Origin of the sequence: Paenibacillus sp. Aloe-11, assembly GCF_000245715.1 — a bacterium.
GTDB lineage: Bacteria > Bacillota > Bacilli > Paenibacillales > Paenibacillaceae > Paenibacillus > Paenibacillus kribbensis.
Genome location: NZ_JH601050.1, coordinates 216,393 through 274,063, shown reverse-complemented (window position 1 = coordinate 274,063; position 57,671 = coordinate 216,393). Strand labels below are relative to the sequence as shown.

46 protein-coding genes and 1 pseudogene (2 of these 47 cut by a window edge) are annotated in these 57,671 nt (G+C 46.5%); 8 read left to right on the top strand and 39 right to left on the bottom strand.

Going from position 1 to position 57,671, the window contains the following annotated elements:
- The 6 genes from WG8_RS07290 to WG8_RS25925 form a co-directional block, all read right to left on the bottom strand.
- A protein-coding gene (locus tag WG8_RS07290) for a barstar family protein (RefSeq protein ID WP_007429496.1) crosses the window boundary here: on the bottom strand, window positions 1-696 show its 5' portion. 102 nt of this gene lie to the left of the window's left edge; only the first 696 of its 798 coding nucleotides appear in the window; the start codon lies at window positions 694-696; its stop codon lies off the left edge, out of view.
- Between the two features lie 323 nt (window positions 697-1,019).
- Window positions 1,020-1,319 (bottom strand): hypothetical protein, encoded by a 300-nt coding sequence (locus tag WG8_RS07285; RefSeq protein WP_232289066.1) that lies wholly within the window; start codon window positions 1,317-1,319, stop codon window positions 1,020-1,022.
- Window positions 1,320-1,602: 283 nt separating this feature from the next.
- Window positions 1,603-2,223 carry a helix-turn-helix domain-containing protein gene (locus WG8_RS07280; RefSeq protein ID WP_007429495.1) on the bottom strand — a complete coding sequence of 207 codons (621 nt, stop codon included), beginning with the start codon at window positions 2,221-2,223 and terminating at the stop codon, window positions 1,603-1,605.
- 564 nt (window positions 2,224-2,787) lie between these two features.
- Complete coding sequence (locus WG8_RS07275) at window positions 2,788-3,384, bottom strand: hypothetical protein (protein ID WP_007429494.1); 597 nt, start codon at window positions 3,382-3,384, stop codon at window positions 2,788-2,790.
- Window positions 3,381-9,632, bottom strand: coding sequence for a polymorphic toxin-type HINT domain-containing protein (locus WG8_RS07270; RefSeq protein ID WP_007429493.1), 6,252 nt, complete (start codon window positions 9,630-9,632; stop codon window positions 3,381-3,383). Before WG8_RS07270 ends, WG8_RS07275 begins: the two co-directional genes overlap by 4 nt.
- Window positions 9,633-9,675: 43 nt before the next feature.
- Entirely contained in the window at window positions 9,676-11,184 is a 1,509-nt protein-coding gene (locus WG8_RS25925; protein ID WP_232289065.1) for a fibronectin type III domain-containing protein, read from the bottom strand.
- Window positions 11,185-11,475: 291 nt separating this feature from the next.
- On the opposite strand from WG8_RS25925, the gene WG8_RS07255 reads away from it, so the two are divergent.
- Both WG8_RS07255 and WG8_RS07250 read left to right on the top strand, forming a co-directional pair.
- On the top strand, window positions 11,476-12,234 hold the full coding sequence (locus tag WG8_RS07255) for a DUF2087 domain-containing protein (protein WP_007429491.1): 759 nt from the start codon (window positions 11,476-11,478) through the stop codon (window positions 12,232-12,234).
- Window positions 12,235-12,267: 33 nt separating this feature from the next.
- A complete protein-coding gene (locus WG8_RS07250) occupies window positions 12,268-12,609 on the top strand; it encodes a GIY-YIG nuclease family protein (protein ID WP_007429490.1) in 342 nt (113 codons plus the stop codon).
- A gap of 70 nt (window positions 12,610-12,679) precedes the next feature.
- Here the strand turns inward: WG8_RS07250 and WG8_RS07245 are convergent, their stop codons facing one another.
- The 7 genes and pseudogenes from WG8_RS07245 to WG8_RS07215 all read right to left on the bottom strand — a co-directional run bounded on the left by WG8_RS07245 (window position 12,680) and on the right by WG8_RS07215 (window position 18,582).
- Window positions 12,680-13,237, bottom strand: a complete 558-nt coding sequence (locus tag WG8_RS07245) for a hypothetical protein (RefSeq protein WP_007429489.1) — start codon at window positions 13,235-13,237, stop codon at window positions 12,680-12,682.
- Between the two features lie 344 nt (window positions 13,238-13,581).
- Window positions 13,582-14,793, bottom strand: a complete 1,212-nt coding sequence (locus WG8_RS07240) for a rhamnogalacturonan acetylesterase (RefSeq protein WP_007429488.1) — start codon at window positions 14,791-14,793, stop codon at window positions 13,582-13,584.
- Window positions 14,794-14,853: 60 nt separating this feature from the next.
- Window positions 14,854-15,362 (bottom strand): annotated as a pseudogene (locus WG8_RS07235) (DUF2809 domain-containing protein).
- Between the two features lie 248 nt (window positions 15,363-15,610).
- Window positions 15,611-16,324 (bottom strand): HAD family hydrolase, encoded by a 714-nt coding sequence (locus WG8_RS07230; RefSeq protein ID WP_007429485.1) that lies wholly within the window; start codon window positions 16,322-16,324, stop codon window positions 15,611-15,613.
- A gap of 24 nt (window positions 16,325-16,348) precedes the next feature.
- Window positions 16,349-16,528, bottom strand: coding sequence for a hypothetical protein (locus WG8_RS07225; RefSeq protein WP_007429484.1), 180 nt, complete (start codon window positions 16,526-16,528; stop codon window positions 16,349-16,351).
- 166 nt (window positions 16,529-16,694) lie between these two features.
- On the bottom strand, window positions 16,695-17,780 hold the full coding sequence (locus WG8_RS07220) for a saccharopine dehydrogenase family protein (RefSeq protein ID WP_007429483.1): 1,086 nt from the start codon (window positions 17,778-17,780) through the stop codon (window positions 16,695-16,697).
- Window positions 17,767-18,582, bottom strand: a complete 816-nt coding sequence (locus WG8_RS07215; protein WP_007429482.1) for a class I SAM-dependent methyltransferase — start codon at window positions 18,580-18,582, stop codon at window positions 17,767-17,769. Before WG8_RS07215 ends, WG8_RS07220 begins: the two co-directional genes overlap by 14 nt.
- Window positions 18,583-18,756: 174 nt before the next feature.
- Between WG8_RS07215 and WG8_RS07210 the strand changes: the two genes are divergently transcribed.
- Window positions 18,757-19,845: a LuxR C-terminal-related transcriptional regulator gene (locus WG8_RS07210; RefSeq protein ID WP_007429481.1), complete on the top strand. Its 1,089-nt coding sequence runs from the start codon at window positions 18,757-18,759 to the stop codon at window positions 19,843-19,845.
- A gap of 69 nt (window positions 19,846-19,914) precedes the next feature.
- On the opposite strand, the gene WG8_RS07205 is transcribed toward WG8_RS07210, so the two are convergent.
- From WG8_RS07205 to WG8_RS07095, 23 genes are all read right to left on the bottom strand, one after another.
- On the bottom strand, window positions 19,915-20,094 hold the full coding sequence (locus WG8_RS07205; RefSeq protein WP_007429480.1) for a hypothetical protein: 180 nt from the start codon (window positions 20,092-20,094) through the stop codon (window positions 19,915-19,917).
- Between the two features lie 75 nt (window positions 20,095-20,169).
- Window positions 20,170-21,171, bottom strand: a complete 1,002-nt coding sequence (locus tag WG8_RS07200) for a hypothetical protein (protein ID WP_007429479.1) — start codon at window positions 21,169-21,171, stop codon at window positions 20,170-20,172.
- Window positions 21,168-22,229, bottom strand: a complete 1,062-nt coding sequence (locus tag WG8_RS07195; RefSeq protein ID WP_007429478.1) for an SPFH domain-containing protein — start codon at window positions 22,227-22,229, stop codon at window positions 21,168-21,170. The genes WG8_RS07200 and WG8_RS07195 overlap by 4 nt, the downstream gene beginning before the upstream one ends.
- Before the next feature lie 296 nt (window positions 22,230-22,525).
- The gene (locus WG8_RS07190) at window positions 22,526-22,744 is read right to left on the bottom strand and encodes an MbtH family protein (RefSeq protein ID WP_007429477.1); all 219 of its coding nucleotides are present in this window, start codon (window positions 22,742-22,744) and stop codon (window positions 22,526-22,528) included.
- A 38-nt stretch (window positions 22,745-22,782) separates the two neighbouring features.
- Complete coding sequence (locus WG8_RS07185) at window positions 22,783-30,237, bottom strand: amino acid adenylation domain-containing protein (protein ID WP_007429476.1); 7,455 nt, start codon at window positions 30,235-30,237, stop codon at window positions 22,783-22,785.
- A 14-nt stretch (window positions 30,238-30,251) separates the two neighbouring features.
- Entirely contained in the window at window positions 30,252-31,301 is a 1,050-nt protein-coding gene (locus WG8_RS07180; RefSeq protein ID WP_007429475.1) for an isochorismatase family protein, read from the bottom strand.
- 76 nt (window positions 31,302-31,377) lie between these two features.
- A complete protein-coding gene (locus tag WG8_RS07175) occupies window positions 31,378-33,003 on the bottom strand; it encodes a (2,3-dihydroxybenzoyl)adenylate synthase (RefSeq protein WP_007429474.1) in 1,626 nt (541 codons plus the stop codon).
- A gap of 33 nt (window positions 33,004-33,036) precedes the next feature.
- Window positions 33,037-34,323, bottom strand: a complete 1,287-nt coding sequence (gene dhbC / locus WG8_RS07170; RefSeq protein WP_007429473.1) for an isochorismate synthase DhbC — start codon at window positions 34,321-34,323, stop codon at window positions 33,037-33,039.
- A gap of 80 nt (window positions 34,324-34,403) precedes the next feature.
- Complete coding sequence (locus WG8_RS07165) at window positions 34,404-35,189, bottom strand: 2,3-dihydro-2,3-dihydroxybenzoate dehydrogenase (protein WP_007429472.1); 786 nt, start codon at window positions 35,187-35,189, stop codon at window positions 34,404-34,406.
- A gap of 319 nt (window positions 35,190-35,508) precedes the next feature.
- Window positions 35,509-36,279, bottom strand: a complete 771-nt coding sequence (locus tag WG8_RS07160) for an alpha/beta hydrolase (protein WP_043890855.1) — start codon at window positions 36,277-36,279, stop codon at window positions 35,509-35,511.
- Between the two features lie 119 nt (window positions 36,280-36,398).
- A complete protein-coding gene (locus tag WG8_RS07155) occupies window positions 36,399-37,421 on the bottom strand; it encodes a FecCD family ABC transporter permease (protein WP_007429470.1) in 1,023 nt (340 codons plus the stop codon).
- Window positions 37,414-38,421, bottom strand: a complete 1,008-nt coding sequence (locus WG8_RS07150) for a FecCD family ABC transporter permease (protein ID WP_007429469.1) — start codon at window positions 38,419-38,421, stop codon at window positions 37,414-37,416. Before WG8_RS07150 ends, WG8_RS07155 begins: the two co-directional genes overlap by 8 nt.
- 10 nt (window positions 38,422-38,431) lie before the next feature.
- The gene (locus WG8_RS07145; RefSeq protein ID WP_007429468.1) at window positions 38,432-39,412 is read right to left on the bottom strand and encodes an ABC transporter substrate-binding protein; all 981 of its coding nucleotides are present in this window, start codon (window positions 39,410-39,412) and stop codon (window positions 38,432-38,434) included.
- A 120-nt stretch (window positions 39,413-39,532) separates the two neighbouring features.
- The gene (locus WG8_RS07140; protein WP_007429467.1) at window positions 39,533-40,222 is read right to left on the bottom strand and encodes an HD domain-containing protein; all 690 of its coding nucleotides are present in this window, start codon (window positions 40,220-40,222) and stop codon (window positions 39,533-39,535) included.
- A gap of 204 nt (window positions 40,223-40,426) precedes the next feature.
- The gene (locus WG8_RS07135; protein ID WP_007429466.1) at window positions 40,427-41,461 is read right to left on the bottom strand and encodes an NAD(P)/FAD-dependent oxidoreductase; all 1,035 of its coding nucleotides are present in this window, start codon (window positions 41,459-41,461) and stop codon (window positions 40,427-40,429) included.
- A gap of 423 nt (window positions 41,462-41,884) precedes the next feature.
- The gene (locus WG8_RS07130) at window positions 41,885-43,387 is read right to left on the bottom strand and encodes a thiol-activated cytolysin family protein (RefSeq protein ID WP_007429465.1); all 1,503 of its coding nucleotides are present in this window, start codon (window positions 43,385-43,387) and stop codon (window positions 41,885-41,887) included.
- A gap of 177 nt (window positions 43,388-43,564) precedes the next feature.
- Window positions 43,565-43,771, bottom strand: a complete 207-nt coding sequence (locus WG8_RS07125) for a hypothetical protein (protein WP_007429464.1) — start codon at window positions 43,769-43,771, stop codon at window positions 43,565-43,567.
- A 40-nt stretch (window positions 43,772-43,811) separates the two neighbouring features.
- Window positions 43,812-44,819: a phosphotransferase family protein gene (locus WG8_RS07120; protein ID WP_007429463.1), complete on the bottom strand. Its 1,008-nt coding sequence runs from the start codon at window positions 44,817-44,819 to the stop codon at window positions 43,812-43,814.
- A gap of 2 nt (window positions 44,820-44,821) precedes the next feature.
- Window positions 44,822-45,313 (bottom strand): 8-oxo-dGTP diphosphatase, encoded by a 492-nt coding sequence (locus tag WG8_RS07115; protein WP_043890854.1) that lies wholly within the window; start codon window positions 45,311-45,313, stop codon window positions 44,822-44,824.
- Between the two features lie 101 nt (window positions 45,314-45,414).
- Complete coding sequence (locus tag WG8_RS07110; protein WP_007429461.1) at window positions 45,415-45,843, bottom strand: GNAT family N-acetyltransferase; 429 nt, start codon at window positions 45,841-45,843, stop codon at window positions 45,415-45,417.
- A gap of 241 nt (window positions 45,844-46,084) precedes the next feature.
- Entirely contained in the window at window positions 46,085-47,563 is a 1,479-nt protein-coding gene (locus WG8_RS07105) for a hypothetical protein (RefSeq protein WP_007429460.1), read from the bottom strand.
- Between the two features lie 266 nt (window positions 47,564-47,829).
- Window positions 47,830-48,183 carry a FlxA-like family protein gene (locus WG8_RS07100; RefSeq protein WP_007429459.1) on the bottom strand — a complete coding sequence of 118 codons (354 nt, stop codon included), beginning with the start codon at window positions 48,181-48,183 and terminating at the stop codon, window positions 47,830-47,832.
- Between the two features lie 51 nt (window positions 48,184-48,234).
- Complete coding sequence (locus tag WG8_RS07095; protein ID WP_043890853.1) at window positions 48,235-49,068, bottom strand: hypothetical protein; 834 nt, start codon at window positions 49,066-49,068, stop codon at window positions 48,235-48,237.
- Between the two features lie 266 nt (window positions 49,069-49,334).
- Here WG8_RS07095 and WG8_RS07090 point away from each other — a divergent pair, with 266 nt between their 5' ends.
- The 4 genes from WG8_RS07090 to WG8_RS29490 all read left to right on the top strand — a co-directional run bounded on the left by WG8_RS07090 (window position 49,335) and on the right by WG8_RS29490 (window position 51,793).
- A complete protein-coding gene (locus WG8_RS07090; protein WP_007429457.1) occupies window positions 49,335-49,910 on the top strand; it encodes a class I SAM-dependent methyltransferase in 576 nt (191 codons plus the stop codon).
- A gap of 18 nt (window positions 49,911-49,928) precedes the next feature.
- Window positions 49,929-50,534, top strand: coding sequence for a DedA family protein (locus WG8_RS07085; protein WP_007429456.1), 606 nt, complete (start codon window positions 49,929-49,931; stop codon window positions 50,532-50,534).
- Between the two features lie 704 nt (window positions 50,535-51,238).
- A complete protein-coding gene (locus WG8_RS07080) occupies window positions 51,239-51,529 on the top strand; it encodes a hypothetical protein (RefSeq protein ID WP_043890852.1) in 291 nt (96 codons plus the stop codon).
- Between the two features lie 174 nt (window positions 51,530-51,703).
- On the top strand, window positions 51,704-51,793 hold the full coding sequence (locus WG8_RS29490) for a putative holin-like toxin (RefSeq protein WP_007429455.1): 90 nt from the start codon (window positions 51,704-51,706) through the stop codon (window positions 51,791-51,793).
- Window positions 51,794-52,004: 211 nt separating this feature from the next.
- Here the strand turns inward: WG8_RS29490 and WG8_RS07075 are convergent, their stop codons facing one another.
- The 3 genes from WG8_RS07075 to recQ form a co-directional block, all read right to left on the bottom strand.
- Window positions 52,005-53,318, bottom strand: a complete 1,314-nt coding sequence (locus WG8_RS07075; RefSeq protein WP_007429454.1) for an alkaline phosphatase — start codon at window positions 53,316-53,318, stop codon at window positions 52,005-52,007.
- Window positions 53,319-53,499: 181 nt separating this feature from the next.
- Window positions 53,500-55,410, bottom strand: a complete 1,911-nt coding sequence (locus WG8_RS07070) for a B12-binding domain-containing radical SAM protein (RefSeq protein WP_007429453.1) — start codon at window positions 55,408-55,410, stop codon at window positions 53,500-53,502.
- A 13-nt stretch (window positions 55,411-55,423) separates the two neighbouring features.
- Window positions 55,424-57,322 (bottom strand): DNA helicase RecQ, encoded by a 1,899-nt coding sequence (recQ, locus tag WG8_RS07065; RefSeq protein ID WP_007429452.1) that lies wholly within the window; start codon window positions 57,320-57,322, stop codon window positions 55,424-55,426.
- Window positions 57,323-57,540: 218 nt separating this feature from the next.
- Between recQ and WG8_RS07060 the strand changes: the two genes are divergently transcribed.
- Window positions 57,541-57,671, top strand: partial view of an RluA family pseudouridine synthase gene (locus WG8_RS07060; protein ID WP_007429451.1) — the beginning only. 883 nt of this gene lie beyond the right edge of the window; 131 of the gene's 1,014 nt are visible here — the first part of the coding sequence; the start codon lies at window positions 57,541-57,543; the stop codon falls past the right edge of the window.

Sequence of the window (57,671 nt, the reverse complement as noted above, 5' to 3'; positions counted from 1 at the left end):
ATTCCACTCATCCTCATATCTTTTCAAAAAGTAATGCACATTTTGCCAATGAATCGTGAACGGTCCTATAGCTCCAAAACCTCCACAGAGACAGTCCGCCAGGCTGTCCAAACTAAATCCATAATACCCTCCAGGTCCATTAATCGCTTCACCCAGTGCTATAAAAAATGTAGTAAAATCGGATATGTACTTTCCGTCTAAAGTATAGACTTCTCCTTGCTTGTCTCTGAGAGAATAATCAGGTACAGAATACATTCTAATCACGTTTAGCCACCCGCTCCGTTCTTCTTTGGAGAAAGCTTGCCATATATTATGTTCAAGGGACCGTGTTCCCTTTAGAAGTTTCCATAATCTTAATTCGATAGAAGTTGGTTTAGTCTCGAGCGTACCCTTTAACTCCAGATTGAATATTCCTTTATTATAATTAATCTTGTGGATTACATACGATTCCGACAGATGATAATAATAGCTTCCAATCACCTTTTCTTCATTATTTAAAATAGCAATGTACAAGTTGTATACCGATTGTTTGGTCTTTGTTATGTTTTCTATGAAGTCCGCATTAAAGATAAATTGTTCAAAAATCACCTTTTCGTACTCTTCAACAATGAGTTCACCCGTTAAGCCAACCACATCTCCACAATAGCCAACCGTAAGTTCACTTTCGCCGTCAATAACAGCAAATTTATATTTCATATTCATATTCTCTCCCGTTTTATTACATGGATGTCGTAAGCTATTTCTCCAAATGCAATCCACATAGTATGTTCATCGTCTGTATGCACAATCTTACCAAAAAATCTCCTTGCGCTTCTTTGTCATTAATGTACAGTTCAAGCTCCATAGCAGTTTGGGTATAAAAGTAAATTTGGTTACCTTGCTCAATTCGTTGACCAATAAAACAACCAAAAAGGCCAACCAGAAATCTCCGGTTAGCCTAATGATGAAGAGAAACTATAAGGCTTAACTCCAAAAAAATCAAAATATAGTAAACTAATCACATATTTCTTATTTGCGAATTAACATCTGCTGAAATATTCGTCAGAAAATTCGCCATCAATATTATAATCAACGTCATAGTAATATATTCCAATTCCCGTTTTCGGATGAACTAGTCGAAGGGATATTCTGAAATAAGGAAATTCTCTGTCGATATTATTTACAAAAATATTAGTATATTTATACTCGATCTTTAAGTCAGAATATTGTAGACCCTTTGGCAATCTGTCCACCTCTTCTTTAAGGAAATTGTTTTGGCTATCACTAATTAATTTTTCAAGAAGATCTATTGCCGTCTTTACCACCCATCCAAGAATCAAGAATCTCCCCCGAAATCGCAGACCGCCAACGGCGTGTCTGCTGTTTCTTTTTCAAGTGATTCTTAGCTTGATTCTTCTTTAATTATTTATGATTATTATTAGTGAGACTCTCTGACGGTTGACAACAGACTTTATGTCTATCTTACAGACTCTCAGTCTTGCATAACCGACTCTGATTCAAAACCGTGGACACATTGTCTACAGCCCCTGTTTTTCAGCCGTCAACAGACTGTATGACGGTTGTCAGGACAGAGAGTCTGAAGAGATAACAGACTCATCATTTTTATCCGTTCACATCGGGTGGAAATCGCTTGTCTAACTCCGTTCTCAGGAACTGAGCATAGCTATCCAGTATTTCCTTTTCGGCAAACTTTTCAAATGGCAGTCGCCGTTCATTGAGTTTTTGAAGTTTAACGGCAAACGCCTTGTACTCCTCATTCTTGATGACTTCCTGAACCCACATCGTTAGTTCCCTTTCATTGAACTGCTTCCACACACTGCCAATAAACTCATGCGTTTTCTCGCTTATCAGCAATAACGGATGGCAATGAAGATAATTCGGCAAGTAATAGGTGTTGTTCTTCCCTTGACTGACGAGAATCAGCTTTTTATCAGCCAATTCCTTAATGTGGCGTTCTATCGTCTTGGAACTACTCCCGACATTTCGAGCAATCATCTCATGGGTCGGGTAACACTGAGTCTTGTCGCTCATATAAGCGATAAGGTCAACCAGTATCAGCTTCTCATACTGGCTCAAACCGTAACAACGATGGATTTTATGCGGTACTTTGGTAAACCCCTTGTGAAGTGACGTGAACTCACTCTCTTGACTTACCTTGTCCATGTACTCGTTAGCGGCTTGGCGGTTTTGAATCAAAAAGAAATCATTCGCCCTTGTTGTCATTTCAATCCCTGCCTTCTGCGTTTTAATTACACCGCCGCACGGCGGCTATGAAGTCAGGAAGGCGGCTAGCCTAAAACGTATCCTTACCTGTTCTATGTCAACTGCTCGTCAGCAGAGCACTTTCTTCGCTGTAACAATCGTTGAAATGTTCCGATAAGTTGCGGACGATATGAAAAATATCTTTCGTTTTAGCCGCTCCTACTCTTAATAGTGGCAGTATCTATCCGAAAAAATGCGACTCATTGCCTTCTCATCCTCTCTATCGGGGCGATGTATTCTACAGTTGCAATAAAATTAGAAAAAAACGTGAGAAAGCGAAGACAACAAAAAAACAGGTCAATCATGGCGGCAACTGGCCATAATCAACCTGTTTCATGTAATGGCTTAACGTAATTTAGGTTATACTTTTCAAGCTATTGTGTGCGTACAAAAGAATTAAAGAATTTCTTGTACTGGTATTATGAGGATTATGCTTCATTGGATTCAGCCGCCCGATTTATTCGGCACTGGGTGGGGGTAAAGGAAAGACCTTGAGGATTGTTGCCCCCAAGGTCTAATAAATTCTTACTTAATGCTGCTGTAGTACTTCATTAACTTTGAGATAATCTCATCGGGAACGGTATAATTTCTAAAGTTAAGTGACACTAGATCGGTGATAGCTTTATCCATAGTAAACCATGATTCACTTTTGTAGTCACCAATGTCGTCACTGAAACCAAGAACACAAATACCGTAACTCCTTTCTCCCCACAACGCCCATTTCATCGAAGATGGTAGCCATACGATTACTTCAGAATTAGATAAAATGGAATCTGCAGGACTTTCTATAGGGCTTTGCTGAAGAGTATTCCAATATTCATCCGATGTTGTTCCTTTATTTAGCATGCACCAATTATACTGAGAAAATTCGGTATAATAATAGTTTACTGGGTGTGGGTCTAACACAGCCATAATGACGAAAGAATCATCAAAAATGCCTGTAAGTTGCTCCACTTCATTCCAAAAACCATAACTCATTGCATGATCGAAATCAAGTACAACTTTATTTTGAAATGGAACTTTAAATACTTGGTTTGGCAGTCGCTCTTCAACATAAACTACGTTTGAAACCAAGTGCTGCGCCTCTTCAAAATCTTTTGTGTCTTTAATAATTTCACTCAATCGTTAGCCCCCAATCTAATTTTAGTTGTTACCTTTGTCGCGCCCTTAGCCCAATAATCAGCAGTTTGTAATCCCTGATCTGATTTATCTCGAATCCGGTATGATGCTCCATCTTTAGAATACATAGTACTCTTTCCATCTTTACTTACAGATTTGGTCCAACCATCTTCCACAAGACTCTTTTCAAAATTTGCTCTCGTAACATTAGTTTCAATATTCCTTACACTTTTCCCTACCGTTATGTCTTTATAACCACAATTCGTATTATGCACCCAAATCCCAAGATCACTGACGAAGTATGTGTGGAACTCATCAACCGTCATGTTGTAAACCGTGATGTGCTTCTGTTCCAGTTCAATGTTGTCTATCTTGAGTGTATTCCCATCGCTCTGAACAAGCAAGTCCCCAACTTTGAGGTCTTTAACGAATGTCCATCCTTTATCTTTCACATAGAACGGATGGTTGAAGGTCGATTCAATCGTCTGACCGCCCACATGGATGTTGTAAATCTCATCCGTTTTGTGGTTGAAAGTAGCTGTAACCTCTTTGTACGCTACCTCGCCAGTCGCTTCATCCTTCGAGAGAACCTTATCCCCTACTTCTATTTCCTCGATAGGTTTCTCCCCTTCGTCTGTTAGAACTTTCGTACCTGCGGCAAAACAGTTACATCCTCTTGATGATTTTCCTTTGCTCCCTTTTCCACCAAAATTCACATCGCTAATCAGTCCCATCGCAGCTATGCCAAGGACTTCGGCATCTGTCCACTTTTGGTATGCACTTAACAGCTGTTCTTGGGCCCATTCAGACTTGCCAGTACTATTTTTATAGACACTGGTTCCCGTCACCAAGTCATATAAGTAATTGTACTGGTTTGAGCCTCCAAAAACGGACACAAAATCGTATCGTTGCCGTATGAAGTCCTTGTATACTTGATAATCCCTATTTTTTGTAGAATTCGATCTAACTCTTGCATCATTTAATAGTATCCGAAGTTCTTGATAATCAAGAGTTTCAAAATAATGCCCGCTCGGATCCACATACTTCAGCGGATTGTTCGTCACATACGTATAAAGATTCAAACTCAGTGAATCCGTTAGTTCTCCCTCATACGTATCCTCATTAATAAACCTTCCACTATCAGGATCATACCATCTGGCTCGCAGGTATTGTAATTCCGTTGTATCATCCCATAATTCGCCTGAATATCGGAATGGGTTGTGGACTTTTTCTTCCTTGACCTCTTCATTGCCCCAAATATCATATTGATATTGATTCAGCAAGGCTCCAGATGAATCTCTGATTTCAATAATATCTCCGTGACCATTATAGACTGGATAGGCTTCCGATTGATCCGCATAGGCTATAGCCTCTAATTTCAGACCTCGAATATAATTAGCTTTTAAAATAGGCTTTCCATTTTCAATCCTAGCTTCTGCTATGATTTGGGCACTGTTCCCATCATAGTAGTAACGGGTATGAACGCCGTCCTGTATACGGTCTGTCAGAAGACCATCCCCGTTGTATCGGTACTCTACGAGCTTTCCGTCGACCTTGACTTGCGTCAATCGGTTCTGATCGTCAAAGCTGTTCTCCCTCGGCTTCGTATGCGGAGCTCTCTCCGTTTCCATTGTAAGACGATTCCCTCTGGCATCATACGAATAAGTATCCTGATTTTCGGTAGAGGTAGCAATCCGATTCAGCTTATCATACGTAAAGGCATCCTCTACACCATTTTGAATACGCTTCGTGATATTTTTACCAGGATCATAGCTATACTGGAAGCTGTTCGTTTCCGCATCGGATCGTGTGTGCTTTAATTCAACTAATTCAATCCCGTTATATTGGTTTTGCTGGCGATAACCATTTGCAGATACTGTTGAATCCAGCAATCCATTTTTGGTATAGGTATATTCCGAAACGGGCTTATCTTTTGTGTTGCCTACGGTCTTCAATCTGTTCAAAAGATCATACGTATAGTTTACTTGTTCGCCAAATGGTCCTGTCATTTCGGTTCGATTGCCATTCGAATCATACTGATTAGAAAGCTTTAACCCATCCGGGTAAGACAAGGTGTTCAGTTGCTCCGTATACGGATCATACGCATAGGATGTTGTACCCGTTTGATCTGTCATGCTTAGGCGTTTGCCTGCCGCATCGTATACATAGCTGACAGTCTCATCTTTACCTACACGCGACTTCAACCGATTACGGCTATCGTATTCAAAAGAAGTGACATTCCCGTTGCGATCTATTTTTTTGGATAAGTTGCCATTGGTATCAAAATAGCGCTTTTCGATCTGGTCCTTCGCGTCTTTGGTTTGAATGACTCTACCCAGTTCATCATACGACTTCACCTTGGCCTGACCATCCGGATATGTGATCCGAGTGAGATTACCCAGCATATCGTAAGTGTACTTCGTCGTTTCGCCATTAGGCTCCGTCACCGCTGTTTGGTCACCCAAGGCATTATACGAAAACTGAGTCTCATTTCCATTCGCATCGGTCTGTTTCAAAATCTGATCGCTTACAGCATCATACTCTATCTTGGAAGTTACTTTCTCATTACCGTCCATTGCTGATTTTTCTTTATTTTGTACCAAACGGTTCCATTTATCGTAGATTTGAATTTGTTCATTAAGCTCACCGTCTCGTTGAATTACTTGACGAAGAGCATCATCATACTTAACTCCTGCTTCTGAACCGTCCGCATAGGCTGTCGAGGTTGTACGGCTCCAAGCGTCATAACCATAGCGTGTCAGATGCCCAAGTGCATCTTCACTGGACACTAATCTGCCGTTAGCGTCATAAGCTGACTTGGACTTGATCACGTAATCGTTACCTTCGAACAAACCTGACTCGATATTCCAGCCCAAAGCATTGTAACGTGTTTTGGTTCTGATCCCCAGCTCATTCGTAACCGTTACGGTGTTCTCAAGATCATCATAGGCTACACGAATACTTTTACCGTCCGGATAGGTTACGGCTTTTACGCGATCAAGAGCGTCATATTGATACGCGGTTTTCTGACCTTTCCCATCCAGTGAGGAAGTGATTAGACCAGTTGACTTATCATAATCTGACTGAATCGAAACTGTAGATTTTTCTCCATCAATACTCGTAACCTCTACACTTTGTTTCGTTGGAAAAGCATGATCGTAGTCACTGCTGTATTCCGTTGTTGTAGTCACGGACTTGTTACCATTCGCAATCGTCTGAACCGTTGTATTTCCGTAAGCATCGATACCCGAATAATTTACTTTTTGAAGTAATTCTCCCCCGGAATGATCTTTGGAGACGATGACCTGCGTTACTTTCCCTTGTGGGTTACGCGTGTACTCTGTAACTCCAGTGCTTTGGGAATCAATCGGTTCCGTAACGGTTTTAATCCTGTGCTTGTCGTCATACGTATACGCAGTTTGTGAACCTTTTTCATCCACTGAGCTTGTAATATTACCGTAATCATCATATTCAGCAGTCGTTGTCAAAACGTCTCCATTTTGATTATTGCTGGACGAAGTACGGGTTGGTACAGGTACGGTATAGGCTTTGCCTGTCACCTGCTTGCCGTATTGATAAGCTGTGCTCTTTTCAGAATCTCCTGCTTTAACCACAGATTGATCCAGATAATACTGTGGTGGCGTGTCTGCACTAATAAACTTTTTATTATAATTGAATGTTGAACGAACCAATCCATTGTCTGTTACGGTAGAGAACGAAGTATCTTTCACATAGCTCTCACCCATATCGGAATTATAATGAATCGTTTCCCGATTATAGTTTTCGGTTTGATTGTTTTCATATGTGATTTGATCTACACGTGAGACCGTTCTATATGCCTCGTTTACCGAATTGGAGCCAATATAGCGTTTTACTGGCTGATCTTCGTAAGTATACAAAGTAGAGGCTCCCGTAGGATGAAATACTTTGGTTAACAAAGCGTACGGATTAGAGATTTGTCTTTCTGGATGTGACGCACTCAAATTAAACTTGGCAGGTGCCAATGTATAGGAATATGTGGTTTTTCTGCCTTCGGCATCTGTCACGGAATCCAGTAATTCAACACCTTGCTCTGTATGTTTATGATAAACAACAGTCCGGTTTCCTTTAGACAAAGTAACATCTGTAGCCGTATATTGAATATCAATCGAGTTGCCGATTGCATCTTCTACCTTACTAAGCAATTTACGTTTATAAGTAGCATTGAGTTCATAATTGAACTTTATCGTGTTATGATATGCATCTTCAATTTGCAGCAACTGACCGTCTTTGGAAAAATATTGTTTTTTCGTCCCATCAACAGAAGTTAATACATAGGCTGAATTTTCTCCATTAACTGTTACTGAAGTATCCGGAGTAAAACTCAGTCCCTTCCAGTCGTAACCTTTGAGCTGGTCGCCCTCAATTTCATAGCTGCCACCATCCCCCAAGTGCATATACTGCTTGCCCTCTTTGGTTTCTACATAAGGTAAATTCCAGGACCACCCCTTACCCAGAGGGTTCAATTGATCTTCTAGCGCAGGATAGGTACGGTTTTGAAAGATAAATGAAGGTTGATAGGCTACAATCTCAGCAAAAACGGTAGCATCTGCATCTGCTGCAATATAGTATTTATTCCCATCGTCACCCGGAATTTCAGCCTGAGGACTGCTGTTAATTACATCCCTATAGTACTCAGCCTCAGCAATGGTTGTGAACAGCGCTGTCTGTCGGCGAACAGCCGTTTCCAGCCCCTCAGAAACAATCGTTTCAATTTGTGGTGAGCCTTCCATGGTAAAGGCTGTTCTTGTCCTTCCGCCTTTTCCATTACTAGTCCACTCGCTATAACCAATATCGCTAGTATAACCGGGCTTTGTGACGGTTCCGCTATAATCTTGTCTCCATTCCCGGGTATCGGCAGTTCCCTTATTGTACACTGTTCCTGAATAATACGCTGTTCCTGATTCTGTACACATTGCTCTACCAGGAGAGTACATGGGGCATCTTGGATAAACAAGTAAAGACGATAAAGTTAAATCCCCTACATATGAATCCCTGTCGTAATGCATTTTAGAGTCTCCACATACCGGACTACGTGGAAAAGTTCGCGAAGCGTTGCCCGTACTATCATAATAGAACAAATTCATAACACTGCATTGTTCCATGTATATATTTTTTGAACTAGGAGCCGTATATGATCCCTTGATGACTCTGGCTTGCCCATCTTTGCTTAAAGTTCCGGTAAAACCATCTTTACTATACTTAATAGAGTCCGGAAAAGCCTTCTCCCATTTTCCAGTCCTGGAGTCTTTCTCTATTCTGGACTCCGAGGGTGTAGTATAGGTTATTTTTTGTCCCGCCGCTTGACTGGCAGCTTCATAAGTCGTGTAAGTGCCTATAACTTTTGTTTCTGGCTGAAGATTATAGGTGTTAACATCAACATTCCCATCACCATTTGTGTCCTCTTGCACCCATCTTTTTTGCTGATAGGACACCTTGTACGACTTGGTAACAGGTTTCATCATCGCCTTAAAGTAGACATAATAGTTTTGCACAGCAGCACTGTTGTCAACAATTTCAGCGCCTTTGTCAAAAAATTGAGCCCGATTCGTATCATATTGACGCGTCAAGGAAAAACCAAGTCCATTTCGTCCAGGCAGTGTTAAATCTGTATTTTGCAGCGATAAGCTGCCTGATAAAGTGGATATGGATTCTTTATCATCGCCAACAGAATAAGGAGCTTCATTAAAAGAAGACTTATTGTATACTGGCGCTTCTTCTCTAATGGGTGGAAGCTGTGGCACATTTGCCATGAAACTTTGTTTCAGAAAGTCCATTTTATATACATCTTCGGTGACTGTATTCGCAGGATCAAGGTCATCCGTTTGATAAACATCATCTGCAACATTATGAGAAATCAGGTTACCTAATGGAGCATCCGATAGCTTATTGTATACATCGCTTGTTACGGTTTGCGATTGGTTCTCTTCTGAAGGGAATAACGAAGCTACAGCCTGCTCGTAGCTTATATGATCTTGTTCAGCCATATATAACGCTGTATAAATTTGATTTAATGAATAACCTTTTCTTAATTGTTCCGAAAGAAAAGATGATGTGACTCCAAATCGGGCAGCCATTTGATCCACCGAGTATTGCGAATTGTCATTCCCCGCACCGAACACATTTGGAGGAACAAAGCCGCTAATTGTACCGAAAATAAATGTGATAATCATGATTATCGCTATATGACGTTTTGTTGTTCTAAATCGCAAGTTCTTCTCTCCATTCCCGACTTTAAATTAAGCTACTTATCATTTATTTGGTGTTGCTCATTTTTATAATCTGTATCAGGTTACCATTAGCATCGTAATGATATTGGAAAACAACCTGACCATCCTGTTCAGTATGCTCAAGCCTTCCATTAGCGTCATATATATATTTATACTTTCTGGATAGGCCACTTTTAATGCTATTGCTAAACTCCGAATAGTTACCAGCCGCATCCTTGGCTTTTACTGCGAACTTATATATTTTCTGAGGTTCTAATTGGTCTACTTGAAAGGTTAATTCCTTGGTATTACCTATCATTTGACCATCACGATAAACATCGTAGCCAACAACTCCAACATCATCGGTAGATGCTTCCCAGGTTAGAATAACACTGTTAGGCGAAGGTCTGGAGCCTACTAATTTCTTAGGTTTGGAAGGACTTGTTATATCCTTGGGCAAATCATCAATAACCGGTATACGATCCAAACGATCATTAAGCTGCTGTTTGTCTGTATCATTGAGATGCACTAGTAAAGTACGGGCCATATTAATCTCAGTTTGTAATTTTGAAGCTTCTGCTTTTTCAACTGCCTGCGTAGCTGTCTTTAATTGCTCATCATAGGCAGCTTTTGCATCAATAATTTTCTGTATAGCTACTATCCTTTCAACAAGCTTGCCCTTGTCTGGATCCCGCAACTTGTTTATTAGCTCTACAGCTGCATTTACATCATTTTGTAATTGGGTTGTCTCTGCTTGCGCCACCGCTGCTTCAGCTTTGTCCAGTTGCTCTACATAATGGGGATCATCCGAATCCGACCATTTAAAAACATAATAATACCCCTTTGAAATCCCATTTTGCGGATAAGCTGTAGGATCTGCGCTTGTTACCTGACCTACAAGCTCCCGGTTGGTAAACGTATGAGCCCCTTCCTTTGTTAACGCTTCAGCAGTCATATAGCTGGAGGAAAATCTAACAAAATATATATCGGTAGCTTTAAAATGAAGTCGTTCTTCACTTGGTACCCCCTTATAAAACAGCTCAAACAAAGAAGTTGCATCTGACCCTTTCATAAAAATTCGAAGAGCATTACCTGATTGCCAAGTAAAATAATCTTTTCTAGTTACATCTGGATTTACGTATTTTACAATTTGTGGCTCCTGCTTATAAAGCCAATCAATAACTGTAAATTTGCTAACCCCATCCGTTATACTTTCGGTGACAACTCCAGTTGTTTTCACTGTTTTATAGCCGGTGAAGTCTCCATACACATTTGGGGTTTGGCTTAAAGCCTGAAAGAACCTTCGCTCTTCCATTTCTCCTTCTTTTGAATGTTTATCAATATCAAAACCCAGTTCTATTTGTCTTCCAGGTACTTCAGTCAGTTTATATGTCTTCACCTCAGTACCCTTGTACTTGTACCAAGTATAATAAAATCTACCCTTGTCCTTGTCCCAAGTACGATAATCTGCATAAGATACTCCACCGTTCCAGCCCAATGATGCTACTACCAGCACGGCTAGCATCAATATTAATGGCCATTTTTTCAACATCATCTCTTAACCTCTTTTCTCCAAGTACACTCAGATAATCATTAGCATTATAACTTTTCAATAATTCTACTAACAGTTAAATATTAGAAGAAAGTAAATTTCAAGCATCTGTAAAATAAGTATTGTTTCATGAATGAATTCATCTGTATTCAGGTGGATTGGCTCTCCTGTGTATAAATTGGCGACAGAGTCACTGGAAATCTCCCTTACATTCATCCCACTCATTGATTTAAAACAAACAAAATGTTATATTGTCTATAAAATAATCATCATTTAATCGAGGTGTTTGCTAAAATGGACCATTCCGAGCTATTTTGGAATGCTGGAATTGAGGAACTGAAGCGCGGATATATCCGTCAGGGAGAGCAGGTGGTCTGCCTGCTGGACGGACAGCGATACGAGCAAGGTATCATCTATCAGGATCAAGGGGTATTTTATGATGCGGAGCGGTACATGCGTCTTCATATTGAGCGGACGTACGGCTCGGTATTTGAATATTTGATCAGCCTGGACAAAAAGCTGACCGGGCTGACGGATCATCAGAACCGACTGCTTCAGCTATTTTATCAAGGCATGGGCGATGCGGATATTCAAAAGGAAACCGGAATCGGCAGTGCATCAACCATCCGCAATCACCGCTTTGGACTCAAGGAAAAAGAAAGGCAGGCCAAGGTATTTCTCACATTAATGGAGCTGCTAAGGGAGAAGGACCACCACGCTCCCTCCATCGTCGAAGTGCCGGTACGGGCACGGATGGTGGACGAACGCTACAACATTACAGAAGACGAAAAGCAAAAGATACTCAAGAAGTATTTTCCGAATGGTACAGACGGGCATTTGAAAACCTTCAAAATGCAAGAAAAGCACAAGCTGGTTGTGCTGCGTGAAATTGCGGGACGTTTCGTAAAAGGACAAACGTATCATGAGAAGGATATCAATGCGATTTTACAGGAAGTGTATGACGATTATGTAACGGTGCGCAGATATATGATTGAATATGGTCTATTGGATCGCAAGCCGGATGGCAGTGAATATTGGTTGAAAGATTATTAATGGACAACGTTTATAAATGAGGAGGATTCGACAATGAACCGAAGAAAAGAACTGGTACAGCAGTACATGGAGATAAAAACCGAGGCTGGAATCTATTGCATTCGCAATACACACAATGGAAAAATGCTTGTCGCTTCTACGCCGAATTTAAAATCGCTGAACGGGCGTCGTTTTGAATTGCAGATGGGCGTATCTAAAAATAAACAACTGCAACAGGAATGGAATGAGTATGGCGAGGATGCGTTTGAATTTGGAGTACTGGACATTTTGAAGAAAAAGGATTCAGAGTTCTTCGATGTCAAAGATGCACTGGCAAAGCTGGAGCAGACTTGGCTTGACCGACTCCAGCCTTATGGGGATAAAGGATATTTGTAAAACCACTTTTAAGGAGCAGCCATCTGGAGCCTTCGTTATCTGGATCAATGAAGGCTTCTATACGGTGAGCCTAATTTAATAATCCCCAGCCAATTCCAACCAACACTCCATTAATTAGTAATAATGCAATACATGCTCTCCACTTGTTGACTTCATCTGTTTGAAAAAATCCGGGCACTTTTCCCTGGCACATGAACAAAGTAAAAGCCAGATTCCAAATAATGCGCATACCATACTTTACGTAATATAGAGCAGGACTCAGCTGTACACCGCCCAATATGGGCGAGACATCCGGAATGAACAGAATGGCACACGCATAATACATAGTCTCATATGTAAAATAAAATACAGCCAGCCACCAGGCCCACTTCTTGCCAAACAACATACCAACACCGGCAGTCGTTCCGGCCAAACCAAGCAAAGCAATGAATCCTTGAAACATCCCCCTGCAAATCCCTATCAACGTAGAAGCCTCATTCAACTCATTGAGTATCAATAGCTGTGTCACCATCAGAAGAGCCCCATTAAAAATCAGTAAAATGGCTGCAATGCTTACACCTAAAGGTCGTTCAAGAGCTGTGTTCGTTACATATTCCTCTACTTCTTTTTTGGTATATAAATCCGACACTTCTTCTACTCTCCTAACCCAATGATATACATCCATTTTCGGGCGGCTATAATAACAGTATGTTCTCGCCTCATTCCCATATATCGGCATTCAAAGAAATATGATTTAGATTAATAGAATCCCAAATAGAGTAATATCTACCCTTATACTACCATTCCAAGATTGAATCTGACAAATAAAAGCACTAAAGTATTAATAAATCCCCGCCAAGCCTCCAGTAACTGCACCTGTTGCGTCCGTATTCTTACTCTAAAAACGTTAAAGCCCTACCCAAGCCGTAAACAATGCTATCCTTGGGTAGGGCCAGTTTATTTTCTAAGTATATCATGGATGGAAACAGCGTTTTATTGCGAATCCCCCGTCCGCACATAAGAGGCTAAAGGAATATTCAGCCCGCGAATGCCCTGAGCTACCAGTCGGGCTATTTGCTCCGCGCCATACTCCTGAAAATGCGTATCATCCTTCACCCCATCAGGAAATGCAGGATACACCCCTGGCTCCACATGTAAAAATAGCGGGAGTGTTCCTTCCAGGCCAAGTGTATTGTAATATTCTACACTCAAGCGGCTAAGATCAACCAGTGCAACACCTGTCTCGGCTGCCGTTTCCTTCATGGCCTTCACATATTCCGGGAAGCTAATCCGAAAGGAAGCACTTGCCGCATCATAATCCCGACGACCCACAGGAGTAATTAACACTGGTATCGCCCCACGTTGTGTGGCTCCTTGAATGTAGGTTTTCAAGTAAACCTTGTAATCTGCGGGTGAAACATAGCGCTCTTGATTGTTGATCGCCGCATCATTATGACCAAACTGTATGAGCAGATAATCCCCGGGCCGGATATTCCTCAATATATCATCCAGCCGTCCCTGCACCAGGAAGGTCCTCGTGCTTCGTCCACCTATAGAACGGTTCACAAATGTAGTCTCATCCGTAAAAAATGGCGCAATCATTTGACCCCAGCCCGCCTGGGGCTTCATGGAGGGCTTATAGGTTTGAACCGTAGAATCTCCGGCAAGGTATACCGAAGGATGCTCTCCAGCCGTTCGAGCTTCCTTGGGCGTAATAACCAAAGCGTTAACCTTCGGTTCATTTCCCGAGAAGTACAATTCCAGCTGACCGTCAATAAGGGCGAGCTCAAATCCTGCCTCGACAAATTGGCCGGCTGCTTTGGTGGTTGGCTCCACCTTAACGATGGACTCGGCTTTTACAGTGATATCTGTGTTTCCGGCTGCATCTCCGGCAATCAGGGAAAGCGTGTAATCCGCAGGTGGTAAATTGACGACAAAGGATGAGCCGTGAACACGAACAAAATCCGAGCGAATAGCATCACTTCCACCACGATCCTCTTCGCTTACCTTGGACAGATCCATAAATCCGTAGCCTCGCTCAGGCGTGTAAGCATCCTTGGCGGTGACCTGGGTATATCCGTCAGCTACGTTCCCCGGACCAAAGTCAAAACGAAGAGGCGCCGTAAGCTGTTTTTCAGCCAGTGCCTGCCCTGGAACAAGTATGGTCGCAAACAATAAGCTAAACCCTGCGCATAATCCAATCATCTTGCCGAACAACCTGTGACGTTTTCCCTTTTGTTTCAAGCGCAACCCTCGCTTTTCAAGTTATTTGAATAATTTGGGTGGTTTAAGTGATTTGGGTGATTTGTCGTCGTCTATTCGTGATTGTTCCCCGCCAGCCTTTGGCAGATTTGATCCAGCGCCCAGGATACCGCAATACCAACCGTATACCTGATCAGATCAGCGGTCAGGAACCCTCTGCCGAGTACCAATCCGCCCAGCGTTGTCGCCCGAATGTGGTTGATCCAGGGAGCCTGGTACATCTGACTGAACTCAATGGCGAAGCAAAACAGCAAGCTGCCCCACAGGGCTACAGACAATTGACGATCTACCCACAGCATTCTCAGCCCAAAGTAAATCATGCACGCCCACAAGGCATCTCCAAAGTGACTGGCAACGAATTCAGGCAACCGAGAGGAGAATGCCCGGCTTCCCAAGCCCAATAAGATAGCGACCAGTACGACAACCAGATACACAGCGCGTTTCTTCCAGCGAGATTTCATCTGTATTGCCCGATTTGCGTTCCTGCTGACGCTTTTACGAACGCTGTTCATGCTAAATCACCTGTCCTAACACTGGAAAATCTCCGTTAGGCTGCTGGAAATTCATTAAGCTTCCTCTTAGGATAGCGCTTGCAAGAATGCTGAACCTTATGCTGATGTCATATTGTATGCACACCAGCTTGTCTATATTTTTCATCTTATGATCAATCATAATGAGCCTCCGCAATAGATGCTAAAATTCAATACCGCGCACCTTGGAAAAATCTGATCGTCTGCTTCATGCTCATGATGCTGTATGCTCATGATGCACCCTCCTCCGTATTCGTCAAATAGTTTTGACGATCCAGCCAAGTGATGATTTCGCGCAGACTCCCAATCTGATCGTCTGGTACGATGCCCTTTTCCGCCCACGGCATAAAACCTTCCAGCCAGATGGTATGCAGGCCTGCACTTTGCGCACCACGAATATCATTTGTCGGATGATCCCCAACATACCACGCATGACCAGGGTCGGCAATTTCCAGCTCCTGTAGAGCCAGCTCGAATATTCGGGGATTAGGCTTCTCGATGTGCACGCCGCCTGATACGATAATGGAATCCACATAATCCCTCAGCATCACCCGGTCGATTTTCGCTTGCTGTGAGCGGAGTGAGCCGTTGGTGATAATCCCCAGCTTCAACCCGCGTGATCGCAGTTCGGACAGCACTTCCTTGGCCCCGTCCATCAGTACCGTAAACTTATGAAATTCACCATACCAAAAGCCCAGCATTTCTTGTACTGTCGTATCGGGATTTTCCAATTCCAAGTCTGCATGCAGCTCGGTATACAGCTTCCTCTTGTCCCGATATCCGTCCTGATCCGCCAGACGTATCTGTTCGATTACAGCTTCCCGCTTTTCCGGGCCTTCTGCCACAATAAATCGTTCTACAAAGCGCTCCGCATATGCCGCAAACGCCTGTTTGCGATGAATTAGCGTATTATCCAAATCAAAAATAATCGCTTCTATAGACATAAGCCGCCTCCTTCTTCCATCCTCTTACACCGATGAGCCGGCAACAAATTGAACAACTCCGAGCGCAAAAAACAAGAAAAAAATAGACAAGAAGATGATAATCATATACTTAATGATTCTCCCGGAGGTCGATCTGCGCTCCAGCTTCGCCTCGATTTGAGCCAATCTCTGTTTGATTTCTTCCAAGTCCTGTTCTACCTTCACGTCCTATTCCCTCTCTTTCGCTTGAGCTTATCCATTCTCCTAACCGTTAACTGATACTTCTTTCAAGTGTAATCCAATAGGAAAAGAAATCCAAGACCTATCCGCAATGCATTGCTGAATAAGGCTTGGATGACATGAAGAATCTTTTTATTAGAATATATAACTTCTAAACATTTTGTCCATTCACCTGAATCTCTACAGCTACCAGCTGTCCCAGCCAATCCCGCATACGACTCCACGCAAAACACTGCTCCATGTGAAATACACCATAGGGTAGCTCTGAACGGTACAAAGCCAGCGCTGCAAACACAGCTGCCTTGGCGGTTAAATTGGACTGCTGGTGTCCCCTTAGTTGGCACTCGACCTCCGTCTGCTTGCCTTTGAGGGTTCCTCGTGCATCTACCTTGACCGCTACACCATTCCCTCCAAGATGCAGTTTGCTGAAGCTGCGAACCACTACATCCCGCACGGATTGCTGTCGAAGCAAACCCGATAACCCTGTGGTCCGCAGTCCTGCCAGCAGCCGGGTAGTCAACCGCGAATCAAAGCAAAGGCGTGTGCTAACCGTGGGAATACCGAGTGTATGAGGAAGTGTCTGCTGGTCCGAGAATGGAAAACGATACGCCCGATGGCAGCCCACTCCTGCACCGAAATCAGCCACTTTGCCGTCGGTAAAGCTTTTTCGCATCACCGGACGTCCCGCTTCCATAACCTCCAGGTCCGTATGAATCTGATCCACTGTCCATTCAATAGCAGCCTGACCGTGCTCATCCCCCAAGCCCAGCATCAGAGATATGTTCAGCTCTTCCGTCTGATCCATAAGCTGTGTCGCTTGCAGCGCCAGCAGATTGGTCAGTCCAGGAGCTAATCCCACGCTTAACAGGGCTGTGGTCTGATAAGCTCGTGCCTCCTGATGACACTGCTCCACCTGATGCAAAAAAGCTCCATTGGCGGTAATATCCATGTAATGCGCTCCATGCTGCAGGCAGGCACGTACCAGGGCTGTATTTTCCTGATCCAGACACATGATAACGACTTTAACCTGTTCTAGTATTGACGGAGCAATTGGCTCATGAATATTTAGCTGCATAGGCTGTACTTTACCAGCTGTTTGCTGGCTAAATTCAGTGGCGCGCTCCAGACTGCGGCCTGCGGCAAACACCTTGCCGGGGAACCATTCACTTAACTCGGTGCATATTATTTTTCCGACATGACCATATCCGCCAATGATGATGATATTATCCTTTGCCATGAGCTGCCTCTCCCCCCTTAACCGCAAACCACGCATTCACTAAAAAAGCGCCATAATACCGGGTAATGTGGGAAAAGCCTGCATCCGCCAGCATTTCCTGTATTACCGTATTGGACACCGGGTCTGACCCACTGCCGATGGATGCGGCGAATCGCTCCCAGTCCTCCAGAGGAATGCCCTGATTCAGCATATGGCCTTTCCACGCCTGCATTTGAATGGAAAATGCAGGCTCCTGCGGATTCCCATTGATAGAAGCTAGACAAAAAGGCGCACCCGGCTTGAGACGAGCGGATATCTGGTGTAGCAATGCCTGTTTGCTCTCCAAGCCCTGAAGAAAATGAAGCACCAGCAGGCAGGTAGCAGCGTCATATAACGGATTTTCGTAGGGCTGTTTGGACTGTTTTTCAGACTGCTCATTGCGCTGTATACACAGCAAATCTCCCAACGTACCTGTAACAAACGATATTTTTGAACCGATACCCGCTTGCGTCACACGCCTGCGTGCCAAATCCAGCATGTACTCAGAGGGATCAACTGCCGTAAAGGACCACGTTTCATGCCGTCCTCCAAGCGTAATTAGCTCCTGCCCTCCTCCCGCTCCGACAATCAGGACCTTCGGTTCTGTGGTCTGCGCATAGACTTGTGTCTCCAGCTGTGCGGATATCAAACGATCTGTCATTTCATATAAATGGGCGTATCCCGGTATTTTTAAAGCAATCGTATCGGCGTACTTATGCACACTTGGATGATTCCAGCTCATGGGTTGGGATGAATCTGTATTTGCAGTATGGATATGCTTCATTGATGGCTCCCTCCAAACATTTGGCCTTGATCTTCCCCGACCATTCGTATAATGTAGATTTAATTAAGAATCATTCTCAATTATAAAGGCCATACGTATATCCACCATCCCATAAATGTGGGATTTTAATAGACAGACTTTAGAAATCTCCAGCCTTTACGATGGGAGCAGCTTATGAACGTACACTTTACACAACTCGCACAGCTTAAGGACGCTCGACAGCAAACGTACAAGCATACGCTAATCGACCGCTTGCGTACTCAGGTTTCTTTCGATGCTGCGTGCTGCACCTCGGTAGATCCGAATACACTGCTTTCTACGGGGGCATTTACGGAATCGGGTGTGGGACACATCCATAACAAGCTGTTGGAATACGAATATTTGCACGACGATATGATGAAATACGATCAGTTAGTGCGAGAAGGACGATCCATAGCGACACTACACGGGGCTACACAAGGGCAGCCGGATCGGAGCAGACGGTTTAGAGAGGTTTTACACCCCGCCGGATTCGTGGATGAGCTGCGTGTTCCGTTTATGTACAAGGGAAGCTGTTGGGGATTCCTTACGCTGTTCCGCCACCATACACAGCCTGCGTTCAGTACCGAGGAGCAACAGCTGCTTGAAGCACTGGCGCCGTCCATAGCCTATCATCTACGTCAAGCCAGTGTCGGCTTGTGCCCAGTTCCCAGCACGACTACGGAAAATGAAATGGAGCCAGGGGTTCTGGTGCTTTCCGACAAACTGAGTCCGATTTCGTCCAATATAACAGCAGAGCAGTGGCTAAAGCTGCTTCGTCAGCAGGAGGGAATCGATGGAAGCAGCCTTCCTGCTCCGGTCCGGGCGGTCTGCTTGCGAGCGCTATCCACAGCCCTCCCGCCGATCGGGCAAGCTTCCGTCACATCCACTCCACCGGCCAGATTATGTATTCCCTCCGCAGACGCTGGAATCCCATGGGTAACACTCAGGGCCACCCTCCTTCAAGGGGGAGAGGGACATATGAACGAGAACCAGCTAGCTGTCTGGTTTGAACCTGCTAAAGCAGCCGATATGCTGCCGCTTATGGCTGAGGTATATGCATGGTCGGAACGTGAGCGGCAGATTGTTCAGCTCATTGTTCAAGGCTTTTCGACCAAAGAGCTGGCAAGCAAACTTCATATTTCAACCTACACGGTGCAGGATCATCTGAAAGCCATATTCCTGAAAACAGATGTAAGCAGCCGTCGCGAGCTGGTATGGAAGGTATATTCCAGATTCAATTAAATGCCAAAAAGACAGATGACCATCAAGGATCATCTGTCTTTGCATATTTGCTCTATCGAGATGCAGGGCCTATTGCTTCGAAGAGGATTTCGTATCATCGTATGACACTGGGGAAGGCTTCGCAATCCATTCGTCAGCCTCTGGCTCGATATCCACGCCGTTATCCAGCTTCGTTTTTTCCATCAAGGAATCTCCGTCCTCGTTTTTCTGGTTGCGGATTTTCGCTTCGTCTTGCGTGTGGTCGCTCATGTTGATTCCTCCTTTTTGTTTCATCGGATTGTTGTACCTTACTCATAATTACCCATTGCCGTCCTGTACAAACCTCTACACAACCAGATGCCCTTTTTTCTCCGCCGGACCAATGGTCGCCTCAATGCCCGCATTAAACTCCAGAAAGTCGCTTTCCACTCCATCACTGAAAATAACCCCATTTTCCGGTATCTGCGAAGCAATTCGAAGCGGTCTTTGGGCTGCTATCTGACCAAACACCAGCTCCGCAGCGGTCGTCCGACTGGGAAACGGTTCTCTCACCGTAAAATAAAGCGATGGCGAGCTCCAGACTGCGCGATGATCATGGTTCATTCGTTCTATCGCTGCTTCTTGACCTGACGCTGCACCCGGCACCAGATGGTCTGGAGTCAGCGAAATCGGATGCCGCGTAGCGCTGCCGACAATTCCGGCCGCTCCGGCCAGCACACTGGTCAGCCAGCCCGTCGTCCCCAGCCCCGTAGAAACGATAATGCCGCTGGACGATTGCTGCTCTACCTGATCCTCAAGTCTTAGCTCGTATCGCGCGGAGACATGGGTTTTGCGCCCAATGAACAAATCGTTCACGGCATACAGTGACTGGCCATCATTCAGTTGTGCCTTAGCCAGCGTGACTTCCTTAATCGGCCGCTTGTGCACGAACACATCCGACACCACCCAGTGCAGGTCAGATACGGTAAAAGGCAGCAATACCCCGTCCCAGCGCAATGGGTCTGGATTCACGCCAATAAGCGGCTGCTCGGTCAAATATTTTAACGTGTTGGCTACCAGCCCATCCTGACCCAGCACCACTATCGTATCCTGCTCACCAAAAATAAAATTCGGCACATGCTCCCGCTCCACAATCTGAACACGGCCCAAGGCCGTTAATTCCGACGTTGCCGTCGTCACCGCCCTGCGGTAATTCTCATCCTCCAGCACATAATCGCTGAAATCCGCACCCAGCCGTTCCATAAAGAAACGAGCCTGCTGGATCGTATTATATCGGACAATCAGCTCCTCCAGCCGCGTTTTACGCTTCACCAGAATAATTTTGCGCTCTGTCATCTGACTGCTCATCGTGTTCTTCCTCCAGTTCCTCTCGATCCTGCTGATCTGCTTGTTCCGCCATCTGACATCAGACCCTGCAATAGATCCGGCGTAATGTTCAACTGACCGATTTTGCCTGCATTTTCTGCAAGCTCCTGGAATGCAATCGCAATCAGCTTATCCGGACTCATGTCCATATTGGCCATAGCCTGAAGCACATTCGGCTCCACATCCTGCAATGATTTCATCACTGCCGTCAGCTCGTAGGCCTTGGCATCGGCTTCCGCCTTTTTATTCGTCACCGTCAGCTCAATCAGCTCGCGTTTTTTCTCCTCCAAGGCCGTGTCAAAGCGTAGCTGCTCCTCCTTCATCTCGCTTTGCTTTTGCTTCACGGAACGTTCGGCATCAAGCTGGGTTTCACGGATTTGCCTCTTTTTCGTCTCCACCGCAATTTCCGTGTTTAGCTCGTTCTCCTTCACACGCCGCTCCTGCTCAATGGAGGCATTACGACGCTCATACAGCGCATGATCCGCATTGCGAAGAATTTCCTCCCTCGCCTGCGCCTCCAGCGCTCTCATCGTCTCCTTATTCGGTAAAATCGCCAGGATCGACAGCCCCATGACCTCAATCCCCAGCTTTTCCATTTCTGTATGCTGAGCCATATCCTTCGTCATATTTTGCGCCAAACGCTCACTAGACTGAACAGCCTCCTTGAGCGGGACACGCTCCAAATACTTTTTGGTAAGCACCTTCGCAATGTTAATCACACGTTGTGCCAGCTTAGCTGGATCATCCGAAATATAGCGTTTTTCCTTCAAGTCATACGCATAGTTCAAGATCTGCGTCGTTCTCCGATAATCCACAATTCGATAAGTCAGCTGTCCCTGCACCGTTACCGCCTGAAAATCGTTTGTCATGTCCTCAAACATGAACGGCACATCAATGGAAGAGACAGGCACGACGACGACCGATGTTGTCGGAGCGTAATAATAAAAGGATAACCCGATACCCTCACGGACCACCTTACCGTTCTTCACCTTCATCACATATTCGCTGGGCTGAAATTTAACAAAATTAAATCCAAACATAGTCGCTTCCTCGCCTTCCTTACAGTTTATAATATTTTGTTATTATCATTTTGTTATTAACAATAAAATAGCACACTTCTTCAATAATTTCAATATGACATTTATATAAAAATAAAGGCTGCTTCCTCTCCGATATGCTCGGTTAGAGGAAACAGCCTGATTCGTCTCACTGCCTGTTCTATAAATTTTTCGAAAATTTAGATAAGATTATCAAAAGGTTCTATATTTAGCATCATTTCACGGATCATATAATGCACAACAGCTGTGTAGTTGTATAAAGATATGATGTCCCCGGATTAGCGACGAACTGCATCAGCCTTGGGACGCAAGGAATCCGGTCTCATATCTGTCCAATGTGTGCTGATATAATCCATACAAGCCTCACGGCTGTCTGTCTGGTGAACGACCTCCCATCCGGCCGGCACATGCTGGAAATCAGGCCAGAGTGAATATTGTCCTTCTCCATTCATAAGCACCAAATAACCACCTTCATTCTGCTCAAAAGGGTTAACCATGATTTATTTTCCTCCTTTCGATTGTGGCGTCATTTGACTTAGAAAGCCTGTAGTTTGGCTGCAAGCAGTTTTCCAATATGCGCCAAAGGTCCCGGCTGGCACAGATCCTTATGGCGGCAATCCAGTTCATGCTGCTCTAGCTGTCCATCAATATAGGGAAGCCAGGTTTCCGGAGCAATTGGCTCAAACCAATCTGGAATAATTGTAGATCTGATAAATAAAATATCGCCTTTATACCGTCTCGGAACATACTCCCCCAAGATACGCACAGAATTTACATAAGTATCCTTGAGGTTTAAAATCGTCTCCTCGCTGAGGCTGGCCAAGGCGCTCCCATCGCTTTGCAAGATATGCAGGGCGGTGGAAAGCCGCAAAGGCTCATCATTCAGACTATCCGGGTCATAACCACCCAGAGCCAGCAGAGCGATTAGCGCTTCCTCCTCATCCGGTCCTCCCCGCAGCGGCAAATGATTGCTTGGATAGGAATCCAGCATAGTCAGAATCGCAATCGTCTCTCCTTCGTATTGAAGCTGTGTCGCTATTGCATGCGCTACATTCCCTCCCAAAGACCATCCCAACAGATGATACGGTCCTTTGGGCTGAACAGTGCGAATATGACGAATATAATCGGCTGCCATATCATCCAGTGTCTGCGGCAATTCCTCCTGTCGGGCGATCCCACGAGCCTGTAAGCCATAAATAGGAAAATCCTTGCCCATGGATTGGATCAAGCCCGCATAACACCAGCTTAATCCGCCTGCCGGGTGTACACAGAACAACGGAGCTTGCACGCCGCTTGCACGCAAAGGAAGCAACACGTCCAAAGCCCCTTGACTGGCACCTACGTTCAACTGCTCGGCTAGGCCAGCCACTGTTGGCGTTCCAAAAAGGTTGCCAATGCCCAACTCGATACCCAAGGCCTCGCGGATTCTACTAATCAGCTTCACAGCCAGCAATGAATGACCGCCCAGATCAAAAAAGCCATCATCTATACTGATTCGCTCCATGCCAAGCGTCTCGGCAAACAAATCACACAGGATTTCCTCCTGCGGCGTTCGCGGTCCTCTTCCTCCACCTGCAGCCATCTGCACGGGAGCGGGTAGTGCTTTACGATCCAGCTTGCCATTAGGTGTAAGCGGGAGATTGGATACCGTGACAAAAGCTGACGGTATCATATAATCAGGCAAGCTGGCTCCTGCATGCAGTCGGAGTCTGGATGCTTCCGGTTCGCCACCGGGTACAGGGACAATATAGGCGACAAGTCGTTTGTCCCCCGGCTGATCTTCGCGGACAATGACCGCTGCCTGAGCCACATCCTCCTGCCGAACCAGCGCCGCTTCAATTTCCCCCGGCTCAATGCGAAAGCCACGTATTTTGACCTGCTGGTCAGCACGTCCGGCATACTCCAGCGAGCCGTCAGACCGCCAGCGTACCAAGTCACCTGTCCGATACATCCGGCTCCCCGGTATACCGTACGGATCGGCTACAAAACGCTCTGCCGTCAAAGCGGGTCTTCCCAAATAGCCTTGTGCCAATCCAGCACCGGCGACATATAAATCACCCGTTACACCCGGCGGGACAGGCTGGAATCGATGATCCAGTACATACACCCGCAGGTCGGGGATGGGACGCCCAATCAGACTGTTCGCTTTTACAGCCACCATATCACGGTCCAACGCAATGTAGCTGACATGTACAGTCGTCTCCGTAATCCCATACATATTCACCAAGGTAGGGGCATCGTCTGCATGACGCTCATACCATGCAGTCAACCGGCCCAGCTCCAGGGCCTCACCACCAAATACCACATAGCGCAACGCCAGCTTTTGCGAAAGGGCAGGCTGTTCAAGATCAGCCTGCATCAGTTGGTAAAAAGCCGAAGGTGTCTGATTGAGCACCGTTACGCCCTCGTCCACCAGCAATTGCAGGAACTGCTCCGGAGAACGACTGACAGTATACGGCACAATGACAAGACGGCCTCCATGAAGCAACGGTCCCCAAATTTCCCATACTGAAAAATCAAACGCATAGGAGTGGAACAGAGTCCATACATCCGACGGACCAAAATGAAACCAGTGCTGCGTCGAATCGAACAAACGCGCAACATTTTGATGGGGAATAACTACACCCTTTGGTTTTCCAGTAGAACCGGATGTATAAATAATATAGGCAGGATGAAGCGGCAACAAAGGCTTCAGACGGTCTGCATCCACCGGGTTGCGGTCAGGATATGACTGCAGCTCCTTATTGATCTGAGCATCCTCCAGTACAATCGGGAACACCGTGCTTGTGGCCGAAGTTGAGGATATTGTCACGTGAATGCTGGTAATCATCAGAGCAGGTGCAGCATCCTCCAGCATATAGGCGAGACGGTCTGCCGGATAATCAGGATCTAGCGGCAAGTAGGCGGCGCCCGATTTAAGCACAGCCAGCAACGCAATGACCATATCCAGTGACCGGGGAAGCGCCAGTGCCACAATGCGATCTGGACCTGCACCACGTGCGATCAGCAGATGCGCCAGTCGATTGGCACGCGCGTTCAGTTCCTCATAACTTAGCTGGTTGCCTTCGTATGAAACTGCAACAGCTCCCGGGGTACGGGCAGCCTGTTGTTCAAATAAAACAGGCAAGCTCGAGGTAGACGCTTGGTTAAGACAAGTGCTCGCGTTCGTGTCACCGTTCCACTTCACGAGAATTTCGTGTCGTTCCTCTGGTCCCAGAATATCCAGGGCCCCTATCGGTTCTTCCATATTAGCCGCCGCAGCTGCCAATAGCCGCTCCAGCCGTACCTTCATAGCCTCTATCGTTTCCCTTTTAAATAAATCGGTATTGTATTCGATCCAGCCCTCGATTCCATCAGGCCGCCCGTCTGCAGTCCGACATTCTCGCAGCTCCACCGTCAGATCAAACTTCGCTGCACCCACGCTGGCCAATTGCAACTGAGTTTCCACACCCGGTAATGGCAATTCAAGATCAGGGGTGTTTTGTAGAGCAAGCATCACCTGAAACAATGGATGTCTCGATCTGGAGCGTGTTGGGTTCAGCATCTCTACGAGGCGCTCGAAGGGTACATCCTGATGTTCATACGCATCCAGACAAGTACGACGGACCCGTTCCAACAGCTCCCGGAAAGCAGGGTCGTCCGATGTGTCAATACGAAGTACCAGCGTGTTGATAAACAAGCCCACGAGTTGATCCAGTCCCTCTGCGTTGCGTCCCGCTATCGGACTGCCCACCGGGATATCCGTCCCTGCTCCCAATCGGGTCAGCAATGCGGCGAGCCCGGCCTGCATCACCATAAACAGGCTGGCCCGACTTTTACGACTCAAACGCAGCAACTGCTCATGCAATTCGGGAGCTATCCGCAATGCAACGGTATCCCCCCGGTAGCTCGCCTCGGAAGGACGCGGATAGTCTGTAGGCAGGTCTATTTGATCCGGCAGGCCTTTCAATGCGTTATGCCAATAGGCAAGCTGCTTGTTCATCAGACTGTCGGTTTCGTTCTCCTTGCCAAGCAATTCCTGCTGCCATAGTGCATAATCTGCATATTGTACAGGCAGCTTCGGCAACACCGGTGTTATACTTTCAGGCTGCCCGGGTTGTTCCGCCGTATGTGCATAACGCTCAATGTGTGCAGCATAGGCTGTAGCCAAATCACTTGTGAGTGCATTCAGCGACCAGCCATCTCCGGCAATATGGTGCAGCAGCACGAGCAGCACATGCCGGTCAGCAGACAGCGTGAATAGCTCCGTTCGCAAAGCCGGCTCCACTGCAAGATCAAAGCAGTAACGGGACCCTTCTGCAAGTAAATGTGGCAGCTCTGTCTCACAGATTTTCGTCACACGCAGGAGAGGCCAAGCTTGCTGTGTTTCCAGAATGACCTGCTGCGATACACCTTGCACATCTGGAAAAATCGTACGCAGCGTCTCATGGCGGGCCACGACGTCTCCCAAGGCGGCTTGAAGTGCCTCCACATTTACATCCCCCGACATACGGATAACGAGTGGGATATTATATGTAGGGCTTGGTCCCTCCATCCGATGCAGGAACCATAATCGACTCTGGGCGAAGGAGAGGGGAATACGTTGTGGACGTACGGCTGGAAGCAATGAGGGCCTTAAGCTCTGCCCATGATCCAGTCGTTCCGCAAAGCTGGCAACCGTAGGAGTTTCAAACAGGCTGCCCATATTCAGCTCTACCCCGAATATCTCACGGATTCGGGCCATCAAGCGTCCGGCAAGCAGCGAGTGCCCCCCCAGATCAAAGAAACTGTCATCAATACCAACTTTCGGTAGTGCCAGCACTTCTGCGAACAGGTCACACAATATGGCTTCCTGCGGTGTTCTGGGAGTACGAGCGTGGAAATCCTTATCCATAACAGGGGCAGGCAATGCCTTACGGTCCAGCTTCCCGTTAGGCATGAGCGGCAAGGACTCCAGCATCACAAACGCTGAGGGTATCATATAATCAGGCAGGCTCGCAGCAGCAAATTCACGTAACGCCAGTGAATGCAAACGATGAGGCGATGACCCCAAGCCCCCTCTTATACTTTGATATCCAGCTGGTTCGGCAGGTGCTTTTTGTTCGTTAAGTGCTTTTTGATCAGATTGCTCGCTTTGTACCGATGGCTTACCCGGCTTCTGCTGAATCGTCTCTGTCTCGGCTCCGGTTAGCACCAACGTTGCTGTAGCAGCGTTCGGTACGATATAGGCAACCAGCCGCTGATCACCCTCCCGGTCCTCACGGACAATCACAGAAACCTGAGCTACATCGGAATGCCGCGCCAAAACAGCTTCAATTTCACCCAGTTCTACGCGGAAGCCGCGAATTTTAATCTGGTGGTCCGCACGCCCCCCGTATTCAAGAGATCCATCCAATCTCCAGCGGGCCAAATCTCCAGTTCGATACATACGACTCCCCGGAGGACCAAACGGATTGGCTACAAAACGCTCTGCTGTCAAATCCGGGCGGCCGTAATATCCCCGAGCCAGCCCATCCCCGGCAATGTACAGGTCCCCTGTTACCCCTGCCGGAACTGCCTGAAGACTACCGTCAAGCACATATACCTGCGTATTGCGGATAGGTCTGCCGATAGTTGGTATTCCCGTGTCCTCTTTTTCGATGGAAGCTGCGGTAGACCAAATCGTCGTTTCGGTGGGACCATACAGATTCGTAATGCGGCAATCCAGACGCTGGAGTGTATGCAGCAATTCCTCTGGCAGAGCCTCGCCTCCAACCAGCACCCGCAAGCCCCGAATAGACTCTGCATGTTCTGTTGCCAGCACATGCCACAGCGTAGGCGTCGCCTGCATCAGGGTAGGCTGTGAACGGTTAATCAGCTCGGCCAAAGCAGATGGCTCCTGAACGGTTTCCTTCCGGGCAATAATCAGTTGTGCACCATTCAGCAAGGGCAAATAAATTTCCAGCCCAGAGATATCAAAGGATATCGTCGTAACCGCCAACAATCGATCCTGTTCATGCAACCTGAATTGATCCTGCATGGCGAGCAAAAAATTCGTCAGGCTCTTGAAAGTAATAACGACTCCCTTCGGCTTGCCTGTCGAGCCAGAGGTATAAATCATATACGCAGGATGGTCCGTGGATAGAGGCTGAACACGTTCGCGATCCGTAGGATTCGTATCCGGGTAGGCTGCGCAACATTCATTGCTGTGTCCGTTCAAAACGGCTGTCAAATCCTCTTGGCCGCTTCCTCCATCCAAAAGCATACGTGGCACAGAAATCTCTGTCGGAATGCGATCCGCTACTTGAAAATTTGTTAAAATGCAGACTGGAGACGCATGCTCCAGCACATAAGCAACACGATCCTGCGGATAATCAGGGTCCAGTGGAACATAAGCCGCGCCCGTTTTAAGCACAGCCAGCATCCCTATAACCATGTTGACGGAGCGTGGGAGCATCAGGGCAACGACCTGCTCAGGTCCTGTCCCATGAGCAATCAGCCAATGGGCCAATCGGTTCGCCCGCTGATTCAGCTCCTTATAGCTAAGTACCATGTCGTTGCCACATTCCACAGCTACAGCATCAGGTCTAAGTTCTGCCTGTTGCTGTAGCATTTCCTGTAAGGAAGCAACTGGCATCGGACGGGAAGAACGATTCCAGCCCTCCAGTATAAGCTGACGCTCCGCAGGCAGCAGGAGATCGATTTGTCCAATCGGCTGTTCTGGTTCCGAAGCTGCGACCTTGGTAAGCAACTGCAAGAAACGCTGTTGATGCTCTTCTATTTCCCGTTTGCTATACATAGCAGGGTTGGCATCCCAATCTATGCGCAATCCAGATCCGTCCGACCTGTCATAGACATTCAAGGACAGATCATCAACCGGGCCTGCCGACAGGTTATGTGTAGTTCCGCGAGAACCGCTAAAATTCAGCTCATAGTCAAATGGCATAATATTGACCAATGGACCAAACAATCTCCTGTTTTCACTAAGCAAGCGCAGATCACGCCGCAGCTCCTCATGCCTGTAGTTTGCATGACGCCGTATCTCACCCAGCTCCTGTACCAATTGGCGGAGCAATGTGGCTATCTTCATCTCTGGCTGAACGGACAAACGCAGCGGCAGCAGATTCATCACCATACCCGGCACACGGAGCGAGGCTGAGCCTAATCGGTTCATCATCGGCAAACCAAGTATAACGTCCTGTGCACCTGTGAGCCGGTGAATATAAATAGCCATTGCCGCCAAGATTAAATTCGGCCAGCTCACGTTGAGACGTTCTGCAGCCATTCGAAGACGTTCACGCTCCGCAGAGGTGACGTATGCTGTATGGCGTATGAAACCCCCAACCGTCACTTCTTTCGAAGCTGCATGTCCGGACTTTCTCGTCGCATGGTCTGCTAAACCGACCACCTCGAATCCATCGGCAAAGCGTTTGTTCCAAAATTCACGCTCCTGTCCAAACTTCTCCGAAGCTCGATAGGCCGAATCTTCCTCCAATAGTTGACTAAATCGCGGAAAGCGACCCTCTTCTTCAAAGCGGCCTTCCGCTAAAGATGTGTACAATTGAGCCACCCGCTGCGCTATGAGCGAAAAGCCAAAGCCATCGAGTGCAATATGATGAACACGCTGATACCAGAAAAATTGATGATGACCTGTCCGGAACAATGCCTGTGTAAACAGCGGCCCTTGGGCAAGATCAATTGGCTTGAGCAGATCATCCCTCATCCAGCCTTCAGCAGCTTTACGAGGATCAGGAGCTGCGCTCACATCGATTTGGTGTAGCGTCCATTCCCGCGCAGGCTGAATCACCTGCCAGGGTCCATCCTCATCCTCTCCGAACCGCAAATGCAGTGATTCTGCCTCTGCTATCGTGCGACGAAGTGCTTCCTTAAAGCAATCGGGATCGACTGCCCCGTGAATTTCAATGTATTCACCGGTATTATAGGCCGGATTTTGCAAATCCATTTGCTCGGCAAACCAAATACCCGCTTGCGCTCCCGACAAAGGAAGACGAATATCCTGATGCTTGGGCATACACAACCCCTCCTTTAAAGGGAAAAATAGTCTAGATTAGGAAGCGACTCCCTAGTTCGCGAAGACAATAGCTTCCACCAATCAGCAAGTGTCGGACGTTCAGCCAACTCCACGAACGTCACCTTTGCCCCGTAGCGGCGCCATTTTTCCACAAGACTCATCATACGAATTGAATCCAGTCCTCTATCCATCAGATTATCGTGGGCAGCCAATCCTTCCGGCGATTCCTGCAGCAATCCTGCAACCTGCTCGCGTACCAATTGTTCAGTTAACTGCGGAGCCGCAGTCACTTCCTTTTCAGCCATTGCTAATTTTGAAGCCTTTGCCGCGCTTTCTCTTTCACCAGGCTTCTGGTCAGCTATGCCTGTCTGAGCTGTAGCCATATTTCCACTTTGCGCCTGAGCACCTTCCGTTGCTGACCCCTTCGTAGTCTCCAACTCGTCAATCAAGGGGGAGGTCAGCATCGTAACTGCGCAACGCTCGGCAGCGTAAGTCAGGGCCATTTTGTGGTATTCCAGTGAAAAGTCCCCCAAGGCGTCAGCTACAAAAAAAGGCTGTATATCCTTCATAAATGCCTCGGTCGCGGTCATTAGACAGCCAATATGTGCGTAAATACCGGTAATCATGATCTGATCGCGATGATATTGCCGCAATAGTTCGTCTAAATTGGTTTTTTGAAATGCGCTATACCTCCATTTCGTCAAAACCATATCCTGATCCGAAGGGGCAAGCTCGTTCACAATCTCCTTTTGAACAGGTCCATCATCCATTCCCTTGCCCCAAAAGTCCTGCTGTAGCCCTCTTTTCTCCGAAGCCTGGCCTCCCGGCTGCGCCGAATAGATTACAGGTATCCCAAGCTGCTGACAGTGGCTTTTCAACAGCTGGATGTTAGCGATCAACTCCTTGACTGGAGATTGTCCAGCCTCAAAAGCGGTAACAAAATATTGCTGCATATCATGAATCAACAGCACTGCACGTCCGGGATCAGGCCGCCATGCCACTTTATTTTGGGGCAAATCCGAAGCACCCGGCATCGGATAAGCTGAAATTGGAGGAATAGCCATCATATCGCTTCCTTTCATTTTTCGATTCATTCCGCATATCTGACTTGCTTTATGTGTTCTTGCTCTTCGTTATGTCTCAACTTAGTTCAGGTGCAGATGATAACTGCTGTGCAATCATTTCCCGTAATGCTTTTTTACTAACCTTGCCTACACTGGTCTGTGGAAACGCTGATACAAACTCAATTCGGTCAGGAATTTTGTATGCCGCCAAACCACGTTCACGCAGAAAATTCTTCAACTCCGGCACGGTCGGCACCATCTCATACGGGATAATAAAAGCGCAGGAGCGTTCACCCAAATATTCGTCAGGCATGGCTACAATCGCTGCATCATGCACACCAGGATGGGCCAGCAAATGATTTTCAATCTCCTCAGCTGCCACCTTCTCCCCGCCCCGGTTAATTTGATCCTTGGCTCGGCCTTCCACAATCACATTGCCATCGGGACTCAACCTCACCAAATCGCCCGTACGATAAAATCCATCCCGCGTAAATGCTCGCGCATTATGCTGCTCCGCCTTATAATAACTCCGAATCGTGTAAGGTCCGCGTGTAAGCAAATGGCCTAGCTCTCCCGGTGCCACTTCCTTGTCCTCATCATCCAATATTTTAATTTCATCGTCGATTGAAATGGGACGTCCCTGAGTTGCTACAATGATATCCTCCGGATCATCCAGTCTGGTATAATTGACCAGCCCCTCCGCCATACCAAACACCTGTTGCAGGGTACACCCAAGTTCCGGCTTTATCCGACGAGCAGCCTCCTCACTGAATTTGGCCCCCCCTACTTGAAGCACCTGAAGACTGGACAAATCACAGCTTCTCGACGAAGCACTATCAAGCCATACCAGCGCAAGCGGCGGGACCAAGGCAGTAATCGTCACTTGCTCCTGTTCAATCAATGGAAAGGCATCATCTGGACTCGGCGTAGGCGCAAGTACAATTTTGCCTCCCGCATACAAGGTTCCGAAGACACCCGGAGAACTGAGCGGATAATTGTGAGCCATCGGAAGCGCGGCTAAATATACGCTTTTTTCGTCCAGGCCACATATTTCAACACTCCCTCGCAGACTGTAAATATAATCATCATGTGTCCTTGGAATCAGCTTGGGCAAGCCTGTACTCCCGCCGGAAAGCTGGAGAAAGGCAATATTCCCCGAAAGCACCTGGGGTAACGACTGATCGGGCTCGATATACAATCCGGATAGAGGTGTAAATTCCTGCGGCTGGCCTACGACAATGACATGACGCAGGGTTGCCGCTCTGGCTTGTACCTCTCTGGCCAGTCCACGATAATCAAAGCCCGAATATACATCTGGAATGATATAAGCGACCGCCTCGGAAAATTCAGCAAAATAGGCAATCTCGCTACTGCGATGAGCCGGAAGTGAGAATATGGGCAGCGCCCCCAATCTGAACAGCGCAAAGCATACATCAAAAAACTCCGTGATATTTGGCAACTGAACGATGACCCGATCCGTCGGTCTAATTCCCAATTGGTAAAATCCAGCTGCCAGCCGATCTACTTTTTCATCCAATTCACGGTAGCTTGTACTTTTTTGACCGTCTGTCACTGCCGTCCGGTCACCTTGCGATACTGCACGCTCCCGCAACATTTCTCCAAAGGTCACTCCCTCCCAGTAGCCTGCCTTCCGGTAACGCTCGGCAAATTCCTGCGGCCATGTAGGGCATCCGGGCAACATCATGATATTCCTCCTCTTTCTGTATCGTTCTCATTATTCATGCTTCAGTCCCAATGCCTGAAGCATGGTTCCAAACTTGGCTGCTGTTTCCGCCAGTTCGTCTTCCGGGTTTGAAGCCGCCACAATGCCTGCCCCCGCAAACAAACGCAAGGAATGCTTTGCAGCTTCTGCACAACGGATCGTAATCACCCATTCTCCATCTCCCGCTGCATCACACCATCCAACAATCCCCGTGTAAAAGCCCCGATCAAACGATTCGATATCCCGGATAACTTTTTTGGCCTGCTCTGTAGGCGAACCACATACGGCTGGCGTAGGATGCAGCGCCAGGGCAACGGCCAGAGATGAAACCGACAAATCCGACAATTCTCCCGTAATTTCAGTCGAAAGATGCCACATCGTCTCTGTTTGTATCAGCGAAGGCTCCTGCGGCACATCCAGTCTCCGGCATAGCGGTCTGAGTGCCAAGGCCACCGCTTCAACGACTACCGCGTGCTCATGCCGGTCCTTGACTGATTCCAGCAATGCCGCAGCCCGTAGCTTATCTTCGACAGGATCATCACTGCGAGGTGCAGAGCCAGCCAGCGGATTAACCGTCAGATGCAGTCCCTCTCGGGAAACGAGCAGTTCGGGGCTGGCTCCAATCAGTGTTCGCTGTTCCACACCGACATCAGCCCTGTCCGAACCTGCTTCTTCCGCCTCCAAAGCAGGTAAATCAACAGCGAAGGTATAGCCCTTGGTATTATGTCTGGCTAAATTATGCAAATAACTAGGAACGTCTACTTGTTCCGAAGTATCCAGCTGTAGCGTTCTGGACAGCACGATTTTGTTCAGCTCCCCGGACGCAATATATTTCAGGGCCTGTTCCACCCCTTGTACAAACTCCGACGGTTCGGGTACGGAACGAATACCGTAGTCCGGAGCCTGCCCAAGCTTCACCGGGTTCACACTGTCGGCAACATTCGCCGAACCAACAGCTTTCCCATTCTCGGAGTGCCAGTTCGTTGAGTTAGAATGAAGCGGCCCTGCCCATCGAGTCTCCGCCGGAACCAGCAGCTGTGCTGCCCGTGAATCATCAAAGGGAATAGCTCCCACCACAATCGGATGTCCACCGTGGGACTGACGCACACTCTCGAGCAGCGTGGCTACACGCTCGGCCAATCCGCCCTCTGTATCGCTTGCATCCCCATGCGGCAATGCTCCTAACGTACCTTGAGCCAGTAAAGTCCGGCTAGGTGACGCAAAAAAGAAGGAAGAGCCTGGCTTGTAATCTTTTAGCAACTGAGTCGCTTGCACTTCAAACGCAGTATTGGATTTCATACGTTCAATTGCCCCCTTTTTCAATTGTTTTCTGTTACGATTGCCATTATCTATTTCCATACAAAACTGCTGTACTCCACTCAGACACCTAAAGTAGCCCCTCCATCAATGCGCAAATCATGCATCGTTATATGACGTGACTTGTCCGAAGCAAGAAAAACAACAGCCGCCGCGATATCTGCCGGATCAGCCAGCCTTTGCAGTGGAATGCCAACCTTGTAAGCGTTCGGCGATCCGTCAATAGCTGCCTGTGCACCATTCTCATCAGACCACAGGGAACGCTGCATTTCTGTCTCCGTAGAGCCTGGGGACACCACATTACAGCGAATGTGATGGCAGGCAACCTCCAATCCCAAGCATTTGGTAAACATTGCCGAAGCAGCCTTTGAAGCTGCATAAGCTGCCATATACATACGAGGCACAGCTCCCGCATTGGAGCCCACCGTGACAATCGAACCCGATTTGCGGGGGATCATATGCTTCACCACAGCCCGGGATATGTAAAAGACACCGTTTGTGTTTACAGCAAAGGTTTCTGTCCAGTCGCTGTCACGGAGCGTGTCTACTTGCCCCATTCGCAGCACACCTGCAACATTCACCAAAATGCCGACTGGCCCGAGCTGATGCTCAATCTGTTCCACCGTCTCGTCGATAGCCGCACGATGGCTGACATCGACGGGAAATGCCGTTGCGCGATAGCCGTCACGCACCAGCTCGTCCACCAGCCTGCTCACACCCTCCGTATTCTGGTCTACAGCGGCAATGGTTGCTCCCAGCTCGGCCAGAGAACGCGCCACAGCAGCACCGATACCTTGGGCGGCACCTGTCACCAGAGCTACCTTCCCCTGTATTCCGTCATCACTCATGTTCATTCCATCCTTTCCAGCGAAATCAAAAGAAGCAGTTTAATGCCCAGTTTCTGCTGTAATCGTCATTCATTTTGAATTTAAATCATTAATAATGATAATCATTATCAATGACAAGTTACAAAATATGATAACTAAACCATCAATTACAGTCAATGTTGAAAATCGTCTGTTTTAGCCCATATTTATACATTCAGGCAAATTATCAATTCAAAAAAACCCTCTCCTGGCAACATTGGAGAAGGTTTTTTTGAATTTTATCCCTTTTTATGCTCTATATTCCTTTAGATATCTTCGTTTTTTGGTCCTTTTTATAGTTTTAGTGACAAACCGAAGCAAAACGAACAGCTCTGCTCACCAGTACCGGCAACACGGATATATGGCCTTCATCTGCAAATTCACGGAATTCTACATGCAAGCCCGAATCCTTCACATTTGTTAAGCGCTCGGCAAGTTCCTTGGCCTTTTCCTGCATACCACTCGAATGTCCTGCTTCCAACTCTCCCACCCCAATTAACAGCCTTGTATTCCGCTGCTCCTGAGCTGTGGAGGCTAAAAAGTGTTGCTCTTCCTCCATAAGGGCTCTCCCGCCCCAGTGAATAGAGGGGCTTCCCACCACATAAGCCTGAAAAGAGTCGGGTCTTGTAAACAGGGTATGTAATACGAACAGGCCCCCCAATGAATGTCCGAAGATCGTCTGTCGGCTGCGGTCGATGTGAAAATCACGCTCCATCTCAGGCTTTAGCTCATCTTCAATAAACGATAGGAATTCCTCGGCTCCCCCGCTTTCCATAGATGCTTCTCCGTTTGGTCTTACGGGAAGCTCTACTTCCGTTCCTGGCAATGTAAGATCGTAATATCGAGAAGGATGGAACGGTGCCTCAGTCGGGTAGCCTATACCGACAATGATAGCTGGAACAACGCCCGTTTTATCAGGCCGTCTGCCCTGAACACGCACCGCTTCCACCATTGTTCCAAAAATAGAATTGGCATCCAGCACATACATAACAGGATAACCGGACACAGGAGGCTCCTCGACAGGAATGGCTATAAAAATATGATATTCACGGTTTTCAATGCGCGAGCGCATCACTCGATGCTGACTGTGGGGAATGTACACAAGTGCGTCAGCATCGCTGGAACCATGACTTCGAACAAATTGGTTTTTGATGGGAATAACCTCCTTTGGACCCTTAACTAAAAATGGAATCAGGCCGTTTTTTTCATAAGCAAGACTACAAAATAAGGGACTCCGATCACCGCAATAATCAGCCCAACGGGAATTTCCGCAGGCGCGACCACCGTTTTGGCCACAAAATCAGACAATAGTACCAGCACCATCCCCACCATACCGCATACGGGAATGACATGACGATGATGAAGTCCAACCAGCCTTCTGGCAATATGAGGGGACAACAAGCCTACAAAACCGATTCCCCCCGAAACAGACACACAGGCACTAACCAGTCCAATGCTGGACAACAGGAGAACGGACTTTTCCCTTTCGGTCGCAACACCGAGACTTTGGGCCGTATTTTCATGCAATTGAAATAGATCCAGAACATACGATTTTAGCCAAATGACGGGGACTAAAATGACCAGCCAAGGAATGACGGCGGCAACCAGCTTCCAATCAGCACTCCAAATACTTCCCGACATCCATACTGTCGCCATCTCAAAATCCGTGGCTTTCATCTTCAGCGACAGATATAAGGTCAAGGAACCGAAGCCGGAGCCAATCGCGATACCCACGAGAAGCAGACGCTGCGGATCAAGACGTCCTGCTTTCCAGGCAAATAAATAGATTAGCAGCGCAGCCGCCAAGCCTCCAATTAGGCCAAAAAAAGGCATAGCCAGGGCTGTAGTCCAGCCCGTCGTCTCCATTTGTCCTTGGTAAAAGAACATGAAGATAACGATTGCCGCCCCCGCACCTGCATTAATGCCTAAAATACCGGGATCGGCCAAGCCGTTCCGTGTAACCCCCTGTACCGCTGCTCCAGCAATCCCGAGCCCCAGACCGACCAAGGCCGCAATCACAATACGCGGTAGTCGAAAATCAAAAATAACCAAATCCATCTGCGGAGTAGGGTTGGTACGGAACAGCGTCTGAACCACTTCCTGAAGGGTCATGTCGAACTCTCCATGAGTCAGACTAATATAGGCGGCCGCTAAAATAAGCAAAGCTCCGCCTGTCAGAACGAGCCACAGCCGCATCGCACTGATTTTACGCATGCTCTCCCCCTCCTTTTCTGCGTATTAAATACAGAAAGAACGGGATGCCAATGACCGAGGTAACCACACCAATGGGCGTTTCAAACGGATAATTAAGAAAACGGCTCAACACATCAGACATGCCCAAAAAAACGCCACCGATCAAGCCAGAGCATGGAATGACCCACCGATAATCCACTCCGATTACATATCTGGTGATGTGCGGAATCAATAAGCCCACAAAAGCAATCTTCCCTGCCAACGCCACAGAAACACCCGTCAGCAATGCAACGCAGAGCATGGCCCCCAGCTTGATTGGCAGTGTCCGTTGTCCCAGGCCTGTGGCGACTTCGTCACCCAGCGACAACAGTGTAATGGACTTGGCAAGCAGCATCGCCCCCACAATTCCCACCATGGCAAAAGGAATAGCCAGTTGAATAAGTCCGGGGTCCATTTGGTGCAGACGGGCATTAAACCAGAAGCTTACATTTTGCGATACATTAAAATAAATGGAAAGAATGGCCGACAGGCTACTTAAAAACGTGCCAATGATCGTTCCCAGAATAGCCATGCGAACAGGAGCAAGGCCACCGGGGATCATCCAGGCTAAACCAAATACAACTGCTACCCCCAGGGCTGATCCCACAAAAGAACTGACGATCAGGCTCATGGAAGTGGAGTTCGGTGCCAAAATCATCATCAGTGTAATCACAAACGCAGCCCCATCCGACACGCCCATAATAGAGGGTGAAGCCAGAAAGTTTCGCGTCATCCCTTGCATAATGGCACCTGAAATAGCGAGAAAGGCACCAATCAATATAGAGCCGACTGCTCTGGGCAGACGCGAGCTTAAAACAACCTGATGATCCACATTTCCGGCATCAAAATGGAAAAAGGCGGCAATTATCGTCTCCCATCCTATCGTTTTAGCTCCGTACATCACAGAAAGCAGCACCGTTAAAACGATAAACAAGGGGGCAATGAAGATGACAAGGTAAGGAGAAATCAGCTTTTTTCCCATGTTCCTTCCTTTACTGCGAAAGTCGGTTTACAGCCGCTTCCAAAAAGGCGATTTTGCTCCATGAGGTGCCGCCCTGAGCATTGGGATCTACAATGTTGACGAATGTTTTTTCATTTTTAACGGCATTAATACTGTTCCAGATCGGATTCTTTTCAAGATCAGCCAAGGCCTGCGGCTGGTCCTTGTTTTCTCCTTCTGAAAACTGCACGAAAAGATAATCCGGATTCATATCAGCCAATTTCTCCAGGGAAACCGCCTCTTGTGCTTTGACTCCATTCAACTCTTCCGGCACCTTGGCTCCCAGATCAACATACAGCGAAGGATTGAAATACACATTAGCAGGATATACATACAGATTGCCTGTACGAATCCGCACCATAAGCACCTTTTTGTTTTCCCATAATGGCTTGAGTTTTTGTTGGGCTGCCTCCACGTCTTGCTTGTACTTGCTCAGTATTTCCTCCGCTTTTGCCTCTTTGCCCGTAAGCTGTCCCATCATTAGCAGGTTCGCTTCCCAGTTCGTTGAAATGTGAGATACTGGAATCAATGTAGCGACCTTACCCAACTGTTCTGCCACCGCTGGCCGAAATTTGGAACTGCCCAGAATCACATCCGCCTTCAGCTTCAGGATCGCTTCAGCACTAGGCTGCATCCGGTCACCGACATCTGCAGCTCCTTCCATCGCTTTTTCCATATATTTAGGGAACATCCCTCCTGAAGTGACCGCCCCAGTCGGCTTTACTCCCAGGACAGCCGCATCTTCCATCGCTTCCAAACTAGCTACAATAATATGGTCCGTCTTGGTCAGTTGGTACGTTTTATCAAGATATGTAATAGTCTTGCTACTCGCTTGATCGGAAACGGACGTCTGCGTCGATGCATTGGTATTACTTTGTACCGAGCGATTCGCCTCCTGTCCCTTTCCACCACATGCCGTCAACAGCAAACTTGCCGATAATAGGGTACACACCCCTACTGCAAATTTCTTCATAACCTGAATGACTCCCCTCTATATACTTAAAATTATTGATAATAGTTATCATTATCGATGATAACTATTATCAATAGTAGGAGAGAAATCACTCTATTGCAATAATTTTTCTAATATTTATCAAAAAATGTTTTCTCCTCCCTTTTTGATATCATCCACATTCCATTCTCTGTAGAATTGCTCCAGGTACATCTCCATCCACTGATGCCGGGTCATCGCCAGTTGTTTGCCATAAGCAGTATTCATTAAATCCTTGAGCTTCAACAGCTTTTCGTAAAAATGGTAGATGGCGCTTTTGCCTGCGGCACGATAGTCGTGCTGTGAAAAATCTTTATCCGGGTGATGCATCATAGTGCCTTTTGAGCCTGCATACATAAAGGTTCTTGCAATACCGATCGCTCCAAGAGCATCCAATCGGTCTGCATCCTGTACAACCTGCCCCTCCAGTGTTTCCATCGGCGGATTTTGGCCACCATTGTACGACATTGTCGCAATAATAGTCATCACGTGCGTGATAACTCCAGAATCACTTACGTGCAGGCGCAGCCACTGCTCAACTTTATCCAGCCCCGCTTGTTTGGAATCATTTAATTTTTCATCTGCTACATCATGCAGCAGGGCAGCCAGCTCACAAACAAACGAATCTGCGCCCTCTTGGGCAGCAATGGCAAGGGACAGCTTTCTTACCCGGTCAATATGAAACCAATCGTGACCACTGTGATCATGCTCCAGCTGCTGCTGTACAAAGTGTTCAGCCTTTTGAATAATATCTGCCATAACAGCTGCATGTTGCTCTGTTCGTTTTTCCATAGGTCACCTTCCGATCCCGCCATACATTCCATGGCAGGCTAATATAATGTTTCAAAGCATACATATCCTCATCAGCAGTTCCATATCTACTATATAGGCTGAACTCAAAAAATGTATATAAAAACTTCCAGAACCACATCTAATGGTCCTGGAAGCTCCTTTATGCCCTGCTTATTCTATTCATATTCAGCCTGTTCCCGTTGCCTACTCCAAGACACCCAACTCACGGTTCTTTTCCTTGAAACGGCTATTATGAGAGGATACATAAGCCGCCTTGTCGGCTGAGGGGTCGATGTATAGCTTGGCACTATTCAGTGCAAGGGCAGCATCCGTGAACGTACCTGCAATCAGATACAGCTTGCTTCCGTACTCGACAAAATCACCTGCGGCGAAAATCCCAGGTACATTCGTTTCCAGCTTTTCACTCACCCGGGCATGCCACTCTCCCATATCCAGTCCCCAATCTCGAATCGGGCCGAAATCGGATTTCAGACCATGATTCACGATAACAGCATCGACATTCAGTATCTGGGTTTCACCCGTCTCTACATGACTGATCGTGACCTGCTCAATCGTTTCTCCGTTGCTGCTATGTAGCTGACTCACTGCATAAGGTGTGAGGACTTGGACCGAAGACGTTTTCATACGAGCTACATTTTTCTCATGTCCGCCAAAATGATCCCGCCGATGTACGACGGTCACACTCGCCGCAATAGACTCCAATTCATTCGCCCAATCCACCGCCGAATTGCCTCCGCCGGAAATCAGAACATGCTTGCCCCGGAACGGCTCAAGCTCCTGCACGGTATAATGCAGGTTCGTAACCTCATAACGGTCGGCCCCTTCAATCTCCAGCTTGGCCATTTTGAGAATGCCATAGCCTACTGCCAGTATAACGGTACGGGTCCAATGCTGCTCCCCTGTTGCAGAGGTCAGCAGGAAGGTTCCATCATCTTGCCGATCCAAGCCTGTAATCTGCTGCCCCAGCACAATCGTAGGCTCAAACGTTCGCGCCTGCTGCTCCAACTGGTCGATCAGCTTTTCACATAAAATCGGCGTAACTCCCCCAACATCCCATATCATCTTCTCCGGGTATATGCGCATCCGTCCGCCCAGCTCATGCTTGGCTTCGATCAGCTTGGTTTTCATATCTCTCATTCCACTATAAAAAGCGGTATACATTCCGGCAGGACCACCGCCGATAATCGTTACATCATATAATTCCAAGGACTCTGTCACTCTACAACTCTCCCTATCTTAGCGTAATCTGTCTGCTTCTATTATAGGTGATAATAATTATCAATATCAATTAAGAAATAAAAACATGACAATTTCGGAGGTTGCCGCTTTCCCTCATTCTCCGTTCAGGGATTGCTGCACTATCGCGTGCAATGCTTTTTCATACTGATATTATGTTCAAAATTTATTCCATGATCTATTCAGAGCGTGACTAACCAAGGCATCAATTACGAGATTTCCAGTAGCAATCCATAAATAAGCAGAATCTATTTCTGTCAAAGTTTTATTGATATTTGCTGTTGCTTAATTAAATAACCCGTCAGGTCGATGCCTGACAGGTTCCGTTTACACGTAAAGAATGTATAAGTTTTCGCCACATTTTATTTATTCCATACCACAATAAGCGAACAAGCGGGGGCTCTTCTAGTGATTAATGGATGATTTAGGATATAATGTCGTTCCCCAAATGGATACTTTTATATCGCTGGTTAACGGAACGTTAGTCTCATCTATAACGGTTCTCCACCAATCCCAGGCAAGCCCTGTGCACTCCTCGGCGAAAATTCTAATGTTCTTGGCATTAGCCGGAATTGGGATCACTGTCGAGTAATGCGCTGTTTTATTTTTTCTATTTTCTTTCCAGGTTTTATGAGTAATGATCTCTTGCCCATTTTCATCAAATGTAAACTCATCCCAGGATACTTCAAAGCGGGCCACATAAGCGCCACTATGGTCAAGTGTGATTTTCCCTTTGGTATATTCCGTTGTTTTCGTCTCAACATACTCTGTATTGTTGTGAACCGCAGCTATGGAATTATCTTTCAAAAAAACACTGGTATACGAAATAGGGTAACCTGGATTTTTGCTGCTATATTCTGCATTGTCCTTGATTACTTCCTGAATAACGGAGTAGTCTTTCGAGACAATCTGGTTATGTGCTTGCGCATCTCCGCCTAATACAACAGCTGTAAAAGAGCTTTTTTCATAGATGTCCTTGTACTTTCCGCTAGCTTGTATGCTAGGATCTTTGAGCAGTAATTTAAATGCCGTTTGTACATCACTGCTCTTTGAATCCGTTTCTAGCTTCACGTAAATAGTTCGGCCGTAAGCGACATTGGATACCATTAATGGCGGAGTTTCATCACTTACCCCTTTACGGACTAATTCGGCAAACGTCACACTGTCGTCAAACAGGTCTGATGGATTGTTGGGAGAAGCGGCGGTTACGGTATAAAAAATTTGCTTGTAAGCAGCAACCATTACCCTTTTCTCACCGCTTGCTACTGCGCTATAGTCGATTCCAAGCGTATTGTCAAGCACCTTGGCGTTTACATTCAGCGCACTGGCAATTTGACTTTCGCTGTGTACCATAGCTTCCGAGTATTGTAATCTCGCAGGCAATGTATGGGTACTGGAATACTTTTCATCCCAGGTCGACAGGAGTTGAGCAATGGCCCCAGAAACGCTGCCGTATGCTGGATTTTGAACCGTTATTGTATTTTCACTCTTTAAACCAGGAAGATCAATGCTGATATCCAACGGTTTTCTGGCAGTCATAACCAGATTGGGCTGATTATTCACAAAGTCCTCATTTGCAAGCTGTATAGCGCCTGGATAAGTACGATTTGCAATTGAGTCAACAATGGAGATATCCATGGGTGAAGTTGCGATCGTATTTTTAGTCCGTTCAACTACGATAAATTTATCATTTGCTTGGCGGCCTTCTTTGGGAACAAAGCTATTGATTTGATCGCCTTTTGTACTCAAGACCTCGTTGCGATCATAATTCAGATTAGCGATTCCGGCATCAATATCATGGAGTTCGTTTGGAGCAGCGAAAGAAATACTTGAGTAAGTAAACACCTGCAAGCTTACCAGTAAACTGACGAGTACCCTTGTTCCCTTCATAAAACTTTTACTTTTCATTTGAAATTCTCCTTATACAAAAAAATGGTATTATATTTTGTTTTATCGGTACTCGCCTAAAAAATGTTAGATGTCCAGAAACACTCCTGTAATTTATACATTAAATTTTTATTTTTTTCCAATTTGTAACCGTTTTCATAATCAAGCATGTCCTGCATCTATAGCGTGTTCAGCCTATCATTCGAGCCAAAACCGGTTTACACGGTTTCCGTCTTCTTCTATGTAATCTGTATCCGGCATTCCGCCGTTGCGGATAATTGTTTTTCTGGAGGTAATATTCTCGGAGTCGACCATTGGCTCCTGGCTCTTTTTCCATTCTTCAAAAAATGAAAGATACGCTTCCCTCCATTCCCGAGCAGGCTCTACCAATTGGACGGTTTGCATGCCACTCACTTCCTTCTCTTTATATGATTGATTGGTCTGCCTATGATTTAAATATGTCAACGTCCGTGAATGTTTGGGCCCATTCTGCAAAAGAGAGCTTGTCATCCCAAGTGACTTGCTTCATCGCTTTGGCACATCCCCAGTTGAGAATTTGTTGATGCAGCATATGTACCCGGAATCGCTCCATAAATCCTTCTTTGGCGTTCATCCCTTCGAAGTAAACGGCAAGAAAATGTTGGGCCAGCTCTTTCTCCCCGTTTTCCAGATACATGGTAGTTATCTTCGGAAGGTCTGTAACCCCATCGCCAAAATAAGCTGTCGTAAAATCAAAAAGTCCACTAATTCTCCAGCCGTTTTCCCCGTTCTGCACAAGAACATTTTGTGGTTTAAAATCTCCCATCACAAATGTGGCCGCTTCCTGTTGATCGAATGCTTGGCGTGAGCCTTCCAACATGTCCTCTACCCATTCCATATCCTGAGCAGTAATGTCCGAGTATTTTTGGGCATCCTCTAGCCAGTATCGAATTCTTTCATACAACCAAGTCCGATAAGATATTTTAAAAGGGCGAATGGCCAGAGTCGTTGTATCCAGCTCCCCACTGGTCTTAACCTTCCAGCTATGAAGCTCCAGCAGGGCAACAGCAAGCTTTTCAGCTATTTGCTGTTTATCCAGTGAAGTCAGCTTGGCTTGCGGTTCGAGTGTATGTATGTGCTCACCGTATAAACGTGGCATAACAGCATAGCTCCAGCCGAAAATATCCTCGGCATCATCCACCAGATACGGTGCCGGCACAGGAATTGAAGTCCGTCTGTGCAGCTGCTCCACCATGTACCTTTCTTCCACCCATTGTCCCGAAAAGAGCGGGTTTCCCTTTAACACAAACTGTCCAGCCGTTGAGGAGATATAGAGGGTTTGTCCCATCACTCCTTCTGCCGTTTTTTCGGAAGACAGCAGACGCCCCAAATCGAAACGATCCAGCACCCTCTGCAATTGATTATCCGTAACCTCTCCTAGCCGATTAGATGAAAAATAAATCGTCGTCGTCATCTCTATACCCCATAATTTTTAATCGTTGCTTCGAGGGTTTCGTCCGTATCTGCCAGCCACACAAGACTATTCTCGAACGTTCCCGGCTCGAAAAACAAGGGAAATCTGCGCTTGAACCAATCCTGCATCGGCAGGTTGAGCGCCTCCTTCATATCCACCCATAGCAGCTCTCCCTCGGGGGGATTATTCAATAGTTCACCTTCCGTTGCTGTAGCCAAATAATTAAAGACCATGTATCTCAGCCCTTGGCTCGGGTCACAATATTCGTCAATTCCTTTAAATACAATTTCCTTGACCGTTAATCCCGTTTCTTCCTTCACTTCACGAATAGCCCCATCCACAATACTCTCTGGAAACTCCACTTTCCCTCCTGGGGCAATGTAGCCCGGAAAACCCTTTTTATCCGGTCTGTTAATGAGCAGTACCTTGGTTCCGTCCTGAACCATACACATGGTATATAATTTGTGTGTCACTTCCGTGGTCAATCCGATCAAACCCTTCTTTATTCATTCTTCTCTTACTCTAGCGCAATCGCTACGAGTTGTCACAGTCCCTCGTCAAACAATTGTAATCCTATGATTTTAAAGGCAACGCCTCAGTAGATATTTTTCTTGTAATAATAGTGTTTAAAGCCTCGGGGAGCGTCATCAATGACACCGACCACTTCGTATCCATGCTTTTCATAAAATTCGGGTGCTTGAAAAGTAAACGTGTTGAGCTGAATAAACGTACAACCTTTATCTTTAGCGATTTGTTCGATTTCACCAAGCAGCTGCGAGCCATAGCCCGCTCCTCTATAACGCTGATCTACCCACAAAATATCAACCTCTACCCAGTTCCAGCACAGTACACTTAGGAGGCCGCCAATGACTTGGCCGTCTTCATCTTTGAGAATAAGATTAATCTCTTCATACTGGGTTCGAATATCTGCAGGTACATGTTTCGCATTAAATTCAATCAATTTGTTTCTGACCAAACGCGCTTCATCTCTACTGCTCCGACTCATTTGAGTTCTCAGCGTCATGACATAGATCCTCCAATTTTCCAATGTGTCATTAAAACAGGGTTCTACTGTTATATATTGTATATTTTTTTGCATGCCTAGTCACTTACTTCATTTTTGAAAGTCTGGATTCAGGGGCGATCTTTGGAGGGATGTATGCAAAATACTTAAGTAGACGTAAAAAGCAGTTGCCGGGTTGTTAGACCTGCAACTGCTTTATGAGGATAGATTTAATGACTGACCTCTATCATCTAGCTGCTCATCAATTGCTGACTGGAGTCAGCTTGCCGCCGCCGGACAACGAAATCGTCTCCCCGTTCAACCAGCTATTTGCACTCGCACTTGCATCATAATAAATCGTGTGTCCGTTATCTACGATGTTTGAGAGTTTAGCATCACTGTCTGTCAAAGTGGTCAGATAGGAATCCGCTGTAACGACCCATTTGCTCGTTTTGTCCAGCGTTAAGTCAACCGATTTGGCTGTGTTTTCTGGATTAATAGCCCCCTTCAGGGTTGTCTTGTTTTTCAGGTTAGCTGTAATGGAGCTGATTTTGTCAGCAGTGATGCTGCCCGGCAATGTTTGGTTGTCTGCGTTAAGCGTTACATTAGCTCCGTTAGAGCCTGTGGTCCCCCATCTATCCGCAGCAGCGTTCAGCAGCACGCCTGTATTTCCTTTTAATGTGGCCCCTTTCAGGTTAACCACCGCTTCTGTATTGGTGGAGTAAAAAATAGGACCTGCTTTTGCTGTCAATGTACCGCCATTCATCGTAAAGACGGTGGTTCCGACCTCGGCATCGCCCGAGAAGCTTTGGTACAGCATGACTCCACGATCTACATCTCCGGACAGACTGGTGTTATTAACTGTAATGCTGTTTCTGCCTTCAATGACGGCAGCTTCCGATCCGGTTGCTTTTAAATCCGAATTGGACACTGTGATAGTGCCTGTTGAATAGATACCAGGGGAACCTTTTCCTGTCGTTTTGCCTGTTGCCTTGGTTACATTTATCGTACCATTTCCCCGGTCTGTCGCAATAGCGGCGGAATGCTCCCCAGCCGTTTTGATTTTAACATTCGTTGCATTAACCGTTCCCTTCAAGGTAGCATCCAGTCCACGCGAGGAATTGGCGCTGGTCTGAATGGTCACATCTTTCACATGAATGGTAGAACCTTCGCCTGTTGCAAAAACAGCATTGGCCCCATCGGCATCCGTCTTAACGGTAGAATCCGACAACTGAATAGTGCTGGCAGAAGCGGCCAAAACTCCGGCGTTCAGGCCATAAAAGTTGCTGTAATCATCCGATGATGTTGCGCCTTTTTTAGACAAGGTGGACTTGGTAAGTGTTAACTTGCCACTGTCAGTTACCTTGACGATCGACTGATCTGCCTGATCGGCTGCAATCGTCTGCTTGGACAGGGTTACACTTTTACCGCTTTGTGTGTACTTCGCCGTGCCGTTGTCTGTATAGCTGTCCGAGCCTTCGCCCGGTTTCCCGCTTGGTGGTTCGCCATCCGGGGGTGTTCCCTCAGGAGGTGCCTCTACCGTTGCACTGGTATCTGTGGTGCTACTGTCTGTAGAAGTTGCTGTAGAAGTTGCTGTAGAGGAGTCCTCTTGAGTGGCAGCTACAGACGTCGAAGTAGAAACTTCGGTCGTATCGTCTGTCGATGAGCTGGCATAAGCGTATGATGCAGTAATGGAAGCCAGCAGTACAGCTGTAGCCATAACATTCAATTTCTTTTTCATTACAATCATCCCTTTTCATAGAGTTTAATTAGGTGAAACTGTATGCTTGGACTTGATGTATCTACAAGTTGTCGAGTAGCTCATAGGGCGTACAATGCTTGTCCTTATCGGCTACACATTCATCTTAGAACAGCAGGTTGAAAATAAAATGAGCGCTCACTGAAGGTTTGCTGAATGCTAAAAAAGCAGACCCTCCGGTGAGCGGAGAGCCTGCTAACTTCAAAAATCTATCATCTGTTGCACTATCCCGAGCAGTGACAAATGCTTTAAATCGAAATATCCAGTGATTTTCCAATGCCCGTAATATCGCTGCTGTTAGCATTGTTGATACGGGGCGCTTCTGTGTTGCTTGGAACGGACTTTTCCACTTTTGCAGCTGACGTGCTGCTGGATTGAGAGCTTTGCTGTGCAATTTGAGCTTCAATTTGTTTGATCTGCTGCTGAATCTGCTTCATTTTCGTTTCTTTTGTTTCTTTATTATCCTTACTCTGCTGTACTTTATTGTATTCCGCTTCAAGTTGAGCTTTTTGCTTTTCCAGGCTGGCTGTATCGTTAGTACTGGATGAAGATGAAGTGCTTGCAGCAGTCATAGAACTGCTGGATGTCGATGAAATATTCATATCATTTTCCCCTTTCAGGATTTGGCAAAATCCTCACCTTTATAAAAGTACTTACGATGACGATGAAACAGATTTCTCAAAAATCTTAGCGATTTTATCAAATAAAGCCGATATTTCTTCATCGGACGCATTCGATTCGTCAGTATTTCCCATTGCGTTTTTCAGGGCAGAGAGCAGATCTGTTTCTGGATCATTCTCCAAAGTGGTCGACCCGGATACAGCACTGGAGCTCAGGATGCTTTGCAGATCACTCAGCAAGGATCTTTTTTCATCTATCGTAAGCTCTTGTTCAGATGAGGTACTATGATCCTCCTGGTTGGAGGTCTCCTGGATATTCCATGCAAATGGAGGTATAATTCCGCCCATGGCTTGCATCATAGGTGGCAGACCACTGCTATCAGCTTCTGGCTGGAATGGGCCCCCTTCAGGCGGCGGTGCAGGACGATTATTTTGAATCGTTTCTGCTACCTTATCAAATAGATCTGATACCTCCTCATCCGTTGCCGTGGAAAGATCCACACCCGATAATAAGTCACTAATCGAAGCCAATGGGTTTTTCGTGCTGTTGGTGAATTCATCTGCTTCAGAAGTCGTACTTGAAGACGTCAAATAACTTTGCAGATCAGACAACAGCGTTTTTTGTTGGTCCGTAGTTAGTGTAAAAGTATCCTGGCTTCTGTCGTAAACGTTACTGTAGTTTTCCGTAGGTAGCGGTGTCTGCATTCCTCCTGCGTATTCTGCAAATTCCTTGCTCAATTCGAGTGAATCGTTAGATTTCCTGTGTGTAGTGTGAGCCGTGTTATTTAACCCGTTCTCGTTTGACTTCACCGTATTCGAATGATCGTAGGAAGTCGTGATTAGATGCCTGTTAATGGATAGTGACAAAGTAGGTCCCCTCTCTGTGTACATAAATTTTTAGCAGTACACCTACCTTTCATCGGTAGCAAAACTGAATATAGCCTGAGGATACGCTGAAGGATAACTGAATGATCATCCCCCTCCTAAGACCTAGACTATAGTCAAGGAAAATCCCCGCCGCAGGGCGGGGATATGAACCCTACTCCAGACAGGAGTAAGTATAGGGATAATTTGTTACTCTTAGCAGAGAATAAACGAACGTATTCAGAAAACTGAAAGAAGGGGAACGGTTCATGATCCGTATTAGTCATTTGGTTCACGAGAGATTTATGTTCTTATTCAAATTTTTGCATTCACCTACATATGTGGGAAGCATAACACCAAGCTCCAGATTTCTGGCTAAAAAAATGATTGAATCCATTCCTTGGAGTGAAGTTCATGCCGTCGCCGAGCTTGGGGCTGGCACAGGAGCGATTACACAATATATTTCTCCTGCCGCAAGAGCTCAAACCAAGGTGCTGCTGTTCGAGAAGGATCAGACCATGCAGCAGAGCCTAAAAAGAAGGTTCCCGAATTATCTGTGTTATTCTGATTCACGTGAGCTTCAGCTTGCCATAAAAAATGCCGAAATTGAGCAGCTAGACTGCATAATAAGCGGGCTACCCTTTTTTAATTTCCCACAAGCCATGCGAGATCAGATCGTAGAGCAAATTCATCTATCGCTCAGAGATGGAGGAATGTTCGTCGCCTTTCAATATTCTAAACAAATGAAGCAGCAGTTAGGTGAATGGTTTGATATTGAAGAGATCAAGTTTGTGCCCATGAACATTCCCCCCGCATTCGTCTATGTATGCCGGAAGAAAGCATAAGCAAGGGGGTAAATGGGTATGGACGTTGAATATTTAATTTCCATCATTGAACAGTACGGCTATGCAGCATTATTCTTTACTCTATGGCTCGGAATCGTAGGGCTGCCCATTCCAGACGAAGTCGTTGTGATGACTGGCGGGGCTGTAACAAGCATGGGTATACTTCATCCGCTACCCGCTTTTGTAATGGTATATCTTGGGGTTATATCGGGCTTATCCTTAGGGTATGTATTGGGGAGAATGTTAGGTATATCCGTTTTGGACCGTTTACGACGAAAGAAAAAAATGGACAAGTACATTACGTTTTCGGAAAATTTAGTACATAAGTATGGAAATTTCACGATTTGCATTAGCTATTTGCTGCCTATTGTCCGTCACATTATTCCTTACATTGTCGGGATCAATAAAATAAGCTTCAAACGCTATGCGCTTTTCTCTTATTCAACCGGCTTGGTTTGGACGCTGATCTTCTTTCTGCTCGGACGTTTCTTTGGCAAGCATGTACAGACAGTTGGAGAACTGATACATCATTATGGCTTGCAGGTCACTTTGCTTCTCATTGTACTGACCTTTATATTTTTCATCATGAAATATGTGTGGGGGAAGAAAGCAACAGAGGAGTAATTTGGGGTAAAGCATGTTCGGCATGTTTAAATGTTACCTTAGTGCCACTCCGCAGACGGATAGTGCTTCCCATCGCCACCGCCCCCGGATTTCTTGAATTAAGTCTTTCATCGGTAGAAATCCGGGGACAAAAGCGACCGCTTCGCTTGTACAGCACCATTCCGTCTACTCCGTTTTCCATATACATTTTTTCAGTTCGGCTTATATAGACTTTATTCCTCATATGACAGGACTATAGAGCCAGATCATAATGATAAAATTCCCCATCCTTGATATATTGGCTTCTTTCATACACTCTTTGGGCTGTAACATTATTCTTTCCTGTCGTTACCCTATACCCTAGCTCCTGTAAGCTTGCATGTTGCTGAGCAGCATTCAATAATAGTTGGGAGATCCTTCGTTTTCGTACTCTTCATCCACGTCCAAGATCATTTCATCGAAATAGAAGAAAACAAAGGATACAATTGTGTACAATAATAAAAATGATCGACTGAAAAAGATATAATTTTCCTTTTTTTACTTATCATTTTAAGTCAAATTAAGAATGTTCACAAAATATTCGATATTTATTGAAATTTCCTATTGATTTGATGTCACTATGATGTCACCTTTCGGTATACCAAACTGCTATGTAATGATACAATATTTACATGATATTTTGTCATCCCACATTAAAATATTTTCCCTCCGGAGGTTTGCAAATCATGTCTAATTCTTTAGAAATATTAATTGAACCCATAATCAGAAACCGTTTAGAAACATTGTATAATAATCTTTCTAAGACCATACCGGAATACAACCAATTTTCCACGGAGAGCAACCAGTATTTTCAACAAATCCGTGAATCCGTTCCCGAGCATCTCGAACATACCCTGTTTTTATATGAAGATGCCCAAATCTCTCTACAATCTATTCTGGAGAACCAAATATATTTACAGGGATTCAAAGATGCTATGCAATTTTTAGATGAGTTACGTAACACCCATACTGGTTAAGAACTACATAATGATTTTTAACTTTATAAATATATCTTTTGGAAAAACAAAAAACGCCTAGAAACAGGCGTTTTCATTTTTGTCCTTTTTAGCAATACTATCCATATGATATACTATAAACTAACAACAGAATGGCTTAGATGGGCGGTCGGCTAGTCTCCTGCAAAGGAGGTGATGCCTGTGGAGGTTAAAGATACGCTGATGTTGATGATTCAATTTGCAACGTTGGTGATCTTGATTATTTCCTTCAACAAAAAGAAATAGACCGCCCTCTGGAAAAGGAATGCGGTCATATTTCAATGACTAAAACTTTTTGAACAGCCACCGCCCTTATAAGCGGCTGTTGTAAAAGAGTGAGGATGTTGGCAGCATCCTTACTCTTTTTCAGTATATACTTATTAGCTTTAGTTTATCACAGGAAAAACCATGTTGCCAATATGGAATATCTTTTAAGGGGTGGCTTTCACACCCTGAACTACTTCTTTAATTGAAGCAGCTTAATCAGCTTGTCATGAATGGCAGTGTTCGGATAATTCCCGGTAAATTGGGAGGAGCCCGGTCCCATTGCAGTCAGTGCCACATCTACTGCGGTGTGTCCTTTTGTCGTCCAATCAATATAGAACGATTCGTCCGTGCCATGAATGGTGAAAGGACCGTCTTCATTTGTTGTACCGTCATCCGCTTCATCTTTCGCATCCTTGCCTTCAATGGCCAAACCGCCTGTTTCATGGTCTGCCGTCACCAGAACTAATGTATCTGGATGCGCTTTGGCATAGTCCTTAGCTACTTTAACAGCCTTATCCAGCTGTTGTCCGGCCTTAATCGTTAATTCGCCTTCATTGTCATGCGCCATCTCATCCGTTCCTTCTTCCTCTACCATCAGGAAAAAGCCTTTTTTGTTTTTGGAAAGAACGTCAATCGCTTTTGTTGTCATATCCGGTAAAGAAACCGTTGGATTGTATGAGTTGCCTAGCTTGTTGTGGGCTTGGAACATTTCTTCATTGGCAAACAGTCCGAGCAGTTTAGAGCCTTTGGCTGCTTTCATTTCCGCCTGATCCGTCACATAGCTATAGCCCAATTTCTTGGCCTGCTCCACCAGATTTCCTTGAGTTCCCTTACTAGCTTCCTCAGGATCTTCTGCTGGCGCATCTGGATGTTTACCTGCTGTTCCTGCAGGATACCAGAAATCCTCGCCACCGCCCAGAATAACATCCAGTTTGCTCTTTTCCAGATATTGCTTGGCAATCTCACTTTGAGCGGAACGCTTCTCGACATGCGCACCAAAGGCTGCCCCGGTTGCGTCTGTCACTTGACTTGTCGTCACGACACCTGTGGACATGCCTGCTTTTTTGGCCAGTTCCATGATGGTTGTGACCGGTTTCTTATTCATATCCATCCCGATCGCGCCATTATATGTTTTTACACCTGTTGCAATTGCAGTAGCTGCGGCTGCCGAATCCGTCACCAGATTGTCCCCCGAACTCGTGCTAACCAGGCCTGTTACAGGCATATTGTCCATTTCAAGCAATCCCGACTTTCCAACCGTGGCCAGACGAATCGCATTGCGACTTGCTTCTCCCATACCATCGCCGATAAAAAGAATGACATTTTTAGGAGCAGCGGCTTTAGCTGATGCAGTGCTCTGTCCTTTGGATGCCTGTGCAGTGGTAGACTTGGCATTAGATGAGGCTGCAAAAGCGTTAGGGATATCTGCGGATAACAATGGCACACTCAAAACGGTAATTGCACCTAAAGCAAGGATACTCTTTTTCATTGAACGCTTTTTCACAGGCTCACACTCCAATAGGATTATTATTCATACATGATGAAATAATCATATATTTGTTTTGTGAAATTTTACGAAGCAATTGATTACGCGAATGTAAAAATTGTTTTCATAAAGCACAAAAAAGGCATCGACTCTTGTAATCAAGGTCGGTGCCTTTTGTAATTTTAAAAGCTATTTTCAGCTAAATCGCGGCAATTTCCTTGCCGATCGGCATGGTATAGTACAGCGGCTTTTGCTGTTCATTCTGCTGATAGACGACCAGCAGCAGCGTTCGTCCTTCAGCAGTCAATGGGCTCCCCCCACTCAGGATATGTTCCAGACTGAACGGCAAAATATCCAGCACAGCGTGCTTTTGCAGTTCCTTTTCACCCAGCTTCAAGGAAGCAAAGGCCGGGATCATCTCGCGATATGGCCGCGACTGCTGGCTGCCCGTAGCGGATTGGCCATCCGCAGCAGGAGAAGGCGAAGCCTGTACAGCATGCTGTGTCGAATCCTCTCCCGCCTTCTCTGCCACAACGTCCGCAACCACAGGAGACAGCAGTGCATTCGGGTGCTGAAGCACCATTTTCATATAGCTGGACCAGTCGTCCTTCTCCAGGGTATGCTCCCACCAGATCTTACGCGGCTTGTATTTATGGTTCAGGAAATAATCGAGCTTCATCAGCCCAAGCACGATATCCATTCGCTTCGTTCCGCGCGATTCCAGAAAGGACTGGAGACGCGTGAACAGGTCTTCGAGCTGGTGGCCGATTTTTTGCCAGCCTTGCCCCTCCCAATAATCTCCGAACTCTTGAAAGAAATCAAAGGCAGATGCAAATTCACGCTCGATCAAATAGTTCACCGTATGATCCATGCGATGGGAATTCCAGTATTTCTCCAAAACATCTTCCAGGCGCTTGAGCCGGACGATATCAGCAAAGGAAAGGACATCGTTGCTCAGCATCTCATAAGGTGCCACATCCATGTATGTGTAATTGTACTTGGCGGCGTCAATACGCAGCCCCGTACCGCGCAGCATTTTGAGGAAGCCGAGTTGGAGCTCTTCCGGGCCAAGCGCAAAAACGTCATTAAACGTTTTACGGAATGTGTTGTAGTCCTCCTGAGGCAGTCCGGCGATCAGATCCAGATGCTGGTCGATTTTGCCGCTTTGCTTGACCTTCGTAACGGTGCGGGAAAGCTTGGCAAAGTTCTGCCGGCGTTTAACCAGCTCATTGGTCGGGTCGTTCGTCGATTGGACACCGATTTCAAAGCGAAAGATGCCTGGCGGCGCATTTTCCGCCAAATAATCCAGCACCTCGGGACGCATAATATCTGCCGTAATCTCAAACTGGAAGACACAGCCGCGATGGTTTTCAATCAGAAACTTGAACATTTCCAGCGCATAGTCCCGTTTAATATTAAAAGTACGGTCCACAAATTTGATCAATTTGGCCCCGTTGTCAATCAGATACAGAATATCCGACTTTGTGCGCTCAATATCGTAATAACGCACCCCAACCTCAATGCTCGACAGACAAAATTGGCAGCTGAACGGGCAGCCCCGGCTCGTTTCAAAATAAACAACCCGTTTCCCGAGTTCCGGTATATCCTCCGCAAAACGGTATGGCGACGGCAGCTCGTTCAAATCCGCCTTCGGGCGGCCCGGCATCAGAATGACCTCTTCTCCCTTGCGGTAAGCCAGTCCATACACAAAATGGAACTTGCGATCCCCCTCCAGCTCCTGAAGCAATTGATGGAACGTTTCTTCTCCCTCACCAACAACGATGAAATCTACATTCGTCAAGCGCTTCATCCAGTGCTCCGTATCGTAGGATACCTCCGGGCCACCGAGAACGATTTTGACCTCGGGCATAATTTTCTTCAACACGTCAATCACTTTAATCGTCTCTTCAATGTTCCAAATATAGCAGGAGAAGCCGATGACATCTGCTCCCCGCTGAAACAAATCGGAAACGATGTTCATCACCGGGTCCTTGATCGTGTACTCCGCCAGCTCGATGTCAAAGTCCTTTTCACTGTAGGCTTTGAGACAGCGGATGGCCAGCGAGGTATGGATATATTTTGCATTTAACGTTGATAAAATAACTTTCATAGGTCACACCCTTCTATTCAAAATCCTCATACACATCATCTGGATAAATCTCGTCCTCGTTCACCGTGCCTCCGCTATTCCCCTGATTTTGAAAAAAATCAAGAAACAGCTTGCCGTACTTGCGGAACTTCACTTCACCGACACCCTTGATCCGCAGCATATCTGCCTCAGATTGTGGGTTCGCCACACTCATCTCACGCAACGTGGCATCATTAAAAATAATATAGGACGGCACATGCTCCTGAGCGGCCAGATCACGGCGAATCAGACGCAATTGTTCAAAAACAGTCTCGTTGACTGCTGCCGGGTATGCATCGCGTCCCTGTCGTCCGCGTGAGCCTGCCCCACCTGCAAAAGCCGTGGCATGTCGCACCACACGCTGCATAACCTCACGCTGACCCTTCAGCACTTCAGCCGCAAGCTGCTGTAAACGAACGACCGGATATTGCCCCTCAGACAACATCAAATAACCTTCCGAAACGAGCACATTGATAATTTCAGCAATTTCTTTTTCCGTCCGGTTGCCCATCACCCCATAGGTTGGAAGGCTGTCAAAACCATACTGCAGCACCTTTTTGTTGCGAGAACCTTTTAGCACCGAGGCTACCATCGAAACCCCAAAACGCTCCCGCATGCGATGAATGCAGGAAAAAATCTTTTGCGCATCTATGGTCATATCGACCAGTTCCCGCTCATCCGTGCATGAACTGCATATGCCGCAAGCTTCATGCTCCTCTGCCTCGCCAAAATACTCAAGCTGCGCCGTGCGCAGGCAGCGAGTTGTATAGCAATAGTCAACCATTTGCTGGAGTTTGCGATAATCGTTGCGCTTGCGGTCTTCATCCTGGGGATTTTGCTCAATCAGGAACTTCTGAGTGACAATATCCTGCGGTCCGAACAACAAAATGCATTGACTCGGATCGCCATCACGTCCTGCGCGTCCCGCTTCCTGGACGTAAGCTTCCATATTTTTAGGCATGTTATAGTGAATGACGTAGCGCACATTCGATTTATCGATCCCCATGCCGAAGGCGTTGGTCGCAACAATAACCCGGATATCGTCGTACAGGAAGCCTTCCTGGCTATCTGCGCGCTCCTGATCTGTCATCCCGGCATGATAGCGTCCAGCTGCCATGCCTGCATCACGCAGCCGTTGGTACAAATCGTCCACGTCTTTACGAGTCGCCGCATAAATAATGCCTGATTCACCCTCGTGCTCACGGGTATAATTCAGCAAAAAGCTGCGCTTGTCTTCCCCGCGCAGCACGCTGAACGCCAAATTCGGTCGTCCAAGGCCTGTGACGAACGTCTCCGGTGAGCGCAGACGAAGCAGCCGCACGATATCGTCCATGACCTGCGGTGTTGCCGTTGCTGTAAACGCGGCTACAATCGGTCGTTCATGCAGCCCGTCCACGAACGGAGCCACGGCCAGGTAGCTGGTGCGAAAATCATGTCCCCACTGGGACACACAGTGAGCCTCATCCACCGCAACACAGGAAATCGGCAGTTGGGTCATCTCATCGCGGAACCAATCCAGCTCCAGCCGCTCCGGTGCGACATACAGCAGCTTCAAATCACCATTCCGTGCGGCGCGGATGCGGTCATTCACTTCTCGCCCGCTCAGCGTGCTGTTGATATACGCAGCCGCTATTCCCATCGTCGTCAGCGCATCCACCTGATCCTTCATCAGCGAGATAAGCGGTGACACAACAATCGTTAAACCCTCATGCAACAAGGCAGGGATTTGGTAGCATATGGATTTCCCGCCGCCTGTCGGCATAATTCCTAACGTATCGTTGCCTTCCAGCATACTGGCGACAATTTTCTTTTGTCCCTCCCGGAAGTCGGGATAGCCATAAAACTTTTGCAGTAAATCCTGCGCCCGTTCCAACATCGGTGCTTGTACACTCATAGATTTAAACCCCTCATAATTTCCAGCGCCTCGGGCGCATATCAGCTTTTCTTTCGTTACCTTTAGTTTACCGGGGTTCAGGGTAATGTTCAACCGCTGGAAGACTGTCAGGCAAGTTTACTCCCCCATGGCATTCGCTGTTTTCTCATGATATAGTGGACACGGTGCCGCAGTTGTACACGATCATGAGATACGGTACCAAGAAGGAGAAAGAATCCATGAACAATCGGAAACCCCAACGAAAAAATCGAACAAAATCAACGTTTACCACAGGTGGCTCCAAGCGCAACCACACATCTGCCGGAAAACCCGGCTCTCCTAGACCGGAAGCACGAGGCAAAGCGAGCAC

What these genes read in the sequence shown, in the direction of transcription:
- WG8_RS07255 (WP_007429491.1), top strand. Translation starts at nt 11,476, where the DNA reads ATGGACCATTCCGAGCTATTTTGGAATGCTGGAATTGAGGAACTGAAG.
- WG8_RS07205 (WP_007429480.1), bottom strand. Translation starts at nt 20,094, where the DNA reads ATGAGCGACCACACGCAAGACGAAGCGAAAATCCGCAACCAGAAAAAC.
- WG8_RS07190 (WP_007429477.1), bottom strand. Translation starts at nt 22,744, where the DNA reads ATGGTTAACCCTTTTGAGCAGAATGAAGGTGGTTATTTGGTGCTTATG.
- WG8_RS07140 (WP_007429467.1), bottom strand. Translation starts at nt 40,222, where the DNA reads ATGGAAAAACGAACAGAGCAACATGCAGCTGTTATGGCAGATATTATT.
- WG8_RS07175 (WP_007429474.1), bottom strand. Translation starts at nt 33,003, where the DNA reads ATGTTGCCCGGATGCCCTACATGGCCGCAGGAATTTGCCGAGCGTTAC.
- WG8_RS07185 (WP_007429476.1), bottom strand. Translation starts at nt 30,237, where the DNA reads ATGCCCAAGCATCAGGATATTCGTCTTCCTTTGTCGGGAGCGCAAGCG.
- WG8_RS07070 (WP_007429453.1), bottom strand. Translation starts at nt 55,410, where the DNA reads ATGAAAGTTATTTTATCAACGTTAAATGCAAAATATATCCATACCTCG.
- WG8_RS07280 (WP_007429495.1), bottom strand. Translation starts at nt 2,223, where the DNA reads ATGACAACAAGGGCGAATGATTTCTTTTTGATTCAAAACCGCCAAGCC.
- WG8_RS07215 (WP_007429482.1), bottom strand. Translation starts at nt 18,582, where the DNA reads ATGAAGCATATCCATACTGCAAATACAGATTCATCCCAACCCATGAGC.
- WG8_RS07080 (WP_043890852.1), top strand. Translation starts at nt 51,239, where the DNA reads ATGTCTAATTCTTTAGAAATATTAATTGAACCCATAATCAGAAACCGT.
- WG8_RS07120 (WP_007429463.1), bottom strand. Translation starts at nt 44,819, where the DNA reads ATGACGACGACGATTTATTTTTCATCTAATCGGCTAGGAGAGGTTACG.
- WG8_RS07130 (WP_007429465.1), bottom strand. Translation starts at nt 43,387, where the DNA reads ATGAAAAGTAAAAGTTTTATGAAGGGAACAAGGGTACTCGTCAGTTTA.
- WG8_RS07110 (WP_007429461.1), bottom strand. Translation starts at nt 45,843, where the DNA reads ATGACGCTGAGAACTCAAATGAGTCGGAGCAGTAGAGATGAAGCGCGT.
- WG8_RS07220 (WP_007429483.1), bottom strand. Translation starts at nt 17,780, where the DNA reads ATGGCAAAGGATAATATCATCATCATTGGCGGATATGGTCATGTCGGA.
- WG8_RS07165 (WP_007429472.1), bottom strand. Translation starts at nt 35,189, where the DNA reads ATGAGTGATGACGGAATACAGGGGAAGGTAGCTCTGGTGACAGGTGCC.
- WG8_RS07210 (WP_007429481.1), top strand. Translation starts at nt 18,757, where the DNA reads ATGAACGTACACTTTACACAACTCGCACAGCTTAAGGACGCTCGACAG.
- WG8_RS07125 (WP_007429464.1), bottom strand. Translation starts at nt 43,771, where the DNA reads ATGCAAACCGTCCAATTGGTAGAGCCTGCTCGGGAATGGAGGGAAGCG.
- WG8_RS07230 (WP_007429485.1), bottom strand. Translation starts at nt 16,324, where the DNA reads ATGTCTATAGAAGCGATTATTTTTGATTTGGATAATACGCTAATTCAT.
- WG8_RS07200 (WP_007429479.1), bottom strand. Translation starts at nt 21,171, where the DNA reads ATGAGCAGTCAGATGACAGAGCGCAAAATTATTCTGGTGAAGCGTAAA.
- WG8_RS29490 (WP_007429455.1), top strand. Translation starts at nt 51,704, where the DNA reads ATGCCTGTGGAGGTTAAAGATACGCTGATGTTGATGATTCAATTTGCA.
- WG8_RS07160 (WP_043890855.1), bottom strand. Translation starts at nt 36,279, where the DNA reads ATGCGCTCGCGCATTGAAAACCGTGAATATCATATTTTTATAGCCATT.
- recQ (WP_007429452.1), bottom strand. Translation starts at nt 57,322, where the DNA reads ATGAGTGTACAAGCACCGATGTTGGAACGGGCGCAGGATTTACTGCAA.
- WG8_RS25925 (WP_232289065.1), bottom strand. Translation starts at nt 11,184, where the DNA reads ATGATGTTGAAAAAATGGCCATTAATATTGATGCTAGCCGTGCTGGTA.
- WG8_RS07145 (WP_007429468.1), bottom strand. Translation starts at nt 39,412, where the DNA reads ATGAAGAAATTTGCAGTAGGGGTGTGTACCCTATTATCGGCAAGTTTG.
- WG8_RS07090 (WP_007429457.1), top strand. Translation starts at nt 49,335, where the DNA reads ATGATCCGTATTAGTCATTTGGTTCACGAGAGATTTATGTTCTTATTC.
- WG8_RS07085 (WP_007429456.1), top strand. Translation starts at nt 49,929, where the DNA reads ATGGACGTTGAATATTTAATTTCCATCATTGAACAGTACGGCTATGCA.
- WG8_RS07100 (WP_007429459.1), bottom strand. Translation starts at nt 48,183, where the DNA reads ATGAATATTTCATCGACATCCAGCAGTTCTATGACTGCTGCAAGCACT.
- WG8_RS07180 (WP_007429475.1), bottom strand. Translation starts at nt 31,301, where the DNA reads ATGGCTATTCCTCCAATTTCAGCTTATCCGATGCCGGGTGCTTCGGAT.
- WG8_RS07155 (WP_007429470.1), bottom strand. Translation starts at nt 37,421, where the DNA reads ATGCGTAAAATCAGTGCGATGCGGCTGTGGCTCGTTCTGACAGGCGGA.
- dhbC (WP_007429473.1), bottom strand. Translation starts at nt 34,323, where the DNA reads ATGAAATCCAATACTGCGTTTGAAGTGCAAGCGACTCAGTTGCTAAAA.
- WG8_RS07105 (WP_007429460.1), bottom strand. Translation starts at nt 47,563, where the DNA reads ATGAAAAAGAAATTGAATGTTATGGCTACAGCTGTACTGCTGGCTTCC.
- WG8_RS07150 (WP_007429469.1), bottom strand. Translation starts at nt 38,421, where the DNA reads ATGGGAAAAAAGCTGATTTCTCCTTACCTTGTCATCTTCATTGCCCCC.
- WG8_RS07240 (WP_007429488.1), bottom strand. Translation starts at nt 14,793, where the DNA reads ATGATTGGATTATGCGCAGGGTTTAGCTTATTGTTTGCGACCATACTT.
- WG8_RS07250 (WP_007429490.1), top strand. Translation starts at nt 12,268, where the DNA reads ATGAACCGAAGAAAAGAACTGGTACAGCAGTACATGGAGATAAAAACC.
- WG8_RS07195 (WP_007429478.1), bottom strand. Translation starts at nt 22,229, where the DNA reads ATGTTTGGATTTAATTTTGTTAAATTTCAGCCCAGCGAATATGTGATG.